Raw genomic sequence first — 55,929 nt, forward strand, 5'->3', positions numbered from 1 at the left:
ATGTTCCACTACCAGTTCGACTCCGTGATGTCGATGGGGGTCATGCTGTTTCAGGTCTACATGGCGGTGCTGTTCGCCTGGCTGGCGGTGGTGTTCAGAGCCGAGATCGAGGCCCTGCGCCGACGGCTGCTGGCGAACAGGCTCGCCTTTGTGGATGGGGTGATCGGCTGGTTCGCCCGTCTCGAGGGGCTGCTGGCGCCGCTGCTGTTGCTGCTTGCCGTGCTGCTCGGGGCCTACACCGGCTTTCTGCTCTCCGCGCTCAAGACCTACCCCATGCTCAACAACCCGATCCTGCCGGCGCTGTTTCTGGTCTCTGGCATCAGCTCGGGGGTGGCTTCCACCATCTTGCTGGCGGTCACCCTGTTTCGGGAAGATGGCCACAGCCAGGGGGTGAGCTTTGTGCACCGCTTCGAGCGGCCCATCGTCGCCATCGAGCTGTTCCTGCTGCTCTGTTTCTTCACCGGCCTCTACTTTGGTGGCGGCCAGCGGGAAGCGGCCATGTGGGCGGCCATCGGCGGCGGTTTCTGGTCCCAGGTGTTCTGGTTCGGGGTTATCGGGCTGGGGATCCTGCTGCCCCAGCTGCTGGGGCGGGTGGGCAGTCCGGCCAAGGCCCATCAACCGGCCCGGCTGGCGCTTATCTGCAGTCTGAGCCTGGTGGGGATATTGCTGCTGCGCTACTTCATCCTCTACGCGGGGCAGATGACGGTGATGTAGCTGGTGTGTAGCCACTGCGCAGACAAATCGCAAGCAAACAAAAGGCGGGATCTTCCCGCCTTTTTTATTGTCGCCAGCCGGCTGGATCAGATCAGCGCGCGCTGCTCGAGGCGCTGCTCGCCGGGGCGGCAGATCAGCACCGAGCCCTGCTCGAACCAGTCCCCCAGCACGATGCGCCGGGCAGGCGCGCCGTCGAGTTGGAAGTCGTGGATGGCGGGTCTGTGGGTGTGGCCGTGGATCATCATCCGGCAGTCGTGCTGGCGCAGTATCTCGTCCACCGCCGCCGGGGTCACGTCCATGATGGTCTGGCTCTTGTGGGCATTTTCCATCTGGCTCTGGCCGCGCATCTTGTGGGCGATGGCCTGGCGGCGGGCGAGCGGCAGCCGCAAAAAGAGCCAGCGCAGCCACTTGAGCTGGGTGATGCGGCGAAACTTCTGGTAGCCCTCATCAAGGGTGCAGAGCAGATCGCCATGGCTCAGCACCACCCGCTCGCCGTAGAGCTCGATGACACAGGGATCCCCCAGCAATGTCATGCCGGCGCGCTTGGCAAAGGCCTGGCCCAGCAAGAAGTCGCGGTTGCCGTGAATGAAGTAGAGGGGCACCCCCTGCTGGCTCAGGGCCGCAAAGGCGTCGGCCACCTCGCCGTGGAGGGGGTTGGGATCGTCGTCGCCAATCCAGAATTCAAACAGATCGCCTAACACATAGAGGGCATCGGCGCCGGGGGCGTCGTGCGCCAGAAAGCGCACCAGGGCGGCGGTCATGTCGGGCCGCTGGGCACACAGGTGAATGTCGCTGATAAAGAGGGTGCTCATGAGAAAGTGCGCTGGGCCCTGTTGAGGTGGCTGGAAGTGGAGGTAGAAAGGGGGCCCGTCGCCTTCGGCTGCCACGCCAGCGGGGCCAGCTCGCCGCCCTCCAGGGTGAGCAGCGCGGCATACGGGTCGCCGGCAAGGCCCAGCAAGTGGCACATGGCCGCCTCTCCTTTGAGCCCTTCCTCGAGGCGCAGGCGCAGCACTTGGTGATAAAACGCCGCGCCGAACTGCTCAAGCAGGGTGGCCATCAGGCTGAGGTGGCGCCAGCCGTTGAGGCGCTCGAGGGGATCCGGGGTGAGGTAGAGCTCAAGGGGCCAAGGGTGACCATCGGCGCCGGTGACGCTCTGCTCAGCCAGCCAGATGGCAGCGCCCTTTTGCGCAACCTGCCAGCCTTGGTTTGCCAGCGCTGCGGCAAACGCGGCCGGCTCCGGATGCTGGCAGACGATGTCGAGATCGCTGCCGGGGCGGTCGAGCCCGATGGCGACCGTGCTCACCAGCGCCAGATCGCTGCACTGCGCTGCCAGCTTATCCCACATCCCGATTGTGAGCAGGGCATGGGCCGAGCGTTGGCGCGGGTTGCCGTGGGCCAGGTAGTCAAGACGGCGCCAGTCGATGGGGCTGGCCTTCGCAGATGGAAAAACTGCGGCCGGGGCCGCAGTCAGTTCATCTCGCAGAAGGCAGAGATCACTCGGCAAGGGTCACCTTGGTGATCACGACGTCTTCGGTCGGTACGTCCTGGTGGATGCGGCCGTAGTTGCCGGTCTTGACGCCCTTGATCTTGTTGACCACGTCCATGCCGGCGGTCACTTCACCGAACACGCAGTAGCCGAAGCCCTGGGTGGTGGCGGATTTGAAGTCGAGGAAGTCGTTGTTGTTCACGTTGATGAAGAACTGGGCGCTGGCAGAGTGCGGCTCCATGGTGCGGGCCATGGCGATGGTGCCGACCTTGTTGGACAGACCGTTGGCCGCTTCGTTCTTGATAGGGGCGCGGGTGTCTTTCTCTTCGAAGCCAGGGGCATAGCCGCCGCCCTGGATCATGAAGCCGTCGATGACGCGGTGGAAGATGGTGTTGTCGTAGTGACCGTCACGGCAGTATTGCAGGAAGTTGGCCACGGTTTCCGGGGCTTTTTCAGCGTTCAGGGTGAGGGTGATGTCGCCGTGATTGGTGTGCAGAGTGACCATGATATGTCCTTTCATTTGATGCGGGCGACCAGGTGCCCGCAGGTGTATGGCATAAAGTGGTGGCAATTCTAGCCCATCAGGGCCCTGCGGCATAGATGGTGCGCCTGATCCGGCACGTTTTCTGCCTCGTTTTCTACGCGCGATGCGGGTAGAATGGCAGGCCATTTTACTCACAGGCAGTGGTCATAAGATGCTGAAGATATACAACACACTCACTCGTCAAAAAGAAGAATTCAAACCTATCCACCCGGGCAAGGTGGGCATGTATGTGTGTGGCGTCACTATCTACGATCACTGTCATATCGGCCACGGCCGCACCTTCGTCGCTTTCGACGTCGTCGCCCGTTACCTGCGCTACAGCGGCTATCAGCTCAACTACGTGCGCAACGTCACCGACGTGGACGACAAGATCATCAAGCGCGCCGCCGAAACCGGCGTCACCTGTGACGACCTGACCGAACGCCTGATCGGCGACATGCACGCCGACTTCGATGCCCTCGGCATGGTGCGCCCGGACGTCGAGCCGCGCGCCACCCAGCACATCGGCGAGATCATCGAGCTGGTGCAATCCCTGCTGGATAAAGAGCACGCCTACGTGGCGGACAACGGCGATGTCATGTTCATCGTCGACTCCTACGCCGACTACGGCAAGCTCTCCGGCCAGGATCTGGAGCAACTGCAGGCCGGCGCCCGCGTCGACGTGGTGGATGCCAAGCGCAACCCGCTCGACTTCGTGCTGTGGAAGATGTCCAAACCGGGCGAGCCGACCTGGGACAGCCCCTGGGGCCCGGGCCGTCCTGGCTGGCACATCGAGTGCTCCGCCATGAACTCCAAGCACCTTGGCAACCACTTCGACATCCACGGCGGCGGCTCCGATCTGCAGTTCCCGCACCACGAGAACGAGATCGCCCAGTCCTGCTGCGCCCACGGTGGCGACTACGTCAACACCTGGATGCACAGCGGCATGGTGATGGTGGATAAAGAGAAGATGTCCAAATCCCTTGGCAACTTCTTCACCATCCGCGACGTCTTGGCCCACTACGATGCCGAAACCGTCCGTTACTTCCTGATGTCTGGCCACTACCGCAGCCAGCTCAACTACTCGGAAGATAACTTGAAGCAAGCCCGCGCCGCGCTGGAGCGCATGTACACCGCCCTGCGCGATTTGCCTGAAGCCGCCGCTGCCGGTGGCGACGAGCAGGTGGCTCGCTTCAAAGAGGCGATGGACGACGACTTCAACACCCCGGAAGCCTACTCCGCCCTGTTCGACCTGGTGCGCGAGATCAACCGCCAGAAGGGTGAAGACATGGCCGTTGCCGCTGCGCTGGGCGCCCGTCTGCGCGAGCTGGGCGCCGTGCTCGGCATCCTGCAGCAAAACCCCGAAGCCTTCCTGAAAGGGGACGAAGCGGACGAAGAGGTCGCCGAGATTGAGCGTCTGATCGCCGAGCGTAACCAGGCCCGCGCCGACAAGAACTGGGCTACTGCCGACGCCGCCCGCAACCGTCTCACCGAGATGGGTATAGTGCTGGAAGACAGCGCCGGCAAGACCAGCTGGCGCCGTGCCTAAGGCCGGTGGCGCTGTTGGTGCCTGATGCCAACAGGTTGACCCAATAAAAAAACCGCAGCCTTAGGGCTGCGGTTTTTTTATGGCCTGTCGTGAAGCCTCGGCATCCTTCGGTCTGATCCCCTCGCCCCTTGGGGGAGAGGGTTAGGGTGAGGGGGGCTCATGTCATTACTCGCTGGAGTGCCGCTAAACCGTTTGTTTCTAGACCCCCAAGTTCATACCTAACCTGGTTGGAGCCTCTGATTATGGCTGGTCCAGCAGTGCGTTCAGGTCTTTGGTGCGCAGCTCGGTGAGATTGGTGAGGCAACTGCTATGTACGAGGGGCGCGATAGTCCCTCCTTCATAGACACCAGCCTCGTAACGGCATTGTGCATCACGAAATGTGATCCAAGCGCGCTGTGCTGTTTTCAGCCTGCCAAGTTGGTCCTTATCAAGCATTGCAACCAGCTTCCTGTAGGCGGCGTTGAGCTTGGCATCGGCCTGCTGGTAATCCTGAAACGCACAGATGTTCATGTCGGTTTGTGTCACCGGCGCAGTACAATCCTGCTCGGCCTGAACGGCAGTGGTTGCCAGCAAGAGCAACAGGGCGGGATAGAGTCTCAAGAGGCTGTTCCTTTGTGGTAGCGAGAGGGCCAATATACGGCATAAACCGGCCCGATAGCGGCTCTGTTTTTCAAGAATAACAAGGAGATGACGTCATGAAGCTGAACTTGGGGCCGTTTCTCGCCCTGCCTCTGCTGGCGTCCGGGCTGCCTGTGGCCGCCACTGCCCCCGATATGCAGGCCCAAGCACGCGCCAAGGTGGCCGAGTTTCTGGTCTGGGAACGCGAGGTCAAACCGAGTGGCCTCTATCAGGCAGATCTGGGCGGTGCGTTGCCCAACATCGTCTCCCCCGAGCTGCTCTGCCTGCTCAATGCCGCCTCAAAGGCGCGGGAGATAGCCACTCGCGAGGCCCCCGACGAGAAGCCCCCCTTTGTCGAGGGTAACCCCTTCCTACCCAACGCCTGGGATCACCTGCTGGGCTCGCAGATCCTCTCGCCGCGCACCATCGCCGGCAGCAGGGATCGCAGCGAGGTCAAGGTGCGCTTCACCTTTGGCGAGCCGGGCACCCCGCTAGACGCCCCTCGCGGCACCTACCGTTTTGTCAGCACCTATCTGGTGAAGGAGGGGCCGCAAGGGAAGCGCAGTGCAAGAGGTTGAGGAAATAGAAATCAGGAATAAAAAACCACAGCCATTGTAAAGTGAACCTCATTATATTGAACCGGTTAGCTGGCGGATGACATAGCCTGGGTTCAGTATTAGACCGGGCTCCGGCATATATTTATTTCCCTTTATGATGCGTTTTTATTGTTATTTTTTCTCTTTTGATAATCTTCTTCTGCTGCATTCAAAACTCTATCAATAATTGAAACATGCCACACTCTTCCAAGGTCTGACTCATTATTGACTCTTCCACTGTAAATTCCTAAAAATTCCCACTTTGGGGTGGCAGACATCACTGAAGAGATCGTACCATCACGATATTGTCTATATCCTCCAGCCCTGTAAGCTACAACAGGAGAACCTGATTGGCCTTGCCTTGCTCTACAATCAATTAAAAAAACTGGATTGTCATCTGTCATTAATAGTAATTCTTGAGCTAGGAAACCTGTAGCCCAAATAGGAAATTTGCCAAAGCTACTAACTCCAAAAGGAAAGCCTATCACACTGACAGTATCTCCTGGTCCTACATATAAGTCATCTCGGTCTAAATTGGTTTTTATATAAAATGGAACTTTGGAAACATCGCGTCCCCAGTTCAAGTTTAAAGCAACAACGTCCGCTTTAGCACCTAGAATAGGGTCTTCAATCCAGAATGGAGTTTCATCATCACGATAAAGAGGAAGCTTCACTTTGAGCCATTCGCCGACAGAGTTATTCTTATGGAAATGTATGACTATGTTATTAGGCGTAGCACACATATTACTGAGACACTCACCTGTTTCTTGGTTCCTTCCAGTGACATTATGCCGATTAGTGATCAGGGCACAATGAGATTCTCTGTCATTTGCAGCAAGAAATGCAGTGCCCGAACTAAGCTTGTGTTCATCAAAATACATTTCGATAAATAATGATTTAAATGTCAGTATTTCTATTGTACCCATCATGGAGTCATTGATAATAAATTGCTTCTTGAAATTAGAAAATTCAGAAACTTCCATATCTTTCACCTCGGGTGCGTAGTAGCGTTCGCTAAGGATGTTTGTTGGTACAAGAAAGGGGGGTAGGTTCGATTAGCGAAGCGTAATCTGACGTTCGAGAAATAAGCTGTTATTGCGGTAGTATACATACTATCTGGCCTTAAATATAAAGCCGTTTCCCAATAGAAGTATGCACCGCTTACTGCTCTGCTTACCATGATTTTTCACCTATGCAACCATGTTGATGATACCTATTGCATAGGGGCGATATTCTGATCTCACCATAGGGTGGGTGAGGGGCTGGCTCTGAGATAAGGGTCCTCAATAGTTGCCCCGATCCCACTGGGATGGGGGCAGTAAACGAAGTACATTGCCCCGCTGTTTCTAAGTACGGCTTTCAACTTTCCAATGATCACCTTCATTAGATGGCTTGTTGTTTTTTTCACCACTCATACATCGGGTTACTTTATTTTTTCCTGTGTCCATTATGAGCGAAAACCAGATAAGCTGTGATTCTTGTGGGTATATAAAATAGGCGGGATTTTCAATGCTTATGTTTTGTGGCTCTTTTGGGCTGCAAAGTAAAAAGTGAGGCCTTACATTTGGCCATGTATCTTCATTACCGAAAATAGCCTTGAATCGTTTGTTTTTACTGTTTAACTGAGCGTTGTTAAAATAGCTATCGCCTTTAGCTTCAATCATCACAATATGGGTTGTATTTTCGTGATCAATAAAAGCAAGAAGAAAATCGACATCCTCTTGAGTGCCTGATATTTGCAAGTCCACCTTTTTATCATTATCGATGAAGTTACGTGGAAATATATTTTCATCATAATCTTGGGTGAGAAACAAGCTGGCATAGATCCAGTCAAGGTGATAATCCATCGCTGCAAAGTATTCACTAGGTATTTTTACTTTGATTAGCTTAGATATCTCATCAAGCTGTGTGTCATCCATGCGAAAATCTGGGTTTCCCAGCATTTGGCCAATTAGATAAAACCGCTCTTTTCGGTTAAATGATTTCAAGTTATCAATTAGGCTGTTACTCATATAAATCTCGAAAATGTATCTTGTCTGATAGGAAATAATGCAATAGAAATCGGTGTATATCGTAGGGTGTAATGAACGAAGTGAATTACACCTCTATCTCAGATCGGCATGAATCCTGTATCTGATATTTTCCTCGGGGCTATGGGTTGGGTGTTGCCCCCTGTTGTTCGCCGAGGTGAGCCCGTTTGTCCAGGCCGCGAGGCAGGATGCCGAGCGAGCGCCGCTGCGCCAGGGGCCAAACCGGAATTGGACGAGCAAGGCTCGGCCCGGTTTGGCGCAAGGACAAGGATGTCCGTAGCGGACTTTGACCGACGCCAGGGATGGCGAAGGTCAAAGCCCATCGGCGCGTGCCGTGGGACAAACGGGTGAACCTAGGGAACCCGACGCAGGAGGGCGAACAAGTGGGGGTGGCCTTTCTTTTGGTGACTTTTCTTTGGCCACGCAAAGAAAAGTCACTCGCCCCAGCCCGAAGGGCGGGCGAAACCCCGTCGAGGACGGCGTCCTCGCATCCTGCATGGCGAAGCCATGCCATTCAGACGTTGGGCGACATTCCGCCGGGGAATGACATTCGCCCCCCTCACCCTAACCCTCTCCCGCAAGGGGAGAGGGAACGGTTACCGCGGACGATTACGCTCCGCTTATTGCACCCTACCGCTCACCCGCCAGGGAGAGGGGATGGTTACCGCGGACGATTACGCTTCGCTAATCGACCCTACACGCTTATTGCACCCTACTCGACTTTTACAGATTGCCCCACGCGTCGCATCCACATGGGGCATGGGCAAAGCCCCGGGGCCGACGGGGGCATTCGTCGAGGGTGCAACCCTCGCACCTTGCCGCAGGCGCGGGAGACCGGTTGGTCTCCGTGAAAGACGCTGCCGCCCCTGACTGTCGCCGTCACCTTGCGCCCTTGACCATCCATGAATACTCGGGGCCAACGGGGGCCAATGGTCATCTTACGGAACCCGCCTCGGCGGGGCCATCCAAATCCATGAAATTAGTGATGCAACCATCAGAATTAAATGGTTTTTCTCCTTTGCTGCAGAGTGGCAACCGGCGGTTGACCCAGGTTCGGGGTGTGATGGAAGGTGAGCCCCAAGCCCCAAGCCCCAAGCCCCAAGCCCCAAGCCCCAAGCCCCAAGCCCCAAGCCCCAAGCCCCAAGCCCCGAGCTGACCTGGTAGCCGAGTCGAGACAGGGGAGAGTGGCAGGCCGAGAGCTGAACCGAGTGGCGAGCCAAGTGAGGGGAATGGCAGGGGAGCGCCACGAATAAAGGTGGTCAGCGACAGGGGCCATCAGGATACCGAGCTCGCTTGAGCGCCACCGGCAAGCCGCCGCAGCCAATGGCTTCGCACGACAGGCTCTGCTTGCTTCGGCAGTGGGTGCTGATAACCCCTCAGATGGGGTTATCTCGTGTTGGCTGCAAATGGAGCACGTTGCCGAACAATCGAGGGTCGTTCGGCGACAAAGGGCGGCAAAAGCGCAGAGATAGCGCCGCGATGGGGGCGGGCGGCGGGTGAAGAGGCTATGGTTTCAGGAATAGACATGCAAGCAGGGAGGTGTGCATGGACAGAATATTGCAGGCGTTGTCGCTGCAAGTGACCGGGGCGCGGGATCTGGAGAGCCTGACCCGCCCGCTGCTGGAGATGCTCGAAACGGTCACCGGGCTCGAATCCACCTATCTGACCGAAATCGACCTTGGTCACGACACCCAACATATCCGCTATGCCCGCAACAGCGCCGACCTGCAGATCCCCGAGGGGGCCTCGGTGGCCTGGGGCGATACCCTCTGCCGGCGGGCCCTCGACGAGGGGCGCTTCTACACCGACGATGTGGCGCTCTGCTGGGGGGATTCCCAGGCGGCGCAGGCCCTTGGCATTCGCACCTATCTGAGTTGCCCGGTGCGCACCCCCTCCGGCTCCCTCTATGGCACCCTGTGCGCCGCCAGCGCCGAACACAAGCAGCTGCTGGCGGGCTCGGATCACCTGATCGCCTTCTTCGCCCGGCTCATCGCCGAGCAGGTGGAGCGCGAACAGCTGCTGCAGCAGCTGCAGCAGGCCAACAACGAGCTGTCGCGCCAGGCGCTGAGCGACCCGCTGACCGGGCTGCCCAACCGGCGGGCCTTGATGCTCGAGCTCAACCGCCTCTTTTCGCTGGCAGAGCGGGTCGAACATCCGCTGCTGCTCGGCTTTATCGATCTCGATGGCTTCAAGGCCATCAACGACACCCACGGTCACGATGCGGGTGACCTGCTGTTGCAACGGGTGGCGGCGGCGCTCTCCTGCGTGCTGCGCGGCGGCGATCTGCTGGCGCGGGTGGGGGGCGATGAGTTCGTGGCGGTGGGGATGGGGCCGCAGTGCGGCGACGAGACGCGGGAGGCGGCGGTGCAGGGCTTTCAGCGCCGGCTGTTCGAGGCGAGCCTGGTGTCGCTCGAGCTGCCCGCCGGAGTGCTCCATTATGCCGGCGCCAGCGTGGGGGTGGTGGCCACCGATCCGGCCCTCAGCACGGTGGATGAGGCGCTGAGGTTGGCCGATGCCTGCATGTATGAGGTCAAGCGCCAGCGCCGCAGGCCGAGCTGACGCGTAGGTGAGACAGGCAAACAAAAGGGGCCCCGCTGGGCCCCTTCTTCATGCCGCCCCTCAGCGGGCGGGGAAGTACTTGCTCTGGATCTGCTGGAATTCGCTGCTGGCCAGCACCTGGGTCAGGCCGCTCTGGAACTCCTTGACCAGTTCGTCGCTCACCGGGTGGCTGAAGGCGAAGCAGAACTGCTCCGAGCTCAACATCCAGAACACCTTGAACTGGGCGGGATCCAGCTGCTGGGAGGCGATCAGATCCAGCATGGTGGTCTTGTTGGTGGAGATGAGATCGACCCGGCCCGAGGTGAGCATCTTGAGCGCCTGGGGCAGGCGGTTGGCCGGCAGGATCTTCTGCTCGTCGAAGCCGTTGTTGAGCAGCAGCTGCTCCCCCACGTCGGCCCGCACCGCCCCAATGTTGTACTGCTGGGCATCTTCCAGCCTGGCTATCTTGACCGGGTTCTTGGCCAGTCCCATCAGCACGATCTCGGCGTAGCCGATGGGGCAGGCCCACTTGAACAGCGGATCCCGCGCCTCGGTGCGGGCGGTGGAGAAGAGTACCACGTTGGGTTTTTGGGTCAGCAGGTAGTAGCCCCGCGCCCAGGGCATGATGGTGACGGTCTGCGGCGGGGTGTTGGTCTTCTTCCACACCTGTTGCAGCAGCTCGACGGCGAGCCCGGTGGGGGCGCCCGCCTCGTTGGAGAAGTTGTAGGGTTTGTACTCTTCGCTGAGGTAGTGCAGTTTGCCAAGCTCGGGACTGGCCTGGGCCAGGGTGGCAAACACGAGTGCGGCGAATCCGGTCCATTTTTTCATTTTGGCCATCCTGGTGGGGTGTTGCGTCACTCTCAAGTGTTATCAAAGCCGGCCAAATCGCCAGCCGTGGCACGGCTCACGGCATGTATTGGCGCCGCAGGGCCTGATAGTCCGGCGAGGCGAGCGCCTGGTTGAGGGCGCGCTGAAACTGCTTGATCACCCCGTCATCCACTTGGCGGCTGAAGGCGTAGCAGAGCTCCTCGGCATCCAGTACGAAGGCCACCGTGAACTCTTTGGCATCGAGCTGCAGCTCCTTGATTGCGTCGTAGCCCGCCAGCTTGCCGGTCGCCAGCAGATCGGCGCGGCCCGACACCAGCATCTTCAGCCCCTGGCTCAGCCGGTTGGCGGGGATGATGCGGTTCTCGTCCATGCCGCGGTTGAGCAGCAACTGCTCGGAGGCATCGGAGCGCACGGCGCTGATGCGGTAGTCGTTGATCTGCTCGACCGCACTCAGGGTAATGGGGCGGCGCTTGTAGGCCAGCAGCACGTACTCGGCGTGGCCGATGGGGCAGGCCCATTTGAACAGGGGATCGCGGGTGTCGGTGCGGGCGGTGGAGAAGAGCACCACGTTGGGTTTCTGGGTGAGCAGGTAGTAACCCCGCGCCCAGGGCAGGATGCGGATGGGCTGGGGGGGCGTCTGGGTGTTTTGCCAGATGCGCTGCAGCAGCTCCACCGCGAGGCCACCGGGCTGGCCGGCGGCATCGGTGAAGTTGTAGGGGGGATACTCCTCGGTCAGGTACTCCAGCTTGCCGAGCTCGGCCTGCGCCGTGCCAAGGCATGACAACAGCAGCAGACAACCGAAAAAACCTCTCCTCATGGGCAATCCTTGGCGTAGCGCGGGCGATCATCTTGCCCAAGTGTGGGCAAAAAAGCCTGATATTGCCAGCAGTTACCAGCGCGCTCTGGGGTTGCCCAGCGGTTTTAGCTGCTCATCGCGCAGCCCCACCAGCAGGGCCTTGCCGCTCTCTTGCAGGCGAAATTCGCCGTAGCGCGCCGCCTCGTACTGCTCGCCGGTGCCCTCTTCGAAGAAGTAGGCGTCGGGGCCGATGCGCCACTGGCCATCGCTTTGGCGCACCTGCAGCCGCCGCTCATCCGGGGCCAATCGATCAGGCTTGCCCCCTTCTACCCAGCTGGCGACCTGCCGGTCGTCGAGGCGGATCACCAGGGTATCGGCGGGGGCCTCGTCGTGGCGCCGGTTGCCGAGCTGGCGGGCGAGTTCGTAGTTGAGGCGCATGTAATCCCCCTGCATCAGGGAGCGCGGGTCGACCGGGGCGAGGCGCAGCAGCACCACCTCGCCACTGCTCATGGCGTGCTCGTAGCGCCAGACGGTGACATTGATGGCCGCCAGGATGGTGATACCGGTCAGCAGCAAGGCGAGTCGTCTCATGAGGGGCTCCGTGGGCTCAGCCGTTTGAGCAGCTGGCGGGCGCCGAGCAGCAGGGCGCCCGAGCCCAGCAGCAGCCAGGATTTGGTCATCAGGGTCAGCCCCAGATCGTAGTAATAGAGGGAGCCAAAGCCGACCAGCAGCAGGCCGGCCAGGGTCATCAGGCCGACGCTGCCGGCATAAAAACCGAGCACCAGCACCAGGGCGCCGGCCCCCATGCCGGGAATGAGGGCGCTGAGCAGCACCAGTGGCAGCCCGTACAGCAGCGGCAGTTTTAGCCTGATCATCAGCCCCAGCAGCAGGGCGGCGCAGAGCAGCGGGTTGAGCCAGAGCGGCAGGCGGGAGTGGCCGAGCTCGTCGAGCATGCTGGCGCCGCCCTCCCACAGCGGGTGGTGCAGGCGCCCCAGCACCAGCAGGGAGAGCGCCAGCCCCAGGGTGAGGGATTCATAGAGCTGATGGCGCACCGGATCGCGCTCGGCCTGCAGCCAGCTGAGGGCCACCGCCGTCATCACCAGCGGCAGGGCCAGCAGTTGCAGGCCGAGGCAGGCGAGGCCCAGGGTGAGCAGGATGGCGGTGGCGAAGCTGTGGAACAGCCGGATCAGCCAGTGCTCGAACAGGGCGGCGATGGCCAGCGACAGCAGGGCGAGGCCGAACCAGAGCGGGGCCGAGTGCAGATCCAGCCGATCGAGCAGGCCATAGAGCAGCCAGGCGTCGCCGGCCAGCGCCAGCGCCAGCACGAACTGATCCCACAGATCGCTGCGGGTGGCGAAGCGGTTGAGGCAAAAGGCGATGGCCATCAGCACGGTGCCCATCAGCAGGGCACTGTCGGCATCCCGGGTGAGCTGGGAAAACGACATGAACAGGAAGAATAGCAGGAACAGGGCGGCAATCCAGCCCACCATGCCGAGCAGAAAGCGGCTCGACCAATGGGGCTGGTCGTCACGGGGGGCATCCCCTTCCACCAGCTGGGCCCGTTGCAGTCGCTGCCAGGGGGTCAGATCACTCATGGGACCTCCGTTGTTGTTGCAGCCAGCGGCTGGCGGCCACCGACAGGCCGATGGCGATGAGGCAGAGCAGCAGGAAGCCGTCGACGTCCGGCTCCATCCATTTGCCGAGCGCGGTCAGCAGCACCACGATAAGGCTCAGGCAGCCCATGGCGAGCCCGGCGATGAACCTGTGTTGCCAGCGCAGGTAGGCGGCCGCCAGCCAGCCGAGCCAGGCCGGCCAGACCCAGGGGGAGGCGGCATCGAACAGCGCCAGCAGGGTCAGCAGGGTGACGCCGAGCCCGGCGGCCAGCCCCGCCAGCCAGGAGGGCATCAGCCGGTAGTGAGCGGGCACCAGCAGCAGTATGCCCCAGAGGGCGGCGTTGAACAGGGTCAGGCTCCAGCCGAGGGCCTCCTCGTCGAAGGCGAACAAGAAGTTGAACAGGCCGAGCCGCCAGTAGAGCACCAGCGCCAGCTGACCGAGGAGCCAGCTCAGGGTCCACAGCAGCGGGCTCTGGCCGAGCGCCGCCAGCGGCAGCAGCATCAGTGCCCAGGTGGCGAACAGCTGCCAGGGATCGGCGCCGGTCTGGTAGGTCTGCCCCACCAGCGCCAGCAGGGCGCCGATGTTGAGGGCGATGGCGAGCAGCAGCGCCTGGCGCTGGCTGTCGGCGAGAGGCTTGCGCCACAGCAACAGCAGCATGGCGAGCAGTGGCAGCTCCAGCAGCGCGAGGCGCGAGAGGCGGCCGAGCTCCTGCCAGTTGAAGGCGACGAAGAACACCAGACCGGCGCCGAGGCACAGGCAGCCGAGCCAGAGCAGCAGCCGATCGAACAGCCATTGCCAGCGGGCGGGGCCGGGGGGCAGCTCGCACAGGGCGAGGGCAGCGGGCAACTGGGCCCGGTCGAGACGCCCGCGCCTGACCCAGTCGAGCAGCGTCTGTCTTGAGGTGAAGTGCATGGGATGCTCCATCAGGTTTGCCGCATTATGCCACGGCCATGGCGCCGGTTGGCAGCCCCCGTCTGCGGGCCGCCATGCGGGCAGTAAAAAGCCCCGTCACGCGGGCAGCAAAAAGCCCCGCCTTTGGCGGGGCTTGCGTGCAAGGAGACGACATGGGCGCGGGAGCGGCGTAGGCAAGTGCTCACCCTTGCCTCGCCACCTTCTGATCCGGCCGGGTCAGGCGAACAGTAGGGTGCTCACCCCGAGGCCCACGAACAGGATGGCGCAGGCGATGCGGATCCCCTTGAGGGGCAGGCGATCGGCCCCCAGCTTGCCGAGCAGCACCACGGGCACGTTGGCCAGCATCATGCCGAGGGTGGTTCCGGTGATGACCTGGGTCAGGGAGTCATACTTGGCTGCCAGCAGCACGGTGGCGATCTGGGTCTTGTCGCCGATTTCGGCGATGAAGAACAGCACGAAGGTGGCCATGAAGGGGCCGTACTTGTCGAGCGGGCTCTCCTCATCGTCCATCTTGTCCGGCACCAGGATCCAGGCAGCCATGGCGATGAAGGCACCGGCCACCAGGTAGGTCATCACCTTGGGGTCGAGCCAGCGGCTGATGAACTCGCCAAGCCAGGCGGCGCCGGCGTGGTTGAGCAGGGTGGCTGCCAGCATGCCGGCGATGATGGGCCATGGCTTGCGAAAACGACAGATGAGCAACAGCGCCAGCAGCTGGGTCTTGTCGCCGATTTCGGCGATGGCCACGCTGAGGGTTGAGGTTAACAAGGCTTCCATAAAAATGACCGGGGGACGGAATTGTTATACCTGAGACAAGCCTGCGCCATCCGTCCCCGGTATTGGCACTGGCCCGTCAAAGGTCTTGTCAAATCCGCGGCTGGCGTGGATCACCCTGACCATGGTGAGTTGGCACCAAGTATGTTGATCAGGGTCGCGAACCGGTTTGGGGCCGGCTGGCGAGACTACTCCCCCTCGATGGGAGCGGGCATTCTAGGGAAAAAGCGAAAGTGACGCAAGCCGGGCGGCGTCGGGATCAGCCACCCACCAGCTTGACGCTGAAACCGGCCTTCTCGAGCTCGGCCTTGATCAGATCCCGTTTGTCCCCCTGGATCTCGATCACTCCCTCTTTGAGGCCGCCGCCGGTGCCGCACTTTTTCTTGAGCAGGGTGGCGATGCTCTTTTGCTGTTCGGCCGGGACGCCGTGGATGGTGATGACCCCGGCACCCTTGCGCCCCTTGGTTTCGCGGCGGATGCGCACCACCCCGTCGGTGGGGAAGGGGGAGGCGGATTGCGGCTGGCTCTGTTCTTTGATGATGCCGCCGTCCGTGCTGTAAACCAGGCGGCTGTTGTTGTCGTGACTCATGGCAGTTATTTGTGAGTTAGCTAAGCGGAGTTTGATTTTACTCAAATAAGCGTTGAAAACACGGATTATAATGCCCCAAGTAAAAGAGAATTATTATTGTTTAACTTCAGGAGTCAGTCATGGTACTCGCGCAGTTGTCACCGGGACAGAGTGCTCGCATCAAGAACATGAATCAATTGACCCGTCCCCTGCGGCGCAAGCTGATGGTGATGGGCTTGTTGCCCCAGACTGAAGTCATCTATTTGCGCGCGGCCCCGCTCGGGGATCCGCTGCAGATCCAGTGTCAGGGGATCTGCCTCTCCATGCAGAAAAGCCTTGCCCAGCAAATCGAGGTCGAGCCGGTATGAACTACTCCCTGGTAACCGTCGGCAATCCCAATAGCGGCAAGACCTCCCTGTTCAACGCCCTGACCGGGGCCCGCCAGCAGGTGGGCAACTGGAGCGGCGTCACCGTCGACAAGAAGATGGGCGAATTCAGTGCTCAGGGCCACGACTACAAACTGATGGACCTGCCCGGCATCTACAGCCTGGCCAACCAGGAGGGGAGCCTGGACGAGCAGATCGCCAGCCGCTTCGTGGAGGGCCAGCAGCCGGATCTGCTGCTCAACGTCATCGACGCCGCCAACCTGGAGCGCTCCCTCTACCTCACGCTGCAACTGCGCGAGCTGGGGCTGCCCATGGTGGTGGTGCTCAACAAGATGGACATCCTGCAAAAGCGGCGCATCACCATCGACGAGAGCAAGCTCGCCAAGGCCCTCGGCTGCCCGGTGGTGGCCCTCTCGGCCCACAACCGCCAGCAGGTCGCCGCCTTCAAGAACCAGATCCAGCAGTTCATCGGCCAGCCGCAGCCGGCACTGTTGCTGGACTACGGCTGCGAGCTGGAAAAAGATCTGGCGGAGCTTGAGACCCTGCTCGCCCCGCACCACCTCACCGCCCGTGGCCGTGCCCTGCGCCTGCTGGAAGAGGATGCGGTGATGCAGGAGACCCTGCTGCCCGGCCAGCAGGCCGCCGCCGCCAACGTGGTGGCCCGCGCTCATCACGGGCAGGATGTGGACCTGCAGCTGGCGGATATCCGCTACGGCCACATCCACCAGTGGGCTGCCCAGGCGTGCCAGCAGAAGGGCAAGCTCACCGCGGCCCAGAGCGAGCGGCTCGATCGGGTGCTGCTCAACCGCTGGTTCGGCATCCCCTTCTTCCTGCTGGTGATGTACCTGATGTTCATGTTCGCCATCAAGGTGGGCAGCGCCTTCATCGACTTCTTCGACATCATGGGCGGCGCCCTGTTTGTCGATGGCGTCCACCACCTGCTGGGACTGGTCCAAGCGCCGGACTGGCTGGGGGCCATCCTGGCGGACGGCTTCGGGGTGGGCTTGCAGACCGTCGCCACCTTCATCCCGGTGATCGGCTGCCTCTATCTGTTCTTGGCGGTGCTGGAAAGCTCCGGCTACCTGGCCCGCGCGGCCTTTGTGGTGGATGCCCTGATGCGCCGCCTCGGCCTGCCGGGCAAGGCGTTCGTGCCCATGCTGATGGGCTTTGGCTGCACCGTGCCCTCGGTGATGGCGACCCGCACCCTCAACTCCGAGCGTGAGCGGCTGATGACCTCGGCCATGGCTCCCTTCATGTCGTGCGGTGCCCGCCTGCCGGTCTACGCCCTGTTCGCGGTGGCCTTCTTCCCCGAATCTGGCCAGAACCTGGTGTTCGGTCTCTACCTCATCGGCATCCTGGTGGCGGTGCTCACCGGCCTGTTGCTGCGCAGCACCCTGCTGCCGGGCAAGAGCGACTCCATGCTGATGGAGATGCCGGACTACGAGTGGCCGCGCCCGGTCAACGTTGGCATCAAGACCTGGCAGAAGCTCAAGTCCTTCGTCTTCGGCGCCGGTAAGACCATCGTGCTGGTGGTCGCCGTGCTGAGCGTGCTCAACTCGCTGGGTACGGATGGCAGCTTCGGCCACCAGGATCAGGAGAGCTCGGTGCTGAGCAAAATCAGCCAGGCGGTGACTCCGGTGCTGCACCCCATCGGCGTGCGCGATGACAACTGGCAGGCCACGGTCGGCATCGTCACCGGCATCTTCGCCAAAGAGGCGGTGGTCGGTACCCTCAACAGCCTCTACGCCGGCAGTGGCGACGGGGAAGAGGAGGCGAGCGAGTTCTCCCTGGCGAACAGCTTCCAGGAAGCGATCGCCGCAGTGGCCACCAATCTGGCCGATATCGACCCGACCGACCCCATGGGGCTGGCGGTGGGCAATCTGGATGACCAGCAGGCCGCCGCCGAGGCGCAGGAGGTGGACATCTCCACCTACGGCAACATGCAGAGCCACTTCGACGGGGCGGCCGGCGCCTTCGCCTACCTGTTGTTCGTACTGCTCTACATGCCCTGCGCCGCCGCCATGGGCGCCCTGGTACGGGAGACCGGCCGCCAGTGGGCCCTGCTGACCGCCGCCTGGTGCAACTACATGGCCTTCATGTGCGCCACCGTCTTCTATCAGCTGGCCACCTTTGCCGCCCACCCCGAGCAGAGCCTGTTCTGGGTGGCGAGCTACGGCCTATCCCTGCTGCTGCTCTGGTGGCTGGGCCGTCGCCACGGCGACATCGTCGCTCGCAAGGTGGTGGCCCTATGATCCTGCGCGAGCTGGGGGAGTACCTCGCCGCGCAGCAGAAGGCGAGCCGGCGCGAGCTGGCCCGCCACTTCCACACCTCGGAAGATGCGGTGGAGGCCATGCTCGGCGTCTGGATGCGCAAGGGGCGGGTCGCCAAGCGGGAGACCCAGGTGTGCGGCGGCTCCTGCTGCGGCAAGAGCCAGGAGGTGATGTTCGAGTGGTGCGAGCCGGGTCAGATTGGTCTGGTGCAAAAGGGCTGAGCTCACGCCCGATAGCCCGCATTCGAATATAAAAAAAGACCCGCCACTGGCGGGTCTTTTTATTGGCGCGTGTTCGCCCTGTTCGCTGGATTGGCGTAGAAGGGGGGCAGATCAGCGCCCCGGCCAGCGCTGGCCCACCTCGGCGTGGCGATACCAGGCCATCAGCGCCTGCTGGCCCTGGATGTCGTCTACTGCCGGTGACCAGGGGGCGAAGTCCTCTTCCCGAAAGGGGGCGTAGGGGCCGTGTTTCACCTCGAAGATGACGGCGCCGGGATCCAGAGATAGCACCGCATGCCAGCTGGCGACGGGGGTCTCCAGCACCGAGGTCTCTTCCCCCAGCACGGCGCGAGCAATGACAGTCCCTTCATCATCGAAATTGAGCACCACGAAGCGGCCTTGCAGCGAGGTCAGCAGCTCCCAGGTCTGCAGGTGGCGATGGGGGCGGATATAGGTGCCCGGCTCCATGGCGATGGCCAGGCGCTGGATGGGGTCGGCCAGCTCCTGATGCAGGTTGTGGTTCATGCGCAGGCGCGGGGAGTGGGCGGCCTCGTCGGCGAGGCTGGCAAGGCGGGCAACATCCAGTTTTTTCATATGCGATTCCATGGTGAGACGAAGGCAAGGGCCGAGGGCAGAGTAGCACGCACAGGGGGCAGCCGGACAAGGCGCGAGCGGTAAGCAAATGTAAAAAGGGAGCCGACAGAGCTCCCGCTTGCCGGCGCGGCGGCATCACAGCCTGGCCAGCATCTCCTGGGTGACCAGCACTATCCCCTGTTCGGAGCGGTAGAAGCGACGGGCATCCTCGCTGGCGTTTTCCCCCACCACCAGTCCTTCCGGTAGCTTGCAGCCCTTGTCGATCACCACCCGGCGCAGCCGGCAGCCCGGGCCTGTCTCGACTCCGGGGAAGATCACCGCCTGATCCAGGGTGCAGAAGGAGTCGACCCGCACGTTGGTAAACAGCACCGAGCTCACGATGAAGGAGCCGCTGACGATGGTGCCGCCGGCAAACATGGAGTTGATGGTCATGCCGTGCTGGCCGTTTCTGTCCTGCACGAACTTGGCGGGCGGGGTCATGTTCTGGCTGGTCCAGATGGGCCAGTCCTGATCGTAGATGTCGAGCTCGGGGGTGACGGAGGCGAGATCCATGTTGGCCTCCCAGAACGAATCCACCGTGCCCACGTCGCGCCAGTAGGGGCGCTTTTGCGGGCAGCAGCCGACGCAGGACATGCCGAACGGGTGGGCGTAGGCGGTGCCCTCTTGCACCACCCGCGGGATCACGTCCATGCCGAAATCGTGGTGGGAGGCCGGGTTGGCGAGATCCTCTTCCAGCAGCTGGTAGAGGTAGTCCGCCTCGAAGATGTAGATCCCCATGGAGGCGAGTGCGGTATCGGGCTTGCCCGGCATGGCGGGCGGGTTGGCGGGTTTTTCGACGAAGGCGTTGATCTTGCGATCCCCATCCACCGCCATCACCCCGAAGGCGCTCGCCTCCTGGCGCGGTACCTCGATGCAGGCCACCGTTACCCTGGCCCCCATGTTGACGTGATCGAGCAGCATTGCGGCGTAATCCATCTTGTAGATGTGATCCCCCGCCAGCACCACCACATACCTGGGGCCGTGATCGCGAATGATGTCCAGGTTCTGGTAGACCGCATCGGCGGTGCCGCGATACCAGGTGACCTCGTCCACCCGTTGCTGGGCGGGCAGCAGGTCGATGAACTCGTTCATCTGGTAGCGCAAAAAGGACCAGCCGGACTGCAGGTGGCGCAGCAGGCTGTGGGATTTGTACTGGGTCACCACTCCGACCCGGCGAATGCCGGAGTTGATGCAGTTGGAGAGTACGAAGTCGATGATGCGGAACTTGCCGCCGAAGTGTACTGCCGGTTTCGCCCTGTTGTCCGTCAACTGTTTGAGGCGACTGCCCCGCCCTCCTGCGAGAACCAAGGCCATGGTCTCGTTCAGCAACTGTCTTGACTGTGCTGTATTGGCAGGTTGTAACGACATTTAATACCCCTTTATTGATAGAACTCTTTGATAGTGCCTCCTTTGAAGCCGGTATGAAAGAGCTTTCACTCACACTTCTTGCATGGTTTTTCGGTCAAATGATGGTTTTGTTATTTTTGATGACAAAATCTGTCGCAGATGGCGCGATAGTTCACCAGATGTCACGGCGGCGCTGGGCAGGCGGGGAGGGCGGTGGCGTTGAAGGGTGGTCAGATGCGGGCGTTTCTTGTGTAAACACCCGCCGAAGCGGGTGTTTGCAGGTGCCGTCAGGGGCGGGCGAGGTCAGAACAGATCGTCCTTTTCGTCCTTGGTGGGCTCCAGGCTCCAGCCGGTGGCATCGCTGCTGCTGGCGATCTGGCCCTTCTCCTTCCATAGCTTGATCTTGAGGCGCAGGTTGTTGGCCGAATCGGCGTTCTTCACTGCCTCCTCCTCGTCGATCACCCCTTCCACCACCAGATCGAACAGGGCACTGTCGAAGGTGACCATGCCGAGGGCCTTGGACTTCTCCATCACCTCCTTGAGGCCGCCAAACTCGCCGCGCTTGACCATGTCGCGGATGGTGTGGGTGCCCAGCATGATCTCCACCGCAGCCCGGCGGCCGCCATCAGTGGTTTTCACCAGCCGCTGGGAGACAAACGCCTTGAGGTTGTTGCCAAGATCGTTGAGCAGCTGGGGCCGGCGCTCTTCCGGGAAGAAGTTGATGATGCGGTCCAGCGCCTGGTTGGCGTTGTTGGCGTGCAGGGTGGAGATGGCCAGGTGGCCGGTCTCCGAGAAGGCCAGCGCATGCTCCATGGTTTCGCGATCGCGAATTTCGCCGATAAGGATCACGTCCGGCGCCTGGCGCAGGGTGTTTTTCAGGGCGGCGTGGAAGCTGCGGGTATCCACCCCCACCTCCCGCTGGTTGATGATGCTCTTGCGGTGGCGGTGCACGAACTCCACCGGATCCTCGATGGTGATGATGTGGCCGCCGCTGTTGCGGTTGCGATGGTCGATAAGGGCCGCGAGCGAGGTGGATTTGCCCGAGCCGGTGCCGCCGACGAACAGCACCAGCCCCCGTTTCTCCATGATGGTGTCGAGCAGCACGGTGGGCAGTTTCAAATCCTCGAAGCGGGGGATCTCGGTCTTGATGTTGCGCGCCACCAGGGAGACTTCGTTGCGCTGCTTGAAGATGTTGATCCGAAAGCGGCCGATCTGGGGCAGGGAGATGGCGAGGTTCATCTCCAGCTCCTTTTCAAACTGCTGCTTCTGCTCGCCGTCCATGATGGCGTCGGCTATGCTGGCCACCTCGCCGGGCTCGAGTGGCGTCTCGCTCAAGGGGCGCAGGCCGCCGTTGAACTTGGCACAGGGGGGCGCGCCGGTCGACAGATAGAGGTCTGAGCCGTCCTGCTTGGCCAGGATCTGTAGCATGTCTCGCAATTCCATGGTTTTTGCCTCGTCTATCAAGGAGATGCCTTGCTGGGGATGTTATTGAGTGTACAGCGTCAGGCGCCGGTGAGTTTCTCGCGAAAGACAAAAAAGACTGCGCCCAGGATGCAGAGGCCAGCCCACAGGTAATCCCATTTCAGATCCTCTTTCAGATAGAAGATGGAGAAGGGGACGAACACGGTGAGGGTGATCACCTCCTGCAGGATCTTGAGCTGGCCGACGGAGAGCACGGTGTGGCCGATACGGTTGGCGGGTACCTGCAGCAGGTATTCGAACAGCGCTATTCCCCAGCTCACCAGGGCGGCGATGATCCAGGGTTTGTGATTCATACTCTTGAGGTGGGCGTACCAGGCGAAGGTCATGAAGACGTTGCTGCACAGCAGCAGGCCGATGCTGGTAAAGATAGGGTTCATTAGGTTCTCCTTTAAAATCAATCGCATTTTATCGCCGAACCATGGGTTCTCATAAGTGGGGCGGCAGGGTATTTTTAATCCATCAAGGATGAAGAGACAGAGGGTTGTACGAGATGGGCAAGACAAGCTGGGGTGTGCTTGGTCTGCTGTTTGCCTGCCAGGTGCACGGTGCGCCGACCCTGACGGTAGCCACCGATGTCTGGCCACCGTTTCGAATTGAAATGCCGGACGGTCGGCTGGGCGGACTGGACATGGATATCTTGCAGCAGTTGCAGCGGCGCAGCGGCATCCGCTTCGAAGTGAAGCAGGTCCCCTGGGGGCGGGCGCTCAAACAGATGCAGACCGGTCAGGTGGACCTGATGATCGGGCTGGCCATGACGGCGGAGCGGGCGACCTTCATCGACTATCTGCAGCCGGCCTATTACCAGTGCCGGCCCGCCTTCTATGGCAAGGGGACTGAGGTCTCGACCCTGCGCAGCTATGCCGATCTGCAGGGGCACAGGGTGGGTTACGTGCTCAATTCGGCCTATTTCGAACCGTTCGATTCCGACAGCCGGCTCGACAAGCACGGGGTGCCCACCGAGGAGCAACTGCTGCGCATGGTGCAGCGCGGCCATCTGCCGTTGATGATCGGCACCGACTGCCAGGTGGACTATGCCCTGAGCCGGGGCAAGGAGGCGGGGCTGCGCAAGGCAGCCTACCAGCCATCCCAGCCCGTGGTGCTCTATCTGGGCATGAGCAAGCGCTCCCCCCACCAGGCGCTGCAGCAACCGCTGGCGCTGGCCCTGCAGGAGCTGGTGGCAAGCGGTGACATCGCCACCCTCGCCAAGCCTTACCAACCTTGACCTTGGGTGGTAACACGCTGTTATCATGACCTTTTCATGCTGGTGCCCGGTGGCTGATGCCACCCGGGCACGGGTCACTCTCACCTTCGGGGAGCCTCTGTGTATCTCTCTTTGCTCGCCCGCCAGCAGCGCTGGCAGCGGCGCTGGTTGCTCGGCCTGCTGCTGCTGACCCTGGCGCTGTTTCTCTTCTCCCTGATCTGGGGCGAATTCCTGCTGTTGCCCTGGCACCCCTTGGGGGAGCTCGAGCAGCGCATTCTGCTGGAGCTGCGTCTGCCGCGCGCCCTGCTGGCCCTGCTGGCGGGGGCGGCGCTCGCCTGCGGCGGCGCCGTGCTGCAGGTGATGCTGCACAACCCGGTGGCCGAACCCGGCCTGCTCGGCGTCTCGAGCGGGGCAGGACTGGCCGCCATGGTGGCGATGGCGGTGGCCAAGGCCCTCGGCGTCTATCTGCCGGGTTGGGGGTTGTCGCTGGCGGCCTTCGGCGGTGCCCTGCTGGTGACCATGCTACTTATCCGGCTGGCGCGCCGGGCCCGGCTCGGCCATGCCAGGCTGCTGCTGTTCGGGGTCGCCATCGGCATCCTCACCAACGCCGCCATGACCTGGCTGATGTACTTTGCCGATGACGGCTCCTTGCGTGAATTCATGTTCTGGATGATGGGGAGCCTCGCCTATGGCAGCCAGCAATTCACCTGGTGGTGGCTGCTGTTCCCGCTCGCCCTCGGCTGGCTCGGCTGGCAGGGCAAGGCACTGCAGCAACTGCTGCTGGGAGAGACCCAGGCCCGCCTGATGGGGCTCGATGTGGACAAGATGCGGGTGCGGCTGGTGCTGGCGGTCTGCCTGCTCACCGGCATGGCGGTGGCGCTGTGCGGCGTCATCGGCTTCGTCGGGCTGGTGGTGCCCCATCTGCTGCGCCTGTGCGGCGGCAGCGATCAGCGCTTCCTGCTGCCCGCCTCGGCGCTGGGGGGCGGCGCCCTGCTGCTGGCGGCCGATCTCATCGCCCGCTCCGCCCTGCAGGCGGGGGAGCTGCCCATCGGGGTGATCACCGCCTCGGTCGGTGCCCCGCTCTTCATCTATCTGTTGTTGAGGCAAGATGCCCATGCCAGCGCCTGATCACCTCGGGGGCCAGCCACCCTTGCTGGCGGCCCGCGCCCTCGCCGTCGTCAACCGGCTCGCCCCCCTCGACCTTGCCTGGCAGGGTAGCCAGCTGGTGGCCCTGCTCGGACCCAACGGCAGCGGCAAGTCGACCCTGCTCGGCGCCCTGGCCGGCCTCTTGTCGGGGCAAGGGGAAGTGCGCATCGGCGGCGAGTCGCTGGCGGACTTGAGCTGGCCGGAACTGGCGCAGCGGCGCGCCATGCTGCCCCAGCGCCAGCCCCAGTTGTTCCATATCCCGGTGTTTCAGGTGCTGAGCCTGGGGCTCGATGAGGCTCAACCTGCGGCCAGACAGAACGAGGCTATTCAGGCGCTGTGCCAGGCGCTGGAGCTGGAAGCCTTGCTGGCGCGGGACTTCAGCCGGCTGTCTGGCGGAGAGCAGCAGCGAGTGCTGATCGCCCGCACCCTGCTGCAGGTGTGGCCGAGCCTCAACCCGGACGGCCGGATACTGCTGCTGGACGAGCCGCTGGCCGGGCTGGATCTGCACCATCAACTGGCGCTGCTGCGGCTGCTCAAGCAGCTGGCCGGGCAGGGGCTGCTGGTGGTGCTCGCCATCCACGACATCAACCTGGCCATCGACTGGGCCGATCGCCTGCTCTGTCTGCAACAGGGGCGGGTGGTACGGGAGGGGGGCGTCGAGCTGGTGGACGAGGCGCTGCTGGCACAGGTATTCCAGATCAAGACCGATCGCATCGAGGCGGGCGGCCGGGTCTGGTTTATGCCCAGTTTGTAGGAGCGGGGCGCGGCCTAGTCGGCCGCCCAAGAAAAAGGGGCCAGTATCGAACATACTGGCCCCTTTGCTTATTGGCTGTTCAGCCCAGCTTGTGCAGGCGCACCTGGGCGGCCTCGGCCAGCATGGCCAGCAGGGTCTCGGTGTCGCTCCAGGAGAGGCAGGCATCCGTGATGCTCTGGCCGAAGGTGGCGGCGCAGCCGTTCTCCACATCCTGCCGCCCTTCCACCAGGAAGCTCTCGGCCATGATACCGGCGATGCCGGTGCGGCCGCGGCGCAGCTGATCGCAGATGTCCTGCGCCACCAGCAGCTGGCGACGGTGATCCTTCATGCTGTTGCCGTGGCTGAAATCCACCACCAGCCGCTCGGGCAGGCCGACGTCGGCCAGCGCTTCGCACGCTTCATCGATGCTGGCGGTATCGTAGTTGGGTCTGTGGCCGCCGCGCAGGATCACGTGGCCATAGGGGTTGCCGGCGGTGCGGTAGATGGTCATCTTGCCGTCCTTGTCCGGGGAGTAGAAGATGTGGCTGTGACGGGCGGCACGCACCGCATCGATGGCGATGCGGGTGTTGCCGTCGGTGCCGTTCTTGAAGCCGACCGGGCAGGAGAGGGCGGAGGCCATCTCGCGGTGCACCTGGGATTCGGTGGTGCGCGCGCCGATGGCGCCCCAGGTGATGAGGTCGCTGATGTACTGGCCGGTCACCATGTCGAGAAACTCGGTGGCGGTGGGCATGCCGAGGGCGTTGATGTCCACCAGCAGCTTGCGGGCCAGTTTCAGCCCTTCATTGACGTCGAAGCTGCCATCGAGGCGCGGATCATTGATGAGGCCTTTCCAGCCGACGATGGTGCGCGGCTTCTCGAAATAGGTGCGCATCACGATGCACAGGCTCTCTTTATACTGCTGGCGCAGGGCATTGAGGCGCAGGGCATACTCGTGGGCGGCGGCCGGATCGTGAATGGAACAGGGACCGACGATGACCAGCAGGCGCTGATCCTCACCGGCCAGGATCGCTTCCACTTCGCGGCGGGCATCCAGCAGGTTCTGGGCTACGGTGTCGCTTAACGGGAAGGCGTGCGCCAGCTCGCTGGGAGTGATCAGGGACTCCAGGCGACGGGTGCGCAATTCATCGGTGTGAATGGACATACGACTCGATTCTCGAAATGGGTGGCGTGGGCAGTAGCAAAGACTGAGTGCCAGAAAAGGCAAAGGGATAAAATAAAGCAAAAAACCCCTGATGGAAACCTCGAGGGGCTCTGATAGGATGTGAGCCCCAAAACGATTCCAAATGAGGTAGATAGCGTGGCAAAGCCAGGGGCAACCGGGGTCACCCGCATCATCAATGCAACCGGTTACAGCATGAAGGGGCTCAAGTCAGCCTGGATCAACGAGGCCGCTTTCCGGCAGGAGCTGATGCTGATCCTGCTGCTGATGCCGCTGGCGTTCTGGATCGGCGATACCCTCGATCAAATCCTGCTGCTCATCTGCATCAGCTGGCTGGTGGTGATCGTCGAGGTGCTCAACTCCGCCGTCGAGGCGGTGGTGGATCGCATCGGCTCCGAACATCACGAGCTCTCCGGTCGCGCCAAGGATCTGGGCTCCGCCGCCGTCTTCATCGCACTGGCCCTCAACGCCCTGGTGTGGGGCGCCCTGGTGGGCCGCAACCTGCTGGGGTGGTGGTAAGCCGGGCCTCATTGTCTGTCGCGTATTTTCCCGTTCTCTTGGCAAGAGGGCAGGATGAGGGCGGTTTCATCTCCCCCCTCGTTCCCAACCCTGCTCCCGCGAGGGGAGAAGGGGACAAAGGCGCCGCGACGCGGATCTGCGCTGAGCATCGCAGCATAAAAAAGCCCGTCGTTGCGACGGGCTTTTTGCTGTTCTGAGAAACGGGTCTATCAGTGGAGGATGCGGGCACGGATGGTGCCGCCGATCTCCTTGAGCTTGGCCAGCGCCTTCTCGCTGTGCTCGGTCTCCACGTCGATCACCACGTAGCCGATGTGGCTGCTGGTCTGCAGGTATTGACCGGCGATGTTGATCCCCTCGTCGGCGAAGATCTGGTTGATCTGGTTCATCACGCCTGGCTGGTTGCGGTGAATGTGCAGCAGGCGGCTGGAGCCCTTGTGACCCGGCAGGGAGACTTCAGGGAAGTTGACGGCGGAGAGGGTAGAGCCGTTGTCGGAGTATTTGACCAGCTTGTTGGCCACTTCCAGCCCGATGTTTTCCTGAGCCTCCTGGGTGGAGCCGCCGATATGCGGGGTCAGGATCACGTTGTCCAGCCCGCGCAGTGGGGTGAGGAACTCCTCGTCGTTGGACTTGGGCTCGACCGGGAAGACGTCGATGGCGGCGCCGGCGAGGTGGCCGCTCTTGATGACGTCGGCCAGGGCGTCGATGTCCACCACTGTGCCGCGGGAGGCGTTGATGAAGATGGCGCCCGGTTTCATCATGCGCAGCTGCTCGGCACCGATGAGATCCTTGGTGGAGGCGGTCTCAGGCACGTGCAGGCTGATGACGTCGGACATGTTGAGCAGCTCGACCATGCTCGGCACCTGGATGGCGTTGCCGAGCGAGAGCTTGTTCTCGATGTCGTAGTAGTAGACCTTCATGCCGATGCTCTCGGCGATGATGCCAAGCTGGGTGCCGATGTGGCCGTAGCCGATGATGCCGAGCTTCTTGCCACGGGCTTCCACCGAACGGTTGGCCAGCTTTTCCCACACACCGCGATGGCACTTGGCGTTCTTCTCCGGGATGCCGCGCAGCAGCAGCAGGATCTCCCCCAGCACCAGTTCGGCCACCGAGCGGGTGTTGGAGAAGGGGGCGTTGAACACCGGGATGCCGCGCAGGTGGGCGGCATCCAGGGATACCTGGTTGGTGCCGATGCAGAAGCAGCCGATGGCCACCAGCTTGTTGGCGGCATCCAGCACCTTCTCGGTGATCTGGGTGCGCGAGCGCAGCCCCACGAAATGCACGTCACGAATACGCTCGATCAGCTCTTCTTCGGAGAGAGAGGTCTTCAGATACTCCACACTGGTGTAACCTGCGGCACGAAAGGTTTCCACCGTGTTGGGGTGAACCCCCTCCAGCAGCAGCACCTTGATTTTATCCTTGTCCAGTGAAAACTTGGCGGTCATGACGATCCCTCTATGTTTGCAAAAGTGAGTGCAGATATGGTGTGTGAAGAAAACCGTAAAGTAGCAAAAACGTTGGGGAGAGGGAATATTTGTGACGAAAGTCAAATTCTTTGAAGTTTTCAACGATAGTTGTAAACGAGGGTTTGCAACTCATTGAGCAACAAATAAAAACGGCGCCATGGGGCGCCGTCTTGCATTGCGAAGGGATCATGGGTGACCTGATCCTGTCCATCGAAGGTCAGCTGATGATCACGCCGTCCGGGGTGCCGATCACCACCACGTCTGCACCGCGGTGGGCGAACAGACCGTTGGTGACGGTGCCTACCATGATGCCGTTGAGCTGCGTTTTGGCAGACAACCTTATTGGGTGATGACCCCGTCGGGAGTACCAATCACCACCACGTCTGCACCGCGGTGGGCGAACAGGCCGTTGGTGACGGTGCCTACGATAGCGTTGAGCTGCACTTCCAGCCCCTTGGCGTCGGTGATGGCCATGCCTTTCACGTCCAGGATGTGGTTGCCGTTGTCGGTGACCACCCCTTCACGCCAGACCGGGTTGCCGCCGAGCTTCTTGATCTCGCGGGCCACGTATTCGCGGGCCATGGGGATCACTTCCACCGGCAGCGGGAAGGTGCCGAGCACGTCGACCGTCTTGGTGTTGTCGATGATGCAGATGAACTTGTCGGCCACGGCGGCGACGATCTTCTCGCGGGTCAGGGCCGCGCCGCCGCCCTTGATCATGTCGCGGGTGCCGTTGATCTCGTCGGCACCGTCCACGTAGACGGAGAGGGCGTCGATCTCGTTGAGGTCATACACAGGGATGCCGAAGCCCTTGAGGCGTTCGGTGGAGGCCACGGAGCTGGATACCGCCCCCTTGATCTCGTCCTTCATGGTCGCCAGTGCATCGATGAAGTGGTTGACGGTAGAGCCGGTGCCTACCCCGACGATGGTGCCGGGAACCACATACTTGAGCGCAGCCCAACCGGCCGCCTTCTTCATTTCATCTTGAGTCATGATCGATCCTTTGGAAAAAAGCGGCCGCATTATATCCAAGCCGCCCCTCCAGAGCGACCACCCAGCTCACGTTCCGAGCCAAAAACCCACAAGATGTAAATCGTTTGCCTGTTTATTGCGCCATGTCATTGCACACATGGTCGTGTCAGCAAGAGCGGATCAGTGCGGCAAGGGCGCTTCTGGCCTCAGTCGGGAAAGTGCCAGCAGCGGCTGGGGGTGATGATCTGGGGCAGCGGCACGTCCCACTCCTCTTGCGGCACCACGTCTACCTGCTGGCAGTCGTGGGCAATCCCCAGCGGTTTGGGGCCGAGCCTGTGCTCGTGCCAGCAGGCGAGGGTGCGATCATAGTAGCCGCCGCCCATGCCGAGCCGGTTGCCTGCCGCATCGAACGCCACCAGGGGGGTACAAATCAGATCGAGGGTGCTGTGGGGCACCACCTGCTGCATGTCGAGCTCCGGCTCGGCGATGCCGTAACGGTTGCGGGTCATGGGGCTGGTGGCGGTGTAGCGCAAGAAGAGCAGGTGGCCCGGGGTGAAGGGGTGCAACACCGGCAGGTAGACCTCTTTTTGCTGGGCCCACAGCCAGTGGATGGCGGGCAGGGGGTTGAGCTCGCCGTCGTTGGCCAGATAGAGGGCGATGCGTTTGGCCGCCAGGATCTCGGGATGCTGCTTGAACTGGGCAACCAGCTGCTGGGCCGCCTGCTGCTGTTCGGCCTGGGTCAGGCTCTTTCTGCGCTGGCGGATGAGCTGGCGCAGGGATTGTCTTTCAGGCTGGGTATCCGGCATGGGGGCTCCTCTGATGAACGGGCGACGGGGCGATACGTGGATCGCACTGGCAGGCGATCACCTTAACAAGGCCGCGCCGGGTTGAACAGCGCGGCTCGGCCGCCGGGTGGGGCCCGGCGGCCGCACTATCAGGCGTGGGCGGCTTTGCGCATCTGGTGCTTGACGAACACCGCCACCAGGGCGGCCAGCGCCAGCGCCATGGGGTAGAAGCTCATGCTCACCACCGCCAGCGGCGAGAGGGCGAAGATGGAGCCCAGCAGCAGCGCCTGGGCGCCCCAGGGGAGCAGCCCCTGCACCACGCAGGAGAAGATGTCGAGCATGGAGGCGGCGCGGCGCGGGGTGACCCCGTGGTGATCCGCCAGATCCTTGGCCACCTTGCTGGCGACTATGATGGCCACCGTGTTGTTGGCGGTGCAGAGGTTGGTGAGGCCCACCACCCCGGCGATGCCGAGCTCGGCCGCCTTCTCGTTCTGCTCGCCGTCGTGCTGACGGGTGAAGCGGGCGATGAGGGCGCTGATGCGGGTGCTGATCCAGGCCAGTCCCCCCTGGCGTTCCATCAAGGCGCCGAGGCCGCCGATCAACATGGAGAGCAGGAAGATCTCCTGCATGCCAGTGAAGCCCTGATAGATGTCCTTGCTGAACTGGCCGAGGGGGTAATCCCCCAGCAGACCGACCCCGCCAGCGGCCACAATGCCGAGCCCCAACACCATGAAGACGTTCATGCCAGAGAGGGCCAGTACCAGGATCAGCAGGTAGGGCATCACCTTGAGCAGCTCGATATGGGCCTCGGTGGCGGGGGCATCCCCGACCGACCCCAGGGTCAGATAGAGCAGGATCACCCCGATGGCGGCCGGGGCGGCAATCTTGAAGTTCTCGCGAAACTTGTCCTTCATCTCGCAGCCCTGGCTGCGGGTGGCCGCAATGGTGGTGTCGGAGATGATGGAGAGGTTGTCGCCAAACATGGCGCCGGAGAGGATGGTGCCCGCCATCAGCACAGGATCGATGCCGGCGGCCTGGGCCACACCCAGCGCCACCGGTGCCACGGCGCCTATGGTCCCCATGGAGGTGCCCATGGCGGTGGCGATGAAGGCGGAGATGAGGAACAGCCCAGGCAGCAGGAACCAGCCGGGGATGAGGGAGAGGCCAAGGGCGACCGTGGCATCCACCCCGCCGGTGGCCTTGGCCACGGTGGCGAAGGCGCCTGCCAGCAGATAGATGAGGCACATCGCCATGATGTTGCTGTCACCAACCCCCTTGAAGAAGGTCTCGAGGTTCTTGTTGAACCCCTCCTTGCCCAGTACCAGCGCCAGCATGACGGCGGGGAGGGCGGCGACGGGGGCGGGCAGCTGATAGAAGGCGAACTCGACCCCCTGCAGGGTCAGCCAGGTGCCGGTACCGATAAAGAGAGCAAGAAAGACCAGCAGAGGCAGCAGGGCTCTGGCGCTGGGTTGAGTCTGGATCATGTGTTCCTCGATGGTTGTACATGACCTCCCTGTCTCAGCCAGCCCGCAGTGGGGTGAGCGTGGCGGGCATCCTGCCGCTATGGGGTGCCTACAGTAGTGAGTCGCGCCCGCCCGGTCAAGATAGACGTCCAGATGGATGCTGCTTTTTGTCTGGTGATTTTGTTGAATTGATTAGATCCGTGAAATATTCGGATTTCGTTGAATATGTTGTTGATTTTTCGGGTGGCCAACGACGGCCACGGCGGGCTTTTCAAAGCGGGCGCAGGCTGGTAAAACGGTCTCTTTCCTTAATAGAGATGAGAGGGTGGAGATGGACAATCCGATCCGTGTGGCCGTGATGGGCTGTAATGGTCGTATGGGCAAGGTGCTGCTGGAGGCGATCAGCCATGCCGAGGGCGTGGTGGTCGGGGCGGCGCTGGAGCGACCGGGCTCTGCCGTGATCGGGCTGGATGCCGGCGAACTCAACGGGCTGGGGCGGCTTGGCGTCATCATCAGCGACAGCCTGGACAAGGTACGGGACGAGTTTGATCTCATCATCGACTTCACCCGCCCCGAGGTGACCCTGGCCAACCTGGCTTTCGCCCGGGCCCACCACAAGCAGATGGTGATCGGCACCACCGGTTTTGACGACGCGGGCAAGGCAGCGCTCAAGGCTGCCGCCGGCGAGATCGGCATCGTCTTCGCTTCCAACTACTCGGTGGGCGTCAACCTGGTGTTCAAGCTGCTGGAGCAGGCCGCCAGGGTAATGGGGGATTACACCGACATCGAGATCATCGAGGGGCACCACAGACACAAGGTGGATGCACCGTCCGGCACCGCTCTCTCCATGGGCGAGGTGGTGGCCAAGACGCTGGGACGCGATTTGAAAGAGTGCGCCGTCTACGGCCGCGAGGGGATCACCGGCGAGCGGGATCGCAACACCATCGGCTTTGCCACCATTCGCGCCGGCGATCTGGTGGGGGAGCACACAGTCATGTTTGCCGACATCGGCGAGCGGGTGGAGATCAGCCACAAGGCCTCCAGTCGTCTCACCTTCGCCAACGGTGCGGTGCGCGCCGGCAAGTGGCTCAAGGGGCAGGGCGCCGGCCTCTATGACATGCAGGACGTACTCGGCCTCAAGTAACCACATCCACTGACATCACGGCACCCGTGGTGTGCACGAAGGGGCTGCCCGGCCCGCTTGTCTGCTCAAAACCTCGCTCATGCGGGGTTTTTTATTGGTGATTTTGTATAAATGCCGCTTACACGATGATTTTTGCACGAAACGAGATAAATCTCCCCTCTCTGCTGTTTTACCGGATCCTGCATTGCATGAATGTCATCGGCTGGTAACGGAAATGGGCCTCAATAGCCCCTGTCAGGGCATTTTTTTACATCCACCAAAACAGACTAAAAATTCAAACGCAGAAAAACGTTTTCCATTTTCCAAGGCCACTCATCCTCCATAAAAAAGCTGATTGCAGGCGTTGAGATTTTTTATATGAAACTTCATTGCATTGTTTTTTAAGGATTTAAAATTGGTTTTTGTATCAATGATGGTCTCTTGGTCTGGATTGGTAGCAACTTTTGCCTTTTCTTTTCAGGGAGGGGGTTGCAAAGCAATGAAGTGCATAGATAATGGGTAATGTTGCTTGTTTATTGAATTTAGATGCATTTCGAATGAGAAAAGACGTTGAAATGCGATCGTTTTTAAGTAGAATGCGCCCAATTTGCCAGAAATCTGCCGGGTTCGAGTCCTGTCCAAGGCCGGAACCGAGCCCGCAACACCCAGGTAAATTGCTGAATTTAAAGCTAAATAACTGGAGGTTGTCTTGAATCACACTGCATTGCTAGTGCTGGAAGATGGAACTGTGTTCAAAGGCGTGTCGATAGGCGCCGAGGGATGTTCCGTTGGTGAAGTGGTTTTCAATACGTCGATGACGGGCTATCAGGAAATCCTCACCGATCCCTCTTATTCCCGTCAGATAGTCACCCTCACTTACCCCCATATAGGCAACACCGGCACCAACAGCGAAGATGAAGAGTCCAGTCAAATCCACGCTCAGGGATTGATCATCCGGGACCTTCCGATACTTGCCTCCAATTTCCGCAATCAGCAATCCCTCTCCGATTATCTCAAGTCCCACAACATCGTTGGCATCGCCGACATCGACACCCGCAAACTGACCCGCATCCTGCGCGAGAAAGGCGCCCAGGCCGGCTGCATTCTGGCCGGGAAACAGGTTGATGAAGCCTATGCCCTCGAACAGGCGCGCGCCTTCCCCGGTCTGAAGGGGATGGACCTGGCCAAAGAGGTCACGGTTGGCGAGGCGTACAACTGGACCGAAGGCAGCTGGCAGCTTGGCAAGGGGCACGTCACCCCGGATGCCGACCAGCTCAAATACCACGTAGTGGCCTACGACTTTGGCGTCAAGCGCAACATCCTGCGCATGCTGGTGGACCGCGGCTGCCGCCTGACCGTGGTGCCGGCCAAGACCCCGGCTGCCGAGGTACTGGCGCTGAACCCGGATGGCATCTTCCTCTCCAACGGCCCAGGTGACCCCGAGCCGTGCGACTACGCCATCGAGGCCATCAAGACCTTCCTTGATACCAACACCCCGGTGTTTGGCATCTGCCTGGGTCACCAGCTGCTGGGTCTCGCCTCTGGCGCCAAGACCGTCAAGATGAAGTTTGGCCACCACGGTGCCAACCACCCGGTGAAGAGCCTGGACGACAACACAGTCATGATCACCGCTCAGAACCACGGCTTCGCGGTGGACGAGAACAGCCTGCCGGAGTGCCTGCGCGCCACCCACGTCTCCCTGTTCGATGGGTCCCTGCAGGGCATCCATCGCACCGACCGTCCGGCCTTCAGCTTCCAGGGTCACCCCGAAGCGAGCCCGGGCCCGCACGACTGTGCCGGTCTGTTCGACCACTTTATTGAATTGATTAAGCAGTATCGCGCCTAAGAGGATAAAGAGAGCCATGCCAAAACGTAACGACCTTCAGAGCATCCTGATCCTCGGCGCCGGCCCCATCGTCATCGGCCAGGCCTGCGAATTCGACTACTCCGGCGCCCAGGCGTGCAAGGCCCTGCGCGAGGAGGGCTACCGCGTCATCCTGGTGAACTCCAACCCGGCCACCATCATGACCGACCCGGAGATGGCCGACGCCACCTATATCGAGCCTATCACCTGGGAAGTGGTGCGCGAGATCATCAAGAAAGAGCGCCCGGACGCCATCCTGCCCACCATGGGCGGCCAGACCGCACTGAACTGCGCGCTGGATCTGGAGAAGCACGGCGTGCTGGCCGAATTCGGCGTCGAGATGATCGGTGCCACCGCCGACGCCATCGACAAGGCCGAAGACCGCTCCCGCTTTGACAAGGCGATGCGCAGCATTGGCCTGGAGTGCCCGCGCGCCGGCATCGCCCACAACATGGAAGAAGCCTGGAAAGTGCAGGCCGAAGTGGGCTTCCCCTGCATCATCCGTCCCTCCTTCACCATGGGCGGCTCCGGTGGCGGCATCGCCTACAACACCGAAGAGTTCGTCGAGATCTGCGAGCGCGGCCTGGACTTGTCGCCGACCAAGGAGCTGCTCATCGACGAGTCGCTGATCGGCTGGAAAGAGTACGAGATGGAAGTGGTGCGGGATCGCAACGACAACTGCATCATCGTCTGCGCTATCGAGAACTTCGACCCCATGGGCATCCACACCGGTGACTCCATCACGGTCGCGCCAGCCCAGACGCTGACCGACAAGGAGTACCAGATCATGCGCAACGCCTCCATGGCGGTGCTGCGCGAGATCGGCGTCGAGACCGGCGGCTCCAACGTCCAGTTCGGCATCAACCCCAAAGATGGCCGCATGGTCATCATCGAGATGAACCCGCGGGTCTCCCGCTCCTCCGCGCTCGCCTCCAAGGCGACCGGTTTCCCCATCGCCAAGATCGCCGCCAAGCTCGCCATCGGTTACACCCTGGACGAGCTGATGAACGACATCACCGGCGGTCGCACTCCGGCCTCCTTCGAGCCGGCCATCGACTACGTGGTCACCAAGGTACCGCGCTTCAACTTCGAGAAGTTCGCCGGCGCCAACGACCGTCTGACCACCCAGATGAAGTCCGTCGGTGAAGTGATGGCCATCGGCCGCAACTTCCAGGAGTCCCTGCACAAGGCGCTGCGTGGCCTCGAGACCGGCAAGACCGGCTTCGACCCCATGCTGGATCTCAATGCCCCTGACGCCCTGACCCGCATCCGCCACGAGCTGCAGGATGCCGGTAGCGATCGCATCTTCTACATCGCCGACGCCTTCCGGGCCGGTCTCTCCATGGACGGCGTATTCCGCCTGACCAAGATTGACCCCTGGTTCCTGGTGCAGATTGAAGAGCTGGTGAAGCTGGAAGAGCAGGTGAAAGAGCGCGGCATGGCCGGCCTGGATGCCGACTTCCTGCGCAGCCTCAAGCGCAAGGGCTTCGCCGATGCCCGTCTGGCCAAGATCCTCGGCGTGGCCGAAAGTGAAGTGCGTAAATTGCGCGCCCGCCACAACATCTTCCCGGTCTACAAGCGGGTCGATACCTGCGCCGCCGAGTTCGCCACCAACACCGCCTACATGTACTCCAGCTATGACGAGGAGTGCGAGGCCAACCCCACCAACCGCGACAAGATCATGGTCATCGGTGGCGGCCCGAACCGTATCGGTCAGGGCATCGAGTTTGACTACTGCTGCGTGCACGCGGCGCTGGCCCTGCGCGAAGACGGTTACGAGACCATCATGGTCAACTGCAACCCGGAAACTGTCTCCACCGACTACGACACCTCGGACCGCCTCTACTTCGAACCGGTCACCCTGGAAGACGTGCTGGAAATCGTGCGCGTCGAAAACCCGAAAGGCGTCATCGTCCAGTACGGCGGCCAGACTCCGCTCAAGCTTGCGCGAGCATTGGAGGCCAACGGCGTGCCGGTGATTGGCACCAGCCCCGATGCCATCGACCGCGCCGAAGATCGCGAGCGCTTCCAGTCCGCCGTGGAGCGCCTGGGGCTCAAGCAGCCGGAAAACGGCACCGTCACCGCGCTGGAGCAGGCGGTGCTGACCGCCGAGCGCATCACCTACCCGCTGGTGGTTCGCCCCTCCTACGTGCTGGGTGGCCGTGCCATGGAGATCGTCTATGACGAGCAGGACCTGCGCCGCTACTTCGCCGAGGCGGTGAGCGTCTCCAACGAATCGCCGGTACTGCTGGACCGCTTCCTGGACGACGCCACCGAGGTGGACGTGGACGCCATCTGCGACGGCACCGACGTAGTCATCGGCGGCATCATGGAGCACATCGAACAGGCCGGTATCCACTCCGGTGATTCCGCCTGTTCCCTGCCGCCCTACACCTTGTCCAAGGCCATTCAGGACGAGATGCGCGAGCAGGTGCGCAAACTGGCGCTGGAGCTTGGCGTGGTCGGTCTGATGAACGTGCAGTTCGCGGTCAAAGACAACGAGATCTACCTCATCGAGGTGAACCCCCGTGCCGCCCGCACCGTGCCGTTCGTCTCCAAGGCCACCGGTGCCCCGCTGGCCAAGATTGCCGCCCGCGTCATGGCCGGTCAGAGCCTGAAAGAACAGGGCTTCACCAGCGAGATCATCCCGCCTTACTACTCGGTGAAAGAGGTAGTGCTGCCGTTCGCCAAGTTCCCGGGTGTCGACCCGCTGCTGGGGCCGGAGATGCGCAGTACAGGTGAAGTGATGGGGGTGGGCAGCAGCTTCGCCGAGGCGTATGCCAAGGCGCAGCTGGGTGCCGGTCACCAGGTGCCGCGCGAAGGTCGCGCCCTGCTCTCCGTGCGCCACAGCGACAAGGAGCGGGTGGTGAACCTGGCCGCCAAGCTGCTGGAGCTGGGCTATGACCTCGACGCTACTCACGGCACTGCGGTGACTCTGGGTGAGGCGAGCATCAACCCGCGCCTGGTCAACAAGGTGCACGAGGGCCGTCCGCACATTCTGGATCGCATCAAGAATGGCGAGTACACCTACATCGTCAACACCGCCGAGGGCCGCCGCGCCATCGAGGACTCCAAGCAGCTGCGCCGTGGCGCCCTGCAGCACAAGGTGGCGTACACCACCACGCTGCACGCGGCGTTCGCCACCTGCATGGCCATCACAGTCGATGCTACCGCCAACGTGAGCTCGGTGCAGGAGCTGCACCAGAAGGTCGAGAGCCAGCTGAAAAGCCGCTAAGAGCGCGTGATGGAGGAGGGACGCCTCCTTCGTGACCCGAGACAACCCCGCCAGCGATGGCGGGGTTTTTTATTGGCCGAAGGCTGCGGGGTAGAAGGGAAAGTGCCTGGTCAGGGAACCTGAGGGAGATAGTCACTCAATAATCAGATAAAACATCACAATGATTGTGCAATAGATGTATTTGACAGCGTTCTTTGCAATCTCTCGCCCGCGTCGCCTATCTATACTGGGTTCTCGTCACAGGAGTCAACGGATCAGATCGTCTGCGCCTGCCGATGCAGGGGTGAACAGATCGGGCCCGCAGCCTTATCGGGTTGTGCGGCCGACCCTTCTTACCGGGAAGGGCCACAGGATACCGGGCGTGGGGTTACCGCCTCGCGACTCGTCAGGGCCGGCGTTACCGCGCCGCCCCGCTTCCCTCTCTTCGTCCCTCTGTCAGCCGCCAGTCAGCCGTTCGTCTATCAGCCAAGGGAATCAGAATATGAGCTTCGATCATCGCAAATACCGCCGTGCCCCCGTCATCAATCTGGCGGATCGCCAGTGGCCCAACCGGGTACTGGAGCGGGCGCCGCTCTGGTGCGCCGTGGATCTGCGCGACGGCAACCAGGCGCTGGTCGAGCCCATGACGGTGGCCCAGAAGCTGCAGATGTGGGCGCTGATGGTGCACATCGGCTTCAAGCACATCGAGGTGGGCTTCCCGGCCGCCTCCCAGCCCGATTTCGACTTCGTACGCGAACTTATTGACCGCAACCTGATTCCGGACGACGTCACCATCCAGGTGTTGGTGCAGGCGCGCGAAGATCTGATTGCCCGCACCTTCGAGGCCCTCAAGGGGGCGAAGCGGGCCATCGTCCACGTCTACAACTCGGTCAACCCGACCCAGCGCAACTATGTGTTCAACTCAGGGCAAGAAGGGGTCAAGGCCATCGCGGTGCAGGGGGCGCGCTGGGTGCGCGAGTATGCGGCCCGCAATTCGGGCACCGAGTGGAGCTTTCAGTACTCGCCGGAGAGCTTCAGCAGCACCGAGGTGGAGTTTGCCGTCGAGGTGTGCGACGCCGTTATCGATGAGTGGCGCAGCTCTGCCCGCCCCATGATCCTGAATCTGCCCGCCACGGTGGAGGTGAGCACCCCCAACGTGTTTGCCGATCAGGTGGAGTGGTTCTGCCGCAATTTGAAGGCGCGCCCCGAGGTGAGCATCTCCATCCACACCCACAACGATCGGGGTTGCGGGGTGGCTGCCGCCGAGCTGGCGGTGCTGGCGGGGGCGGATCGCATCGAGGGCACCCTGCTCGGCAACGGCGAGCGCACCGGCAACATGGACATCGTCACCATGGCCATGAACCTCTACAGCCAGGGGATCGACCCCGAGCTCAACCTCTCCGACATGGATGCCATCGTCGCTACTGTGGGGGCCTGTACCCAGATTGCCCTGCACCCGCGCCACCCCTATGCCGGCGAGCTGGTCTACACCGCGTTTTCCGGCAGCCACCAGGATGCCATCCGCAAGTCTCTCGCGGCAGAAAAACCGGATCACTACTGGGACGTGGCTTACCTGCCCATAGACCCCGCAGACTTGGGGCGCAGCTACGAGGCGGTGATCCGCATCAACAGCCAGTCCGGCAAGGGGGGCGTCACCTACCTGCTGGAGCGCGACCTTGGTCTGCAGTTGCCGCGCTGGCTGCAAATTGACTTCAGCCGCCGGGTTCAGGCCGAGGCCGAAGCCAGCAGCAGCGAAATCAGCCCGGAGCAGATCCGCACCCTGTTCGAGCGCCACTATCTCGAACCCGCCCACGGCTATCGCATCGGTCGCTTCCAGCTCGGTCGCGACAGCCAGGAGAGTTTGCGCCTCGAGCTGCAGACCCCGACCGGCTCGCTGCAGCTGAGCGGTGAAGGGGAGGGGGCCATTACGGCCCTGGTCAACGGCTGGCAGCGTCAGACCGGCATGCACATCGACGTGCTGGATTACTCCGAGCATGCCCTCACCGCCGGCACCGAATCCCGCGCCGCAGCCTATGTGCTGCTGAGCGTGGACGGGACCCGCACCTGCGGGGTGGCCATCGGCCGCGACGTGGTCAGCGCCTCCCTGCAGGCGGTGATCAATGGCGCCGCCCAGATAGAGGCGCTGCGCCAGAGCGCCTGATCCTGCTCACCTCTGCCCGATAGCAGCGCTACCGCAAGGTGGCGTTGTTATTGGTGTCTGCCCGGTTCAACCGGATGGCGGCTGTGGCCGGCGAGGAAGGCATCCACCGCCGACTCGGCGCTGCGGCGCATCTCGGCGGGGCTCGGGATGGTGTCGGCGTAGAGGGCCTCGAAGTGGCGGTTGCCCCGCAGCGCCCCGAGCAGTTGCTCGCAGGCCAGATCGGGATCGTCGAAGCGCAATGTGCCCTGGCTGTCGAGCGCCTTGAGGAAGGTGCCGAGCACGCTCTGGGAGTGGTAGGCGCTGCGCTCGAGAAAGAAGTGGATGAGATCGGGGTCCTTGTGCACCCGGGTCATCACCAGGCGGCACAGCTTGAGACGGCGCGGATCGTAGACAAAGTGCAGGTAGTTGACGGCGAAGCTCATCAACTGCTGGCGCGGCGGGCGCGCGTCGGGCAGCGGCAGGGCCAGTGCCTCGCCGGAGGGCTCGGTCAGCTCGGCCACCACGGCCCGCAGCAGCCCCTGCTTGTCGCCGAAGTAGTTGTACAGGGTCAGCTTTGAGCCGCCACAGCGCTCGATCAACTGCGCCATGTTGGTGTTGTCATAGCCCTGCTCCAGAAACAGCTCGATGGCGCTTGCCAGGTAGCGTTGGCGCTTCTCCAGACTCGATGGACGCATAGTTACAGTACTCCTTGGTACATTTTTTATCGTCGGGGGCTTGTCACCGTCCACGACGCTCTCTATGATTTTGTACTGTACGGTACAGTATCATGTGCGGAGTGAAGATGAAAGCGACGATGAAGAAGGGGGCTGTGGCCCTGGTGCTGTTGGGGGCCGTGGCCGGTCTCTATGTTTACCTGATGCCCTGCGCGGGGGAGGTGGTCACCGACAACGCCTACGTGCAGGGGGAGATAGCCCAGATCAGCGCCGAGGTAGCCGGCGTGGTGACCCGGGTTCATGTCGCCGACAACCAGTTCGTGCTCGCCGGCGATCTGTTGGCGGAGGTAGATGCGCGTGACTACCAGGCCCTCAAGACTCAGGCGGAGGGCGCACTGGCCGCCGCCGAGGCGGCGTTGGCCAACGTGCGCGAGCGCATCGCCATGCAGGAGATCGGCATCGGTGAGGCGGCCACGCGTATCGAGGCGGCCCGCGCCGATGCCGAGCTTCAGCGCGCCGAGTGGGCGCGCTATGACAACCTGCTCGGCAAGAAGCTGGTGGCCAAGTCGAGTGCCGACGCCCAGCGCACCCGGATGCGCCAGGCCAACGCCAGCCTGGAGGCGACCCGTCTTGGGCTGGCCAGCGCCAAGCGCCAGCTGGGCTCCTTGCAGACCGAGCGCGCCCAGCGGCTGGCACAGCGAGATCAGGCCCGCGCCGCCCTTGAGCTGGCCAGCCTGAGTCTGGAAGACACCCAGATCCGGGCCCCCATCAGCGGCGTGGTCGGCAATCGCAGCGTGCGCAAGGGGCGTTATGTCACCAAGGGAACCAACCTGTTGGCCATAGTGCCGGTGGACGATGTGTGGGTGGAGGCCAACTACAAGGAGACCCAGATCACCCATATCCAGCCAGGCCAGACGGTGGAGGTGAGGCTCGACAGCTTCCCGGACCGCCCGCTGCGCGGCCACGTGATTGGTGCCTCGCCGGCTACCGGCGCGCGCTTCAGCCTGCTGCCGCCGGACAACGCGACCGGTAACTTCGTGAAGATTGTGCAGCGGGTGCCGGTCAAGATCGCCCTCGACATCCCGAGCTCACTGCGCGGTCGGGTGGTGCCCGGCCTCTCGGCCGAGGTGGCGATCGCCGTCGGCGGGCGGGGCTGATCATGCTGCGCATACCCCAACTGCTGGTGTTGACCCTGCTGCTCTTGCTGCCCCAGGGGATCACGGGGGAGGTCTACAGCACGGGGGCGGCCGAGATTGCCGGGGCCCTCGGCCTCTCCGGGGATGAGGCGAGCTGGCTCAAGACGCTCAACATGATGGGCCAGTTGATGACGCTGCCGCTGGCGGCCTGGCTGGCGCGCCGGCTGGGTTATCGGAACATGACCCGGCTGGGCGCCCTGATTGGCCTTGTTGCCGCCCTGCTTGCCTGTGCCGGCAACCGGCGCCACAGCTGCTCGCCTGGTGGGGACACGGGGTGTCGGCCAGTTTGTTGCTGCTGGTTGCCCACGGCCTGGTGCTGCGGGGGCTCGGCTATCGGGCCATCGCACTGGTCGAGGGGGCCATGCTGCTTGGCGTCGTGCTGATCCCCATGGGGCTCTATCCGCTGCTGCTGGCCCATCTGGCCGAGGAGAGCCTGTGGCACTGGGCCTTCGCGGCGCAGGTGCCGGTGTTTCTGGCGCTGCTCTACTGGACCCGCTTCGGCCCCTGGTTCGCGCGCGGTGAACGCTCACCCCTGCGCTTCAACCTGTTGCAGGCGCTGTTGCTGAGCGGTTTCATCGGCGGCCTGACTTACCTGCTGCTGCGCGGCGAGCGCTTCGACTGGTTTCAGGCTCCCCATCTGGTGACCCTGGGCTGGTTGCTGCTCGGCCTCGGCGGACTGACGGTGCTGGCACTGCGCCGGCGCTGGGGGGGCGGCGCCTACCTGCGCCCCGATCTGCTGGCCTCCCCTTTGTGCAAGGCGGGCATGCTGGATGCGGTGATGGCCGGCTTCGTCATCCTCGGCACCAACCAGCTGGTCACCGTCTACGTCACCCAGGCCATGGGTTACAGCCACGTCGAGCTCGGTCGCATGGAACTGGTGGGGTTTGTCGGCATGCTGGCGGGCTTGCTGATCGCCCTCTACGCCACCACGAATCCGGCGCGAGATCCGGAGAAGGTGATCCCCATCGGCATCGTGCTGATGCTCACCGCCTGCTGCCTGCTCACCGGGCGCAGCGCCGGCAGCGGCTTCGACGACTTTTGGCCGGCGCTGCTGCTCAAGGGAGTGGCCGTCGGTATCCTCAACATCACCCTCACGGTGCACGTGCTGCGCAGCCTGCCGTGGGCCTATCTCGACGAGGGGGTGGCCTGGTTCTACCTGTTCCGCAACCTCGGCTCCCTGCTGGCGGTCGCCCAGTTCTCGCACCTGATGCATCAGGAGACGAGCCAGGCCGTCAACCGGCTGGGGGAGCACTACAACAGTGCCAGCCAGGCCTTCCTCGACTATCAGCAGGCCGCCGCTGCCCTGGGGCAGGAGGCTGCGCCGGCCCTGCTGGCCAAGCCGCTGCACACCCAGGCCATGGCGGTGGCCGGGGTCAACAATGTGCAGTGGTTCCTGTTCACCCTGGCGTTTCTTATCCCGGTGGTGATTGGCACCATGCGCTGGGCCCACCACAAGTCGCAGCAAGGAGAATAAGGGGTGCACGGGGCGGCGGTGCTCCTCTACAATGGCGCGGTTTGTTTCTCGCGCCGCCTGCCGGCGCCCGACAGGGAGCCCCCGATGACCCTATTGCCACGCCTGCCGCTGGCCACCCTCTCTCTTGCCTTGCTGCTCGCTGGTTGTGCCAGCGAGCCGCCTGCACCGGCCACGCCGTCGACCTCGGGGACCCCGGCGGGGCGTCCCATTCCCAAGGCGATGCAGCCGCAAAAGCCGGCGGACATGAAGAGCCGCATCGTCACCTTCTTGCCGCGCAATGTGGTGGACAAGCCGGGCTGGGCCAACGACGTGGTGACGGCGCTCACCAGCCAGGGGCTGACGGTGAGCGATCACAACGTCTGTACCGTGCTGGCGGTGGCCGAGCAGGAGGCCACCTACCAGGCTGATCCCGTGGTACCGGGCCTTGGCAAGATAGCCTGGAAGGAGATCAATGCCCGCGCCGGCAAGCTGCTCATTCCCGAATTCATGGTGCGCACCGCGCTCTCCATCAAATCCCCCACTGGCAAAACCTACGCCGAGCGCATCGACAAGTTGCGTACCGAGCGGGAGATGAGCGAGATCTTTGAAGACATGATCGGGGAGGTGCCGATGGGCAAGCAGCTCTTTGGCAACATGAACCCGGTGCGTACCGGTGGCCCCATGCAGGTGAGCGTCGCCTTTGCCGAGGCCAACACCCGCGGCTACCCCTATCCGGTCAAGGATTCCATTCGCCACGAGGTGTTCACTCGCCGCGGTGGCATCTGGTTTGGCACCAAGCACATCTTCGGTTACCCGGCCGACTACCCTGATACCCTCTATCGCTTCGCCGATTTCAATGCGGGCTGGTACGCAAGCCGCAACGCCGCCTTCCAGGCCGCAGTGAGCCGGCTGAGTGGCAAGACCCTGGCGCTGGACGGGGATCTCATTCGCTATGACTCCGACCTGCCGGGCAAGACCGAGCTCGCGGTTCATGCCATCGCCGGCCAGCTCAGCATGAGCAAGCAGGCCATCCACCAGAGCCTCAAGCTCGGCGATACTGCCGAATTTGGCCAGAGCGACCTCTATCATCGCGTGTTCACGCTGGCAGACCAGAAAGCGGGCAAACGGCTGCCGCGCGCCATCCTGCCAGGCATCCAGCTGAAAAGCCCCAAGATCACCCGCAACCTCACCACCGCCTGGTTTGCCAAGCGGGTGGATGAGCGCGAGCAGCGCTGCGTGCAGAAGATGGCGACGATCCGCTGATACCTTTCAACAAAAAAGGCGGCCAATTGGCCGCCTTTGTTTACTGTGCTTTGACTACCTTGCTGGTCAAGGTCGGCAGATGCCATGTTCCCCCCAGTGCAATCATGCGGCAGCTTCCGGTAGTGCTTTGCTCACTCTGCACGAAGTTTTTGCCATCCCACACCCAGCTTTCGAAAGAAAAACAATCTCCTATCCCTCTGCCTTTGTGTGAGGCACTCAGTTCACCCATTCCATAGCCGTTTGCATCAGTGCTGATGAGAGTCGCACTGGCGGTATCAAGGTTTGTATCAAGCACAATGAAGGCCGAACCGTCGTTGTAAGCTGCGAGCCAGCAGGGTAGCTGAACCAAGGCTCGCTTTTGGTTCAGGGGATAGAGCATGCCACCCTCTGAATTTTCATCGACCATGGGACAGGTGTCTTTATCGGTATGCCGTTTCAGCCACTTGCCAATGCTCTGTTGTTCCGGCTTGGTGAGCGGGCGGGAGAGGTTGTCTGAGGTTACGGCGCCAGCGTGGATGACGGGAGCCGCCAAGGCAGGAGGAATGGATGTGGTGGGTAATGGGCCCTGTTTGGTCAGGGCTGTACTGGTATTGAGACGGCCTTGGAACTCATCCATTTTGAGAAAAATGGCATAGGCTCCGGCGCCGGATAGCGGTTCCTGATGTTTGCTCCATTCAAATACCACTTTGCCAGTCCCTTTGATCGCTTGGACGAGTGCTGCGATTTGGGGCTGGCTGAACGGAGTCCGCTCTTTTACGGTGCCCAGCTCTTCACCATTGATGCGCAGTGTGATCAAACCATCGGCGGGGGCTCCCTGTGCCTGTTCATCAACCTCTGCGATGGCAAGTTCTGCATGCAGTGTGCCTTTGGCGCCCGCTTCTCGGGTGAGCAAAACCGAGAGTCCCCCTGATTCTGCGCTATAACCTGCAGCTCGGCATGTGCGTGTGTTGTCACAGACCAGCTCCCAGTCCTTGTGTTGAAAAGAGAGCCCTTCAATAGAGGAGCCGAGAGCGGATGCCAACAGTGTTGTAATGAGCATGGGATGGTTCCAGAAGCATTGGGGCGGTCAGGATAGCATTCTGGACGGTTCAAATTGAATCTTGTTGTGGGTTGATGGAACAGTGCAAAGGGATATAGCCTTTCGATCCGATTAGAAGCTCATCGCCAGCCCGACGCCGTAGCCGCTGGTGTTGTGGCTGAACATATAGCGGGCCACCAGCCGGGTGCGGGTGACGAAGATATCGTACTTGCTGCTGTCGAGCTCCAGTCCGAGGCCGAGGGAGTTGAGGGAGTTGAAGCCGAGCAGGCCGCGCTGCTCGCCCAGATATTCGGTACGGGCCCCCTCCAGCACGTAGCGCACGGGTTTGCCCAGCAGCGTCAGACTGCCGATGGGGGCGCGGCGGCGCAGATAGAGGCCGAGGTTTTCGGCGTTGGCCTGGCCGGTCACGCTGGCGGCGGTGCCGCCAAAACTCTGCAGGTGCTGATAGGAGTAGCGCAGCTCGGCGTCGATGTCCTGAGCGGGGGAGAAGAGCTCGTAGTCCAGCATCATGGCGCCGCCGAGGCCATAGACGTCGAGCCGGCCGCCATCGAGAAAGTCGAGGTTCTTGCCGGTGTACTGGCCCAGCAGCCAGTTGCCGATGCGCAGATCGCTCGCCACCGTGCCAAGGGTCACGTTGCCGATGGGGCGCAGCACCAGGTTGCCGCCGTGTCTGTCCCGGTGCAGCCCTATGTCCCAGCCGATCCCGCCGGTGGCCGTCAGGCTGTTCCACTTGGTGGGGAGGGTGCGGCTCTCGCTGCCGTTGCTGATCACGAACTGGGGGTCGTAGCGGCTGAATCCCAAGGTCCCTTCCAGATAAACCGGCACGCTCTCGCTCATGGTGGCGCCGCCGCCGATCTGGGTCATGTTGAGGGCCGAGGATTGATTGGTGCCGCTGCCGATGTTGATGTTGCTGGCGGTGATGTCGGGCACCACGGTAAAGGTCATCAGGGAGACCACCGCATTGGCGCGTTGTTGCACCCGCGACTCCTCCTCGGCCATGGCCGGCTGGCCGAGGCCAAGCAGCGGGGTGAGCAGCAGGGCGCTGCGCAGCGGGTGAACGAGTGGTGTGAGCATGACGGGCTCCGTGACGCCTCTTGCGCTGAGGCACGGTTACACTGTAGCGATTTTTGGCTGGCTTGGCAGCTCATATGCCGAGTCGAATGAACCTTTCCAGGCGACGTTGTCTCCCCGCGGCGAAGGGCTGAGCGCCCTGGCGAGGTTTTTCGCACACAAGGCGGATGGCGAGGCAAAATCCATTAAACTCAATGGGTCACCTGTCCGGGAGTGTGGGTAAAGATGAAGATCAGCCGCAAGATTACGCTGACCATAGTGCTGACGCTGCTGCTGTTGCTGGGGGTCGGTTATGTCGGCCTCCATTATGTGGTGGGCAACAAGTTCGGCGAGCTGGAGCGCCTGAGCGTGGAGCGCAACCGCGAGCGGGTCAGGGCCGTGGTGCAGGCCGAACTGGATCAGCTCACCATCCTGGGGCAGGACTGGTCCGAGTGGGATGACACCTACGCCTACATGGCGAGCCGGGATCCCGCCTATCTGGCGGCCAACCTCAACGCCCGCACCTTCGAGACCCTGGCGGTGGATCTGGTGGCTCTTTATGACGCCGACAAGCAGCCACAGGTGGCCTTTGCCTATCACGGCGGCAAGCTGCTGGCGCAGACGCCGGACGAGCTCGCGCCGCTCACCGACTATCTGGTGCGCTACGGCAGCCTCAAGCCCAATGGCGGCATCTGGTTCGACGGGGAGCGCTACTACCTGCTGGCCGCCACCCAGATCCTGACCAGCGAGGGGGAGGGGCCGAGCCGCGGCACCCTGCTGCTGCTCAAGGCTTTCAACACCCGGCTGGTTCATCAGCTGCAAAAGCGCACCAATCTGTCGCTCTCGTTTCTCAGCCCGCAGCAGCTGGCCACCAGCCTGGGGGTCACCACCCTGGCCAGGCTCAGGGCCAATGACAGCCTGATCCTGCCGCAGGAGGAGCGGCTGCTCACCCTGGCCCAGATCGATACCCTGCGAGAGGAAGACCCCCTGATCTTTCGCTTCACCCTGCCGCGGGATCTGATGCTGGAGGGCAAGGCTGTCGAGCGGCGCATCTTCTGGCTGCTGAGCCTGGGGGTGCTGCTGTTTGGTGGCCTGGTGCTGCTGATCCTCAACGGCTATATCGCCGCCCGCCTGCAGCGGTTGAGTGCCAACCTGCGGCTCATCGGCGAGGACGGCGCGGTGCGCCGCCTGCTGGTGGAGGGCAGTGACGAGATCTCCCAGGTGGCCGTCGACTGCAATCGGATGCTCGATCATCTCGACAGCCTGCGCCAGCAGCAGGCCGACAGCGAAGCCCGCCAGAAGCTGCAGCACGGCGCCCTCATTCACTTGGCCAAGAGCGATCTGCTGACCGGCGAGGATCCGGGCCAGGCCGCCCGTCACATCAACGAGGCGATCTGCGCCGGCACCGGGGCGGTGCGGGCCAGCGTCTGGTTCAGCGCCGAAGACAGGCAATCCATGTACTGCCAGGATCTCTTCTTCCTGCCCAAGCTCCACCATCAGCAGGGGTTTCACCTGCCCTATGCGCTGATCCAGGGGCGCTACGAATCCTCCAAGCCCGAGCACGAGCCCTGCCTCATCCTGCGCGAGCCCTACGATCTGACCCGCTTTGGCGCCATGCTGGCCCAGCTCGGGCTGGAGGGGCTCTCCGGCACCATCCTGATGGCGCCCCTCAAGCACGGGGATGAGCTGCTCGGTTTCATCATCGCCGAGCGGGCCAGGCTGGAGGAGGTCTGGCACCCGGACGAGCTCGCCTTCGTGCTGTCGGTGTGCGATCTCTCGGCCCAGACCCTGCTCACCCTCACCAAGCTGCAGCGGCTCAAATACAGCTGAGTACCTGGATGGCCGGGGCCCGCACGACAGATGCGGGCCTCATTTTTTTAGGGCCCGCAGCCGATTATCTCGTCTATCCGTGACCTGTATTAATTTCTTGTTCACTTGGCCGGGTGTATAACGGGCCACCCTCAGGGAAGAGAGGGGTTGGCGACAGGGGAGGGTCTGCCGCACCGGAGGCCGTCGGGCCACCTCATGAAGTTGATGGGAGTCACCAGATGCAGGAGATGCTGCTTGCCATATGGCAACAGGACTTTGACCAATTGATCCAGATGCAGGCCGTGGGCCTGCTCGTCACCTGCCTGGTGGTGATCCTGTTTCTCGAATCGAGTTTCGTGTTCCTGCCCCTGCCCGGCGACAGCCTGGTGCTGCTGGCCGGCGGCCTGGTGGGCATGGGGGTGCTCGGCCCCGAGGTGACGCTGCTCTACATGCCGCTTGCAGCAGGGCTTGGCAGCCTCATCGCCTACGTGCAGGGCCAGGCGCTGCACGGCACCTCCTTCATGGGCCACGTGGAGCGAATGATCCCGGATGGCAGCCTGCCACGGGCCTCGCGCCTGCTGCACAACTACGGCTTCTGGGCCATGTTCTCCTCCCGCTTCGTGCCGTTCGTGCGGGTGCTGACGCCCATGCTGATGGGGGTCTCGCGTCTGCATCTGCCACGGGTGATGATCGCCAGCTTCGCCAGCGCCTTCCTCTGGGCCCTGGTATTGAGCCTGGTGGGCAAGGCCGTGATGGCGACCCCGGTGTTCGCCCAGCACCACGAGCTGCTGACCAAGTGTCTGCTGGTGACCTCGCTCGGCCTCTTCGTTATCGCCATGGCGGCCATCGCCATCCGTCTGCTCAAGCGACCGACCAACCGCATCCGCTAAGGGGGCAGGGGCCTTGCCCCCGTTTCTCCCCCTCTTCATGTCATGGCGCCGCCGCCCCTGGCTGGCCGGCGCCCTTCCAATCTGCAAGCAGGTACCTTATGTCATCTCCCGACACCCTGACCCTTCGTCCCCTCGAGCGCGAGGATCTCAAGTTCGTTCATCAGCTCAACAACAACGCCAGCATCATGCGCTACTGGTTCGAGGAGCCTTACGAGGCTTACATGGAGCTGGCCCAGCTCTATGACAAGCACATCCACGACCAGCATGAGCGCCGCTTCATCCTCGAGGTGGCAGGCAGCCAGGTGGGGCTGGTGGAGCTGGTGGACATTCGCAGCATCCATCGCCGCGCCGAATTCCAGATCATCATCGCCCCCGCCCATCAGGGGAAGGGGTATGCCAGGAGCGCAACCCTAAAGGCGATGACGTACGCCTTCAACGTGCTCAACCTGCACAAGCTCTATCTCATCGTCGATCGGGACAATGTCCGGGCCATCCACATCTATCAGGCGCTGGGATTCGAGCCGGAAGGGGAGCTCAAAGAGGAGTTCTTCATCGATGGTCACTACCGTACCGCCATCCGCATGTGCCTGTTTCAGCGCGATTTCCAGGTCAGAAACGGGCGGGAAGGCTAAGCTGGAGCCAGCCCGGACCGGCCCATGGGGGGCGATCCGGGACGCCGTGAAAAGGGACGTTTTTGAGGCAGAATTTGCGCCGCCTATCTGTTACACTTCGCGCCCGCCATTTTCCGGCCACTCTCTGACTTGATGTCAGGCACAGCCGTCGGTGGTCATAGCCGACTTCTTGCTCATGCCGAGCCAACCAGGCCAGCCACAGTCCCGCTGGAACACAGGAACCCATTATGAGATTTGAATCGTTCGATTTTGCCCCCGAGATTTTGCGCGCCATCTCAGAGTGCGGTTATCAGGAGATGACCCCTGTGCAGAGCCAGGCCATCCCGGCCGTGCGCCGTGGCCGCGACCTGCTGGCCAGCGCCCAGACCGGTACCGGCAAGACCGCCGCCTTTGCCCTGCCGATCCTGCAGCGACTGGTGGACAATCCGGCGCCGGTACAGCCTTCCAACGCCCGGGTGCTGATCCTGACCCCGACCCGCGAGCTGGCGGCCCAGGTGGCGAGCAATATCAATGACTTCGCCAAGTATCTGGATATCACCACCCTCACCATCGTGGGTGGCGGCAAGCAAGACGTGCAGGCCAAGCGGTTGAAAGCGGGCGCTCACATTATCGTGGCGACCCCGGGCCGTCTGCTCGAACACCTCACCGCCTGCAACCTGAGCCTCTCCGGGGTCGAGACCCTGGTGCTGGACGAAGCGGACCGCATCCTCGACATGGGCTTTAGCGCCGATGTGCAGAAGATCCTGCAGGCGGTCAACAAGACCCGCCAGAACCTGCTGTTCTCCGCCACCTTCTCCGAGGCGGTGAAGAAGCTGGCCAACCTGATGCTGGACAAGCCGCAGGTGGTGGCCGTCAACAAGCAGAACTCCACTGCCGACACCGTCAGCCACACCGTCTACCCGGTGGAGCAGAAGCGCAAGCGCGAGCTGCTCTCCGAGCTCATCGGCAAGCAGAACTGGCAGCAGGTGCTGGTGTTCGCCAGCACCCGCGAGAGCTGCGACGAGCTGGTGGAAGAGCTGAACCTCGATGGCATCAAGTCCGCCGTGGTGCACGGCGACAAGGCCCAGGGCAGCCGCCGCCGCGCGCTGCGCGAGTTCAGCGAAGGCAAGCTGCGGGTGCTGGTGGCCACCGAAGTGGCCGCGCGCGGGCTGGACATCCCGAACCTCGAATACGTGGTCAACTATGATCTGCCGTTCCTCGCCGAAGACTATGTGCACCGCATCGGCCGTACCGGTCGCGCCGGCAAGAGCGGCATGGCCATCTCCTTCGTCAGCCGTGAAGAAGAGCGCACCCTGCTGGAGATCGAGGCGCTGATCGGCCAGAAGATCCGCCGCATCATGGTGCCGGGCTACGAGGTGAGCAGCCGCGACGAGCTGATCAAGCAGCTGCAGGAGCGCCGCCGCTTCGGCAAGCGCCCCCAGCGTGAAGACAACGCCGCCGCCCAGGCCATGGCGGAGTCCAAGCTGCAGGGTCAGCGCCTCAAGCGCTTGGCGGCCGCCAAGAAGCCGCGTCAGCCTAAATAAGGGCGCACGCTCTATTGAACCGCAAAGGCGCCACTGGCGCCTTTGCCTTCTCTGTCATCGGTGTTGACTCGTCGCGGTCAACTGAAGGATTGCTTATGACCTCTCCCACCTACAATCAGGCCCTGCTCGAGATGGCCAGCCAGAGCCTGGCCGAACTGGCCCGTACCGCCGAGCAGAAGGCTGGCAAGCGCACCCCGGCGCAAGAGAGCCACTTTCTCTGCAGCTGGATGGCGGAATCCCTCAAGGAGAAACGTTTCTCCCGGCTGGTGATGGAGGATTTGAAAGAGTGGGTGCAGCTGGGCCGCACCCTGGGGGCCGGCGCCGATCTCAAGGGGCTGCTTGAGCGGATCATTCGCCAGTATGAGCGGGCCACATGCGAACCGCTGCAGCTGGGGAGCAAGCTGGCGGCCCTGCTGGCCGAGCTCGCGGCCGAGGGTTGGTTAGTGATCACCGACAGCGAGGTGAGCGCCAAGCTGCGCCTGCAGTCGGGCGGTCAGCCTAGCCTCATCATCAGTGCCAGCGAATATCAGGGCCACATCGAGGCGGGTGAGCTGGTCAAGCCGCTCACCCTCTATGTGCGCGGCGACGAGGCCCGACTGGCGCAAGGCGCCTTCACCCACGGCCTGCTGCTTAGCCAGGGCAACAAGAAGACCACCCTGATCAAGCACCACAAGGCCTACCGGCTGGTGCCGGGCAATGCGCTGCCGGCGCTGGCCCTGCTGGTGGGCCCCAGCAAAGAGTGAGTGCCATTTGTCTAAGACCCCGGCCTGGTGCCGGGGTTTTTTATGGGCGCAATCCGCCGCAGACAAGAGGCAAGGGGGAGGGGCCGCGATTGTTGTCGCAGCAGCGAGGGATGCCCGACGCTCCCCCTATCCTGGGGGGCGTCACCCATATGGTGGGATGGTCGCAGAAAAAAACTGCTCTAGGGTGGTTGAGCCCCAAAGAGGGCCTTGAAGGAAGCAAACCGCCTGACAAGGCGACACTCAATGAATGAGGAAACATGATGAAAGCGACACCCATTGCCCTGTTGCTGGCCGGCGTGCTGGCCTCTCCGCTCTGCGCCGCCGGGCTCGATGCCAAGCTCACCCTGGTGGATGGCAGCAGCGACGACGTGCGCGTCAACCTGACCCTGACCAACACAGGAGACAAGCCGGTTCGCCTGCTCAAGTGGCAACTGCCGGGCAGCGAGGATGCCCCCCTATTCCTGGTGGAGCGGGACGGCCAGCAGGTCAGCTATGAGGGGGCCCTGATCAAGCGGGCTGCCCCGACCGACAAGGACTTCCAGCTGCTCAAGGCCGGCCAGAGCCTGACGGTGCAGGCTGAAGTCTCCGGTCTCTACGACATGAGCGCCCAGGGCCAGTACAGCATCCGCTACCTGCTGCCGACGCTGCCACAAGAGGCGAAAGCCGCCAAGGCCAAGCAGGCCCAGGCGAGCGAGTCCAATGCCGTGACCCTGTGGGTAGAAGGGGTGAGCGACGAACGGGTGCTGGCCAAGGCGGCTCCCCTGGTCGAGCCGCAGGCGGTGACCGCCTCGGTCAGTTTCAGCGGCCGCTGCACCAACACCCAGAAGAGCGACATCCTGGCGGCGCTCGATGCCGCCAGCGGCATCACCAACAACTCCAGCAGCTACCTGGCGGTGGACAAGCCGGATGGCCAGCGTTACCGCAGCTGGTTTGGCGCCTATGATGCGTCGCGCTGGGATCAGGCCGAGACCCACTTCAGCAAGATCAAGGATGCCATCGATAACAAGCCGCTCACCTTCGACTGCGGTTGCAAGCAGAGCTACTTTGCCTATGTCTATCCGGATCAGCCTTACAAGGTCTACCTGTGCAAGAGCTTCTGGACCGCACCGGTCAGCGGGACCGATTCCCGTGCCGGCACCATTGTTCACGAGCTGAGCCACTTCAATGTGGTGGCGGGCACCGACGATCTGGGTTACGGTCAGGCCAATGCCCGCAACCTGGCGAAGACGGATCCGGTCAAGGCGCTCAACAACGCCGACAACCACGAGTACTTCGCCGAAAACACGCCGAGCGAAAACTGATTTGCCGACCGGGGGCCGCAAGGCCCCTTTTTGTCCATGTCGTTTGTCACAGGAAGGAGCGACCATGATGACACTCTTGCTCACCACCCTGGCGCTGGCCCCCCTGCAGTGCGAGCTGTCGGTCAAGGCACAAAGCCGGGTCAACGAGCCGCTGCCGCTGGTGATGACCCTGACCAACCGGGGGGAGGGGCCGCTCGAGGTACTGAGCTGGTTCACGCCGTTCGAAGGCTGGTTTGCCGATGCCATCGATCTCACCCTCGATGAACAGCCGCTGCCCTACAAGGGCCCGCTGGCCAAACGGGGCAACCCGGGCGCCGAGGATTTCTTCCTGCTGGGGGCTGGTCAGCAGAGTCAGGCCGACGCGGACCTGACCCTGGTCTACGATCTCTCCCGGCCCGGCAGCTACCGGCTGAGTTACCGTGCCCAGCCGCTGACCCTGACCCGGGGCGTGGCTCCCCGCTGCCCCGTCATTCACTTCACCCGGCTGCCCGCCTCCTAGGGGCGGCCCCATCCTGTGGAGCCCAGCCCTTAGATGGCATCCGGCCTGATAAGGGGCGCCAGCAGACCCGTTGCACGGGCAGCCACCGCCAGATAACGCTCCGCCAGCAAAGGCCTGGCGAGCCCCTCCCGCCAGCAGCAGTGCACCAGCTTGATCACGTGATCGTCGAGGCTCTCCACCGCGCTGGCCAGCACGTGTTGCCACGCAAGCTTGCCGGTATCGGGCCAGACCGGCCTTTGCAGTGACGGTGCGCCGACCGTGACATAGGCGGCCGCCACCGCCTGCCACATCAGGGTCTGCCAGCGCCCTTGCCATGGCGCGGGCAAATGGCGGGCGACGATGGCGGCGGCGCGACTGCCGGTCACCATGTGCAGCACGGTAAAGTTGCCGGTCTGCCAGTAGAGGGCGAGGGCTGCGTCGGCCAGCTGCACCAGCAGATCCGAGGATGACGGGAGCCCGCCCGGCAATCTCGCCGCCCAGGTCGGCGCATCCGTCACCTGCCGTAGTCGCTCGGTGATCCAGTCGCCCTGCCAGCGCGACCCTTCCCACTGCTGCGCCAGTACGCTCAGCAGGCCGTCGATATCCTGCACCGGTGCTCCCTGCCCGGCCGGCACCCGCAAGGGGTCGCATTGCCAGGCAGCCAGGGCGGCAGCCTGCTCTCCCAGGTGACCATTTTCCAGCGCGCAGGCCAGGCGGATCAGCGGATGAAAGGCGCCGCCTGCCGGGGAGAGCCCCTGCTCCAGCAGGTCGCCAAAGGCGGGTAGCCAACCCTCAGCGGCCAGCCGTGCTGCCAACTGCTGACGCAGCCGGACAAACTGCATCTCCTTTTCATCCCCCTGCTGTTGCTCACCCCCCGGCAGGGCATGATTGGCCTGCCAGTGGGCAAAGAAACGCTGCAGCCGCGCTGGGCTGGCGCTCATCTCATGCAGGGCGTGCAGCGCCATCGGGCAGTGGTTGGTGGTGCCGCGACCATTGAGGGCAAATGCCTGGTTGGCATCGAGCAGTTGATGAAGATAATGCATAATCATTTGACTCCTTTCATGAGGGGAGACAGGATTGTGCAAGTTAAAGCTAACTTGAGGTCAAGCGTGGCGATGGAACGCAAATGGCTGGCCATCGGCCAGATAGCCAAACGCTCCGGCGTCAAGGCCAGCGCCCTGCGCTTTTACGAGCAGAAGGGGCTGATCCGCAGCGTGCGCAGCGAGGGGGGTCAGCGGCTCTATCCGCAGGATGTGCTGCGTCGCATCGCCTTCATCCGGGTGGCGCAGGGCATGGGGCTGAGCCTTGGCGAGATAGGCGAGGCCCTGGCCGGCCTGCCCGAGGGGCGCACCCCGGATCGCAGCGACTGGATCGGGATTGCCGGTCAGTGGCAGGGGCTGCTCGATCGGCGCATCGCGGCCCTGCAGCAGCTCAAGCAGAAGCTCGGCGCCTGTGTCGGCTGTGGCTGCCTCTCCCTCGAGCACTGCGCACTTTACAATCCGGATGATCAGGCCGCCGCCCTCGGCAGCGGCCCTCGCTACCTGCTGGGGGATACGCCCCCGGATGACGAACAGGCAGCCACATGATGAACATCGGGGTCGGCCCAGCCATGCCATGCACCGGGCCGACTCGTTTACACCGTCAAGGAGGAGACATGGCACTGGAACAACTGAAACGGGAGCTGGAGCTGTTTGGCGAGCGGCACGACGGCGCACAACACTCCCGTGGCAGCAAGATGCTCAACATTACCCGCGACACCGGCGAACTGCTGGCTGTGCTGGTCCAGACGAGAGGGGCACAGGCGGTGCTGGAGATAGGCACCTCCAACGGCTACTCCACCCTCTGGCTGGCTGAAGCGGCGAAACGGCTGGGGGGGCGGGTCACCACCATAGAGCTGGATGAGGGCAAACGGGCCATGGCGGCCGCCAATTTTGAGTGCGCCGGGCTCGACCCCTGGATTGAGCAGCTGGCAGGGGACGCAGGCACGCTGCTGCCCACCCTGCCGAGGGCCGCTTATCAGCTCATCTTCCTCGACTCCGATCGCCGCCATTACCAGGCCTGGTGGCCCGAGATCCAGCGCCTGCTGGCCCCCCGTGGCCTGCTGGTGGTGGACAATGCCGTCTCCCATCGCGAGGATCTGGCCGAGTGGATGGCAGAGGTGGAGCAGGATCCGGCCTTCGCGACCGCGCTGGTGCC

General features: G+C 62.6%; 54 protein-coding genes (1 of these 54 only partly in view). 28 read left to right on the forward strand and 26 right to left on the reverse strand.

All coding sequences use genetic code 11. From position 1 onward, the window contains the following. On the forward strand, positions 1–714 hold a 714-nt coding region (gene nrfD, locus AB5Y98_RS00005), incomplete at its 5' end, for an NrfD/PsrC family molybdoenzyme membrane anchor subunit (RefSeq protein ID WP_368230968.1). 86 nt (positions 715–800) lie between these two features. Here nrfD and lpxH read toward each other — a convergent pair. The 3 genes from lpxH to AB5Y98_RS00020 are packed head-to-tail and all read right to left on the reverse strand — an operon-like array spanning position 801 to position 2,705. Further along, positions 801–1,526 (reverse strand): UDP-2,3-diacylglucosamine diphosphatase, encoded by a 726-nt coding sequence (gene lpxH / locus AB5Y98_RS00010; RefSeq protein WP_368230970.1) that lies wholly within the window; start codon positions 1,524–1,526, stop codon positions 801–803. Beyond that, on the reverse strand, positions 1,523–2,218 hold the full coding sequence (locus AB5Y98_RS00015) for a DUF4269 domain-containing protein (protein WP_368230972.1): 696 nt from the start codon (positions 2,216–2,218) through the stop codon (positions 1,523–1,525). Before AB5Y98_RS00015 ends, lpxH begins: the two co-directional genes overlap by 4 nt. Then, on the reverse strand, positions 2,208–2,705 hold the full coding sequence (locus AB5Y98_RS00020; protein WP_005302674.1) for a peptidylprolyl isomerase: 498 nt from the start codon (positions 2,703–2,705) through the stop codon (positions 2,208–2,210). Before AB5Y98_RS00020 ends, AB5Y98_RS00015 begins: the two co-directional genes overlap by 11 nt. 190 nt (positions 2,706–2,895) lie before the next feature. Between AB5Y98_RS00020 and cysS the strand changes: the two genes are divergently transcribed. Then, on the forward strand, positions 2,896–4,272 hold the full coding sequence (gene cysS / locus AB5Y98_RS00025) for a cysteine--tRNA ligase (protein ID WP_368230974.1): 1,377 nt from the start codon (positions 2,896–2,898) through the stop codon (positions 4,270–4,272). 240 nt (positions 4,273–4,512) lie between these two features. Here the strand turns inward: cysS and AB5Y98_RS00030 are convergent, their stop codons facing one another. Further along, positions 4,513–4,872: a lysozyme inhibitor LprI family protein gene (locus AB5Y98_RS00030; RefSeq protein ID WP_045789446.1), complete on the reverse strand. Its 360-nt coding sequence runs from the start codon at positions 4,870–4,872 to the stop codon at positions 4,513–4,515. Between the two features lie 95 nt (positions 4,873–4,967). On the opposite strand from AB5Y98_RS00030, the gene AB5Y98_RS00035 reads away from it, so the two are divergent. Further along, positions 4,968–5,468: a hypothetical protein gene (locus tag AB5Y98_RS00035; RefSeq protein WP_368230976.1), complete on the forward strand. Its 501-nt coding sequence runs from the start codon at positions 4,968–4,970 to the stop codon at positions 5,466–5,468. 131 nt (positions 5,469–5,599) lie between these two features. On the opposite strand, the gene AB5Y98_RS00040 is transcribed toward AB5Y98_RS00035, so the two are convergent. After that, positions 5,600–6,469, reverse strand: a complete 870-nt coding sequence (locus AB5Y98_RS00040; RefSeq protein ID WP_368230978.1) for a hypothetical protein — start codon at positions 6,467–6,469, stop codon at positions 5,600–5,602. Between the two features lie 363 nt (positions 6,470–6,832). After that, positions 6,833–7,498, reverse strand: coding sequence for a hypothetical protein (locus AB5Y98_RS00045; protein ID WP_368230980.1), 666 nt, complete (start codon positions 7,496–7,498; stop codon positions 6,833–6,835). A gap of 1,563 nt (positions 7,499–9,061) precedes the next feature. Here AB5Y98_RS00045 and AB5Y98_RS00050 point away from each other — a divergent pair. Continuing rightward, positions 9,062–10,075, forward strand: a complete 1,014-nt coding sequence (locus tag AB5Y98_RS00050; protein ID WP_368230982.1) for a diguanylate cyclase — start codon at positions 9,062–9,064, stop codon at positions 10,073–10,075. A 60-nt stretch (positions 10,076–10,135) separates the two neighbouring features. Here AB5Y98_RS00050 and AB5Y98_RS00055 read toward each other — a convergent pair whose 3' ends face one another. From AB5Y98_RS00055 to AB5Y98_RS00085, 7 genes are all read right to left on the reverse strand, one after another. Beyond that, a complete protein-coding gene (locus AB5Y98_RS00055; RefSeq protein ID WP_005302657.1) occupies positions 10,136–10,882 on the reverse strand; it encodes an ABC transporter substrate-binding protein in 747 nt (248 codons plus the stop codon). A 76-nt stretch (positions 10,883–10,958) separates the two neighbouring features. Continuing rightward, the gene (locus AB5Y98_RS00060; protein ID WP_279461729.1) at positions 10,959–11,699 is read right to left on the reverse strand and encodes an ABC transporter substrate-binding protein; all 741 of its coding nucleotides are present in this window, start codon (positions 11,697–11,699) and stop codon (positions 10,959–10,961) included. A 72-nt stretch (positions 11,700–11,771) separates the two neighbouring features. Next, a complete protein-coding gene (locus AB5Y98_RS00065) occupies positions 11,772–12,269 on the reverse strand; it encodes a GDYXXLXY domain-containing protein (RefSeq protein WP_368230984.1) in 498 nt (165 codons plus the stop codon). Next, on the reverse strand, positions 12,266–13,273 hold the full coding sequence (locus AB5Y98_RS00070; protein WP_368230986.1) for a DUF4401 domain-containing protein: 1,008 nt from the start codon (positions 13,271–13,273) through the stop codon (positions 12,266–12,268). The genes AB5Y98_RS00065 and AB5Y98_RS00070 overlap by 4 nt, the downstream gene beginning before the upstream one ends. Then, complete coding sequence (locus AB5Y98_RS00075; protein ID WP_368230988.1) at positions 13,266–14,204, reverse strand: DUF2157 domain-containing protein; 939 nt, start codon at positions 14,202–14,204, stop codon at positions 13,266–13,268. Before AB5Y98_RS00075 ends, AB5Y98_RS00070 begins: the two co-directional genes overlap by 8 nt. Positions 14,205–14,420: 216 nt before the next feature. Then, positions 14,421–14,978, reverse strand: a complete 558-nt coding sequence (locus tag AB5Y98_RS00080; RefSeq protein ID WP_010633534.1) for a TMEM165/GDT1 family protein — start codon at positions 14,976–14,978, stop codon at positions 14,421–14,423. Positions 14,979–15,234: 256 nt separating this feature from the next. Continuing rightward, positions 15,235–15,564, reverse strand: coding sequence for a translation initiation factor (locus AB5Y98_RS00085; RefSeq protein WP_005302642.1), 330 nt, complete (start codon positions 15,562–15,564; stop codon positions 15,235–15,237). Positions 15,565–15,683: 119 nt separating this feature from the next. Here AB5Y98_RS00085 and AB5Y98_RS00090 point away from each other — a divergent pair, with 119 nt between their 5' ends. From AB5Y98_RS00090 to AB5Y98_RS00100, 3 genes are read left to right on the forward strand one after another with little or no spacing between them, the layout of a single operon-like run. Further along, positions 15,684–15,911 carry a FeoA family protein gene (locus tag AB5Y98_RS00090; protein WP_005302641.1) on the forward strand — a complete coding sequence of 76 codons (228 nt, stop codon included), beginning with the start codon at positions 15,684–15,686 and terminating at the stop codon, positions 15,909–15,911. Next, positions 15,908–18,181 carry a Fe(2+) transporter permease subunit FeoB gene (gene feoB, locus AB5Y98_RS00095; protein WP_337079193.1) on the forward strand — a complete coding sequence of 758 codons (2,274 nt, stop codon included), beginning with the start codon at positions 15,908–15,910 and terminating at the stop codon, positions 18,179–18,181. The genes AB5Y98_RS00090 and feoB overlap by 4 nt, the downstream gene beginning before the upstream one ends. Further along, complete coding sequence (locus tag AB5Y98_RS00100; protein ID WP_005302637.1) at positions 18,178–18,420, forward strand: FeoC-like transcriptional regulator; 243 nt, start codon at positions 18,178–18,180, stop codon at positions 18,418–18,420. The genes feoB and AB5Y98_RS00100 overlap by 4 nt, the downstream gene beginning before the upstream one ends. A gap of 111 nt (positions 18,421–18,531) precedes the next feature. Here the strand turns inward: AB5Y98_RS00100 and AB5Y98_RS00105 are convergent, their stop codons facing one another. The 4 genes from AB5Y98_RS00105 to AB5Y98_RS00120 form a co-directional block, all read right to left on the reverse strand. Continuing rightward, positions 18,532–19,011 carry a WbuC family cupin fold metalloprotein gene (locus AB5Y98_RS00105; RefSeq protein ID WP_065017832.1) on the reverse strand — a complete coding sequence of 160 codons (480 nt, stop codon included), beginning with the start codon at positions 19,009–19,011 and terminating at the stop codon, positions 18,532–18,534. Positions 19,012–19,146: 135 nt separating this feature from the next. Beyond that, the gene (glgC, locus tag AB5Y98_RS00110) at positions 19,147–20,418 is read right to left on the reverse strand and encodes a glucose-1-phosphate adenylyltransferase (RefSeq protein ID WP_368230991.1); all 1,272 of its coding nucleotides are present in this window, start codon (positions 20,416–20,418) and stop codon (positions 19,147–19,149) included. A gap of 282 nt (positions 20,419–20,700) precedes the next feature. Continuing rightward, positions 20,701–21,840 (reverse strand): type IVa pilus ATPase TapW, encoded by a 1,140-nt coding sequence (tapW, locus tag AB5Y98_RS00115; RefSeq protein ID WP_017766703.1) that lies wholly within the window; start codon positions 21,838–21,840, stop codon positions 20,701–20,703. 59 nt (positions 21,841–21,899) lie between these two features. Continuing rightward, positions 21,900–22,256 carry a DMT family protein gene (locus AB5Y98_RS00120; protein ID WP_005302630.1) on the reverse strand — a complete coding sequence of 119 codons (357 nt, stop codon included), beginning with the start codon at positions 22,254–22,256 and terminating at the stop codon, positions 21,900–21,902. A gap of 113 nt (positions 22,257–22,369) precedes the next feature. Between AB5Y98_RS00120 and AB5Y98_RS00125 the strand changes: the two genes are divergently transcribed. The 3 genes from AB5Y98_RS00125 to AB5Y98_RS00135 all read left to right on the forward strand — a co-directional run bounded on the left by AB5Y98_RS00125 (position 22,370) and on the right by AB5Y98_RS00135 (position 24,980). Continuing rightward, on the forward strand, positions 22,370–23,101 hold the full coding sequence (locus AB5Y98_RS00125) for an ABC transporter substrate-binding protein (RefSeq protein WP_024942579.1): 732 nt from the start codon (positions 22,370–22,372) through the stop codon (positions 23,099–23,101). Positions 23,102–23,200: 99 nt separating this feature from the next. Then, entirely contained in the window at positions 23,201–24,208 is a 1,008-nt protein-coding gene (btuC, locus tag AB5Y98_RS00130; protein ID WP_099358901.1) for a vitamin B12 ABC transporter permease BtuC, read from the forward strand. After that, positions 24,195–24,980: an ATP-binding cassette domain-containing protein gene (locus tag AB5Y98_RS00135; protein WP_162518852.1), complete on the forward strand. Its 786-nt coding sequence runs from the start codon at positions 24,195–24,197 to the stop codon at positions 24,978–24,980. Before btuC ends, AB5Y98_RS00135 begins: the two co-directional genes overlap by 14 nt. Before the next feature lie 79 nt (positions 24,981–25,059). On the opposite strand, the gene AB5Y98_RS00140 is transcribed toward AB5Y98_RS00135, so the two are convergent. Beyond that, positions 25,060–26,121 (reverse strand): 3-deoxy-7-phosphoheptulonate synthase, encoded by a 1,062-nt coding sequence (locus AB5Y98_RS00140; protein ID WP_005302620.1) that lies wholly within the window; start codon positions 26,119–26,121, stop codon positions 25,060–25,062. 156 nt (positions 26,122–26,277) lie between these two features. Here AB5Y98_RS00140 and AB5Y98_RS00145 point away from each other — a divergent pair, with 156 nt between their 5' ends. Next, positions 26,278–26,658 carry a diacylglycerol kinase gene (locus tag AB5Y98_RS00145; protein ID WP_005302618.1) on the forward strand — a complete coding sequence of 127 codons (381 nt, stop codon included), beginning with the start codon at positions 26,278–26,280 and terminating at the stop codon, positions 26,656–26,658. A gap of 209 nt (positions 26,659–26,867) precedes the next feature. Here AB5Y98_RS00145 and serA read toward each other — a convergent pair whose 3' ends face one another. The 4 genes from serA to AB5Y98_RS00165 form a co-directional block, all read right to left on the reverse strand. Further along, positions 26,868–28,100 carry a phosphoglycerate dehydrogenase gene (serA, locus tag AB5Y98_RS00150; protein WP_005302616.1) on the reverse strand — a complete coding sequence of 411 codons (1,233 nt, stop codon included), beginning with the start codon at positions 28,098–28,100 and terminating at the stop codon, positions 26,868–26,870. Between the two features lie 360 nt (positions 28,101–28,460). Beyond that, the gene (gene rpiA / locus AB5Y98_RS00155; RefSeq protein ID WP_017766696.1) at positions 28,461–29,114 is read right to left on the reverse strand and encodes a ribose-5-phosphate isomerase RpiA; all 654 of its coding nucleotides are present in this window, start codon (positions 29,112–29,114) and stop codon (positions 28,461–28,463) included. A 185-nt stretch (positions 29,115–29,299) separates the two neighbouring features. Continuing rightward, on the reverse strand, positions 29,300–29,899 hold the full coding sequence (locus AB5Y98_RS00160) for a 5-formyltetrahydrofolate cyclo-ligase (protein WP_324054115.1): 600 nt from the start codon (positions 29,897–29,899) through the stop codon (positions 29,300–29,302). A gap of 128 nt (positions 29,900–30,027) precedes the next feature. Next, positions 30,028–31,362, reverse strand: a complete 1,335-nt coding sequence (locus AB5Y98_RS00165; RefSeq protein WP_368230994.1) for a Na+/H+ antiporter NhaC family protein — start codon at positions 31,360–31,362, stop codon at positions 30,028–30,030. A gap of 310 nt (positions 31,363–31,672) precedes the next feature. Between AB5Y98_RS00165 and dapB the strand changes: the two genes are divergently transcribed. From dapB to leuA, 4 genes are all read left to right on the forward strand, one after another. Then, the gene (gene dapB / locus AB5Y98_RS00170; RefSeq protein ID WP_043123972.1) at positions 31,673–32,485 is read left to right on the forward strand and encodes a 4-hydroxy-tetrahydrodipicolinate reductase; all 813 of its coding nucleotides are present in this window, start codon (positions 31,673–31,675) and stop codon (positions 32,483–32,485) included. A gap of 688 nt (positions 32,486–33,173) precedes the next feature. Next, entirely contained in the window at positions 33,174–34,310 is a 1,137-nt protein-coding gene (gene carA, locus AB5Y98_RS00175) for a glutamine-hydrolyzing carbamoyl-phosphate synthase small subunit (protein ID WP_017766693.1), read from the forward strand. A 16-nt stretch (positions 34,311–34,326) separates the two neighbouring features. Next, positions 34,327–37,563 carry a carbamoyl-phosphate synthase large subunit gene (gene carB, locus AB5Y98_RS00180; RefSeq protein ID WP_368230996.1) on the forward strand — a complete coding sequence of 1,079 codons (3,237 nt, stop codon included), beginning with the start codon at positions 34,327–34,329 and terminating at the stop codon, positions 37,561–37,563. A gap of 481 nt (positions 37,564–38,044) precedes the next feature. Further along, positions 38,045–39,703, forward strand: a complete 1,659-nt coding sequence (leuA, locus tag AB5Y98_RS00185) for a 2-isopropylmalate synthase (RefSeq protein WP_368230998.1) — start codon at positions 38,045–38,047, stop codon at positions 39,701–39,703. 47 nt (positions 39,704–39,750) lie between these two features. Here the strand turns inward: leuA and AB5Y98_RS00190 are convergent, their stop codons facing one another. After that, positions 39,751–40,377 carry a TetR/AcrR family transcriptional regulator gene (locus AB5Y98_RS00190; protein WP_126881545.1) on the reverse strand — a complete coding sequence of 209 codons (627 nt, stop codon included), beginning with the start codon at positions 40,375–40,377 and terminating at the stop codon, positions 39,751–39,753. Between the two features lie 107 nt (positions 40,378–40,484). Between AB5Y98_RS00190 and AB5Y98_RS00195 the strand changes: the two genes are divergently transcribed. The 4 genes from AB5Y98_RS00195 to AB5Y98_RS00210 all read left to right on the forward strand — a co-directional run bounded on the left by AB5Y98_RS00195 (position 40,485) and on the right by AB5Y98_RS00210 (position 44,268). Beyond that, on the forward strand, positions 40,485–41,513 hold the full coding sequence (locus AB5Y98_RS00195) for an HlyD family secretion protein (protein ID WP_240034277.1): 1,029 nt from the start codon (positions 40,485–40,487) through the stop codon (positions 41,511–41,513). A gap of 2 nt (positions 41,514–41,515) precedes the next feature. Further along, positions 41,516–41,935 carry an MFS transporter gene (locus AB5Y98_RS00200; protein ID WP_368231001.1) on the forward strand — a complete coding sequence of 140 codons (420 nt, stop codon included), beginning with the start codon at positions 41,516–41,518 and terminating at the stop codon, positions 41,933–41,935. Next, the gene (locus tag AB5Y98_RS00205) at positions 41,827–43,026 is read left to right on the forward strand and encodes an MFS transporter (protein ID WP_368231003.1); all 1,200 of its coding nucleotides are present in this window, start codon (positions 41,827–41,829) and stop codon (positions 43,024–43,026) included. The genes AB5Y98_RS00200 and AB5Y98_RS00205 overlap by 109 nt, the downstream gene beginning before the upstream one ends. An 84-nt stretch (positions 43,027–43,110) precedes the next feature. Continuing rightward, complete coding sequence (locus AB5Y98_RS00210) at positions 43,111–44,268, forward strand: DUF1615 domain-containing protein (RefSeq protein WP_368231005.1); 1,158 nt, start codon at positions 43,111–43,113, stop codon at positions 44,266–44,268. Between the two features lie 40 nt (positions 44,269–44,308). Here AB5Y98_RS00210 and AB5Y98_RS00215 read toward each other — a convergent pair whose 3' ends face one another. Both AB5Y98_RS00215 and AB5Y98_RS00220 read right to left on the reverse strand, forming a co-directional pair. After that, positions 44,309–45,307: a DUF1176 domain-containing protein gene (locus AB5Y98_RS00215; protein ID WP_368231007.1), complete on the reverse strand. Its 999-nt coding sequence runs from the start codon at positions 45,305–45,307 to the stop codon at positions 44,309–44,311. A gap of 111 nt (positions 45,308–45,418) precedes the next feature. Beyond that, complete coding sequence (locus tag AB5Y98_RS00220; protein WP_368231009.1) at positions 45,419–46,381, reverse strand: hypothetical protein; 963 nt, start codon at positions 46,379–46,381, stop codon at positions 45,419–45,421. A 222-nt stretch (positions 46,382–46,603) separates the two neighbouring features. On the opposite strand from AB5Y98_RS00220, the gene AB5Y98_RS00225 reads away from it, so the two are divergent. The 7 genes from AB5Y98_RS00225 to AB5Y98_RS00255 all read left to right on the forward strand — a co-directional run bounded on the left by AB5Y98_RS00225 (position 46,604) and on the right by AB5Y98_RS00255 (position 53,754). Further along, the gene (locus AB5Y98_RS00225) at positions 46,604–48,187 is read left to right on the forward strand and encodes a CHASE4 domain-containing protein (protein WP_017785940.1); all 1,584 of its coding nucleotides are present in this window, start codon (positions 46,604–46,606) and stop codon (positions 48,185–48,187) included. Between the two features lie 218 nt (positions 48,188–48,405). Next, complete coding sequence (locus AB5Y98_RS00230; RefSeq protein WP_117403079.1) at positions 48,406–49,056, forward strand: DedA family protein; 651 nt, start codon at positions 48,406–48,408, stop codon at positions 49,054–49,056. Between the two features lie 98 nt (positions 49,057–49,154). Further along, positions 49,155–49,688: a spermidine N1-acetyltransferase gene (speG, locus tag AB5Y98_RS00235; protein ID WP_017786184.1), complete on the forward strand. Its 534-nt coding sequence runs from the start codon at positions 49,155–49,157 to the stop codon at positions 49,686–49,688. A 227-nt stretch (positions 49,689–49,915) separates the two neighbouring features. Then, entirely contained in the window at positions 49,916–51,211 is a 1,296-nt protein-coding gene (locus tag AB5Y98_RS00240) for a DEAD/DEAH box helicase (RefSeq protein ID WP_005302574.1), read from the forward strand. A gap of 95 nt (positions 51,212–51,306) precedes the next feature. After that, positions 51,307–51,954 carry a DUF2913 family protein gene (locus AB5Y98_RS00245; protein WP_368231012.1) on the forward strand — a complete coding sequence of 216 codons (648 nt, stop codon included), beginning with the start codon at positions 51,307–51,309 and terminating at the stop codon, positions 51,952–51,954. Between the two features lie 257 nt (positions 51,955–52,211). Next, a complete protein-coding gene (locus tag AB5Y98_RS00250) occupies positions 52,212–53,255 on the forward strand; it encodes a M35 family metallo-endopeptidase (protein WP_019840285.1) in 1,044 nt (347 codons plus the stop codon). Positions 53,256–53,319: 64 nt separating this feature from the next. Beyond that, positions 53,320–53,754: a hypothetical protein gene (locus AB5Y98_RS00255; protein WP_005302566.1), complete on the forward strand. Its 435-nt coding sequence runs from the start codon at positions 53,320–53,322 to the stop codon at positions 53,752–53,754. Between the two features lie 29 nt (positions 53,755–53,783). Here the strand turns inward: AB5Y98_RS00255 and AB5Y98_RS00260 are convergent, their stop codons facing one another. Continuing rightward, complete coding sequence (locus AB5Y98_RS00260; protein WP_368231014.1) at positions 53,784–54,782, reverse strand: hypothetical protein; 999 nt, start codon at positions 54,780–54,782, stop codon at positions 53,784–53,786. A gap of 66 nt (positions 54,783–54,848) precedes the next feature. Between AB5Y98_RS00260 and soxR the strand changes: the two genes are divergently transcribed. Together soxR and AB5Y98_RS00270 are read left to right on the forward strand one after the other, a co-directional pair. After that, positions 54,849–55,319 (forward strand): redox-sensitive transcriptional activator SoxR, encoded by a 471-nt coding sequence (gene soxR, locus AB5Y98_RS00265; protein WP_368231016.1) that lies wholly within the window; start codon positions 54,849–54,851, stop codon positions 55,317–55,319. A gap of 68 nt (positions 55,320–55,387) precedes the next feature. Beyond that, positions 55,388–55,929: the 5' portion of an O-methyltransferase gene (locus AB5Y98_RS00270; protein ID WP_368231018.1), read on the forward strand. Its footprint extends 37 nt past the window's final position; 542 of the gene's 579 nt are visible here — the first part of the coding sequence; the start codon lies at positions 55,388–55,390; its stop codon lies off the right edge, out of view.

Source organism: Aeromonas sp. s3, from assembly GCF_040907805.1.
GTDB lineage: Bacteria > Pseudomonadota > Gammaproteobacteria > Enterobacterales > Aeromonadaceae > Aeromonas > Aeromonas dhakensis.

Coding starts and splice junctions, on each gene's coding strand:
- AB5Y98_RS00050 (WP_368230982.1), top strand. CDS start 9,062: ATGGACAGAATATTGCAGGCGTTGTCGCTGCAAGTGACCGGGGCGCGG.
- AB5Y98_RS00045 (WP_368230980.1), bottom strand. CDS start 7,498: ATGAGTAACAGCCTAATTGATAACTTGAAATCATTTAACCGAAAAGAG.
- AB5Y98_RS00140 (WP_005302620.1), bottom strand. CDS start 26,121: ATGTCCATTCACACCGATGAATTGCGCACCCGTCGCCTGGAGTCCCTG.
- carB (WP_368230996.1), top strand. CDS start 34,327: ATGCCAAAACGTAACGACCTTCAGAGCATCCTGATCCTCGGCGCCGGC.
- AB5Y98_RS00060 (WP_279461729.1), bottom strand. CDS start 11,699: ATGAGGAGAGGTTTTTTCGGTTGTCTGCTGCTGTTGTCATGCCTTGGC.
- AB5Y98_RS00195 (WP_240034277.1), top strand. CDS start 40,485: ATGAAAGCGACGATGAAGAAGGGGGCTGTGGCCCTGGTGCTGTTGGGG.
- AB5Y98_RS00230 (WP_117403079.1), top strand. CDS start 48,406: ATGCAGGAGATGCTGCTTGCCATATGGCAACAGGACTTTGACCAATTG.
- AB5Y98_RS00255 (WP_005302566.1), top strand. CDS start 53,320: ATGATGACACTCTTGCTCACCACCCTGGCGCTGGCCCCCCTGCAGTGC.
- AB5Y98_RS00135 (WP_162518852.1), top strand. CDS start 24,195: ATGCCAGCGCCTGATCACCTCGGGGGCCAGCCACCCTTGCTGGCGGCC.
- AB5Y98_RS00165 (WP_368230994.1), bottom strand. CDS start 31,362: ATGATCCAGACTCAACCCAGCGCCAGAGCCCTGCTGCCTCTGCTGGTC.
- AB5Y98_RS00100 (WP_005302637.1), top strand. CDS start 18,178: ATGATCCTGCGCGAGCTGGGGGAGTACCTCGCCGCGCAGCAGAAGGCG.
- AB5Y98_RS00090 (WP_005302641.1), top strand. CDS start 15,684: ATGGTACTCGCGCAGTTGTCACCGGGACAGAGTGCTCGCATCAAGAAC.
- AB5Y98_RS00105 (WP_065017832.1), bottom strand. CDS start 19,011: ATGAAAAAACTGGATGTTGCCCGCCTTGCCAGCCTCGCCGACGAGGCC.
- AB5Y98_RS00070 (WP_368230986.1), bottom strand. CDS start 13,273: ATGAGTGATCTGACCCCCTGGCAGCGACTGCAACGGGCCCAGCTGGTG.
- AB5Y98_RS00225 (WP_017785940.1), top strand. CDS start 46,604: ATGAAGATCAGCCGCAAGATTACGCTGACCATAGTGCTGACGCTGCTG.
- AB5Y98_RS00210 (WP_368231005.1), top strand. CDS start 43,111: ATGACCCTATTGCCACGCCTGCCGCTGGCCACCCTCTCTCTTGCCTTG.
- AB5Y98_RS00035 (WP_368230976.1), top strand. CDS start 4,968: ATGAAGCTGAACTTGGGGCCGTTTCTCGCCCTGCCTCTGCTGGCGTCC.
- serA (WP_005302616.1), bottom strand. CDS start 28,100: ATGACCGCCAAGTTTTCACTGGACAAGGATAAAATCAAGGTGCTGCTG.
- leuA (WP_368230998.1), top strand. CDS start 38,045: ATGAGCTTCGATCATCGCAAATACCGCCGTGCCCCCGTCATCAATCTG.
- AB5Y98_RS00240 (WP_005302574.1), top strand. CDS start 49,916: ATGAGATTTGAATCGTTCGATTTTGCCCCCGAGATTTTGCGCGCCATC.
- AB5Y98_RS00125 (WP_024942579.1), top strand. CDS start 22,370: ATGGGCAAGACAAGCTGGGGTGTGCTTGGTCTGCTGTTTGCCTGCCAG.
- speG (WP_017786184.1), top strand. CDS start 49,155: ATGTCATCTCCCGACACCCTGACCCTTCGTCCCCTCGAGCGCGAGGAT.
- AB5Y98_RS00200 (WP_368231001.1), top strand. CDS start 41,516: ATGCTGCGCATACCCCAACTGCTGGTGTTGACCCTGCTGCTCTTGCTG.
- AB5Y98_RS00190 (WP_126881545.1), bottom strand. CDS start 40,377: ATGCGTCCATCGAGTCTGGAGAAGCGCCAACGCTACCTGGCAAGCGCC.
- dapB (WP_043123972.1), top strand. CDS start 31,673: ATGGACAATCCGATCCGTGTGGCCGTGATGGGCTGTAATGGTCGTATG.
- AB5Y98_RS00250 (WP_019840285.1), top strand. CDS start 52,212: ATGATGAAAGCGACACCCATTGCCCTGTTGCTGGCCGGCGTGCTGGCC.
- lpxH (WP_368230970.1), bottom strand. CDS start 1,526: ATGAGCACCCTCTTTATCAGCGACATTCACCTGTGTGCCCAGCGGCCC.
- AB5Y98_RS00055 (WP_005302657.1), bottom strand. CDS start 10,882: ATGAAAAAATGGACCGGATTCGCCGCACTCGTGTTTGCCACCCTGGCC.
- AB5Y98_RS00245 (WP_368231012.1), top strand. CDS start 51,307: ATGACCTCTCCCACCTACAATCAGGCCCTGCTCGAGATGGCCAGCCAG.
- AB5Y98_RS00220 (WP_368231009.1), bottom strand. CDS start 46,381: ATGCTCACACCACTCGTTCACCCGCTGCGCAGCGCCCTGCTGCTCACC.
- AB5Y98_RS00120 (WP_005302630.1), bottom strand. CDS start 22,256: ATGAACCCTATCTTTACCAGCATCGGCCTGCTGCTGTGCAGCAACGTC.
- AB5Y98_RS00075 (WP_368230988.1), bottom strand. CDS start 14,204: ATGCACTTCACCTCAAGACAGACGCTGCTCGACTGGGTCAGGCGCGGG.
- AB5Y98_RS00260 (WP_368231014.1), bottom strand. CDS start 54,782: ATGATTATGCATTATCTTCATCAACTGCTCGATGCCAACCAGGCATTT.
- cysS (WP_368230974.1), top strand. CDS start 2,896: ATGCTGAAGATATACAACACACTCACTCGTCAAAAAGAAGAATTCAAA.
- feoB (WP_337079193.1), top strand. CDS start 15,908: ATGAACTACTCCCTGGTAACCGTCGGCAATCCCAATAGCGGCAAGACC.
- AB5Y98_RS00215 (WP_368231007.1), bottom strand. CDS start 45,307: ATGCTCATTACAACACTGTTGGCATCCGCTCTCGGCTCCTCTATTGAA.
- soxR (WP_368231016.1), top strand. CDS start 54,849: ATGGAACGCAAATGGCTGGCCATCGGCCAGATAGCCAAACGCTCCGGC.
- AB5Y98_RS00080 (WP_010633534.1), bottom strand. CDS start 14,978: ATGGAAGCCTTGTTAACCTCAACCCTCAGCGTGGCCATCGCCGAAATC.
- AB5Y98_RS00065 (WP_368230984.1), bottom strand. CDS start 12,269: ATGAGACGACTCGCCTTGCTGCTGACCGGTATCACCATCCTGGCGGCC.
- AB5Y98_RS00160 (WP_324054115.1), bottom strand. CDS start 29,899: ATGCCGGATACCCAGCCTGAAAGACAATCCCTGCGCCAGCTCATCCGC.
- glgC (WP_368230991.1), bottom strand. CDS start 20,418: ATGTCGTTACAACCTGCCAATACAGCACAGTCAAGACAGTTGCTGAAC.
- AB5Y98_RS00040 (WP_368230978.1), bottom strand. CDS start 6,469: ATGGAAGTTTCTGAATTTTCTAATTTCAAGAAGCAATTTATTATCAAT.
- rpiA (WP_017766696.1), bottom strand. CDS start 29,114: ATGACTCAAGATGAAATGAAGAAGGCGGCCGGTTGGGCTGCGCTCAAG.
- AB5Y98_RS00085 (WP_005302642.1), bottom strand. CDS start 15,564: ATGAGTCACGACAACAACAGCCGCCTGGTTTACAGCACGGACGGCGGC.
- AB5Y98_RS00020 (WP_005302674.1), bottom strand. CDS start 2,705: ATGGTCACTCTGCACACCAATCACGGCGACATCACCCTCACCCTGAAC.
- tapW (WP_017766703.1), bottom strand. CDS start 21,840: ATGGAATTGCGAGACATGCTACAGATCCTGGCCAAGCAGGACGGCTCA.